Here is a 55655-nt window from a genome sequence, read left to right as displayed (position 1 = left end):
CTTCGCCGGCCGGTCCGCCTTCCCGCGTTTCAAGGGCTGATCAGCTGATTCCATTCTGCTGAACGACGAAAGGGGAGCCATGGCCAGACGACCGGCTCCCCTTTCGCCGTCTCAGAAGCCCGGCTCCGCCTCGAAGGCGGACGCCGTGCCGCCTGCGGCATCCGCTCGCGCAGCGCGTGCACAGCGCGAGCCTCGCGCCCGCCGTCGCGTGGACGTGGGGGAGTGGGCCAGCGGTATCCGGCTCTCGGCGTTCTCCGCGATCATGCTGTCCCTCGTCGTGCTGGGGGCCTGGGTGCTGGTGCCGAGTCTCGGCACGTACCTCGACCAGAGGCAGAGGATCGCCGCCGTCGAGGCGTCCGTGCAGGTCACCAAGGAGGACATCGCCGCGCTCGAGCTCGAGCGCGAGCGCTGGAACGACCCGGCCTACATCAGCACGCAGGCGCGCGAGCGGCTGTACTACGTCAAGCCGGGCGAGGTGCCCTACCTCGTCGACAACGACCTCGACCCCGCCGCGCTGCCCAAGGAGCAGGTGCCGGTGAGCGACGAGCTGGTCGAGCGCAAGTCCGACTGGATGCCGCAGCTGCTGCGCAGCATCGCCGGTTCCGGACTGGCGAAGAACGCCGTCGAGGCACCCGTGCGCTGACAGGCGCTCCTGGGCCTTCGCCCAGGCGGGCTCCCGTACGCTGGTGAGGTGACGACTCCGCCCTTCGCCGCCCCCACGCCCGCCGAGATCGCGGTGGTGTCCGCGCAGCTGGGCCGTACGGCGCGCGGTGTGGTGGGCATCGCCGCACGCTGCGTGTGCGGCAATCCGACCGTGGTCGCCACCTCTCCGCGGCTGGACGACGGTTCGCCGTTCCCCACGTTCTACTACCTCACGCATCCCGCGGCCACCGCCGCGATGTCGACGCTCGAGGCCGAGCACGTCATGCCGGAGCTGGCCGCGATGCTCGAAGACGAGGACATCGCCGCGCAGTATCTCCGCGCACACGAGGCGTTCCTGGCTGATCGCGCGCAGTTCGGCGACGTGCCGGAGATCGCGGGCGTGTCGTCCGGCGGCATGCCGACTCGCGTGAAGTGCCTGCACGCCCTCGCCGGGCACGCCCTGGCGGCGGGCCCGGGCGTGAACCCGATCGGTGACGCCGCGCTGGCCCGCTCGAGCTGGTCGCCCGAGCGCTGCGCCTGCGCCTCACCGGGGGCCGCGCGCGGAGACGCCGCCGGATGAGGGCGATGAGGATGCTGCGCGGCATCGTCGCGACCGCGACGGTGGCGGCATCCCTCGCCCTTCTCGCCGCCGCCCCGGCATCCGCGGCGACGCCGGCGCCCGTCGCGACGCCGGACGCCACCCCGCCGCCGGTCGCCGACGACCCGAAGGACCCGATCCGGGCGTCCGAGTACTGGCTCGACGGGGCTCGGATCCGCGAGGCATGGCAGACGACGCGCGGCAAGGGATCGACGATCGCCGTCATCGACACCGGCATCGGGCGTCCACCCGGAGCCTTCGACGGCGCCGTCACCGACGGCACCGACGTCTCGGGCAGCGGTACGCCCGACGGGCGCACGCCGCTGGGCACGAAGGACAAGAACCACGGCACCTGGGTGGCGTCACTGGCCGGCGCCCGCGGCGCGGCGGACGGCACGGGCATGATCGGCGTCGCGCCCGAGGCGAAGCTGCTCTCGATCTCGATCGGCTTCGAGGCCGCGGCGGTCGTGCCGTTCACGGAGCAGATCGCGAAGGCGATGCGCTGGGCGGTCGACAACGGGGCCGACGTGATCAACCTGTCGCTGACGACGAACACCCTGGACTGGGACGAGAGCTGGGACGACGCGTTCCTGTACGCCTTCAAGCACGACGTCGTCGTGGTCGTCGCCGCCGGAAACCGCGGCAGCGGCACATCGATCGTCGGCGCCCCGGCGACGATCCCCGGTGTGCTGACCGTTGGCGGCGTGGACCAGCACGGTCAGGCCAGCGTCGAGGCGTCCACGCAGGGCATCACGATCGGCATCTCGGCGCCCAGCGAGGGGCTGCGCGGCGTCTCGGCCGACGGCACGGTCGTCACCTGGGACGGGACCAGTGGCGCAGCGCCGATCGTGGCGGGCGTGGCGGCGCTGGTGCGCTCCGCGCATCCCGATCTGGACGCGGCGAACGTGATCAACCGCATCATCCGCACGGCGGTCCCTGTCCCCGGTGCGCAGAGGGTGCCAGACCCGCTGTATGGCTACGGGCTCCTGGACGCAGCCGCGGCCGTGACGGCCGACGTGCCGAAGGTGTCGGCGAACCCGATGGGTGATCTCGAGGAGTGGATCCGGCTGTACCGCCGCGCGAAGAGCGACCCGGCGCCGGAGCCCACTGTCACGCCGATCGCGGTGCCGCCGCTGCCCGCCGCCGATGCCCCGACGAAGCCCGGTTCACCGCTGCTTCCGAGCGCCGAATCGCTGCGGTACGGTACCCTGCCGCTTCTTGCGCTCACGGTACCTGGTATTCTGGTGGCGCTTGGCGTCACCGCAGCTGCCCGGCGCATCCGTTCGGCGCGCGATCGACGCGCGCCTTCCCCATGACGACGAGGAGTTGTCCCTCTGTGCCTGAGAATCGCACTGTCCCCAAGATTCTGATCGTCGGTGGTGGTTACGCGGGCTTCTACACCGCGTGGAAGCTCGAGAAGCACCTCCGCAAGGGCGAAGCGGATGTGACCATGGTCGATCCGCTGCCGTACATGACGTACCAGCCGTTCCTGCCCGAGGTCGCGGCCGGCTCGATCGAGGCCCGTCACGCGGTGGTCGCCCACCGTCGTCACCTGAAGCGCACCAACGTCATCACGGCGAAGATCACCGGCATCGACCACGCGAACAAGGTCGCCACGATCACGCCGCCGGTCGGCGACTCCTACGAGTTCGCGTACGACCAGATCGTCGTCACCGCCGGTGCCGTCTCGCGCACCTTCCCGATCCCGGGCATCGCAGACAACGCGATCGGCCTGAAGACGATCGAAGAGGCCGTCGCGGTCCGCGACAAGCTGATGTCGAACTTCGACAAGGCCGCATCCGTGCCGGCCGGCCCCGAGCGCGACCGCCTGCTGACCACGGTCGTCGTGGGTGGTGGCTTCGCAGGCATCGAGGTGTTCGCCGAGCTGCGCTCGCTGGCATCCGCCCTCATCTCGAAGTACCCGCAGCTGTCGTTCGACGACACCCACTTCCACCTCATCGAGGCGATGGGCCGCATCATGCCCGAGGTCTCGCTCGAGACGAGCAAGTGGGTCATGAAGGACCTCGGCAAGCGCGGCGCCAACGTGCACCTGGACACCCAGGTCACCGGTGCGATCGACGGCAACGTCGAACTCTCCACCGGCGAGGTCATCCCCACCGACCTCATCGTCTGGACCGCGGGTGTCATGGCGAACCCGACCGTGGTGCGCGGCGGCGACCTGCCCGTCGAGGAGCGCGGTCGCATCCAGACCCGCGCCGACCTGCGCGTCGGCACCGCCGAGGAGCCCGTCGAGGGCGCCTGGGCCGCCGGTGACGTCTCGGCCGTGCCCGACCTGACCGGCGGCGGCGTCGGCGGCTACTGCGTGCCGAACGCCCAGCACGCCGTCCGCCAGGCCAAGCTGCTCGCGAAGAACCTCGTGGCCGTGCTGCGCGGCGAGGGCACCAAGGACTACTTCCACAAGAACCTCGGCGCCGTGGCGGGCCTCGGCCTCTACAACGGCGTCTTCCAGTCCGGGAAGATCGCGCTGAAGGGCTTCATCGCCTGGCTCGCGCACCGCGGCTACCACGGCCTGGCCATGCCGTCGTGGGAGCGCAAGTGGCGTGTGCTGTGGGGCTGGTGGAACAACCTGTGGCTCGGTCGCGACCTGGTGAACCTGCAGACCGTGCAGAACCCGCGCTACGTCTTCGAGGAGTTCGCGGCTCGCCCGCGTCCGGCGGCGGATGCTCCGGCTCCGGCGCCCGCTCCGGCCAAGGCACCTGAGAAGCCGGCTGCGGAGAAGCCCGCCGCTGCGAAGACCGAGGCTGTCGCGGATGCCGCCGCTGACGACAAGGCGACCGTCGCGGCTCCGGCCGCGGAGAAGCCCGTCAAGAAGGCTCCCGCACGCAAGCCGGCTGCGAAGCGTCGTACTGAGCCTGCCGAAGTGAAGCCCGCTGCTCCGAAGGTGTCCGCGGACGCCGCTGCGGCGGACGACGCGACGGTGAAGGCTCCGGCTGCGAAGAAGGCTCCGGCTCGCAAGAAGTCTGAGACCGCTTCCGCCGCGAAGTGATCTGATCGCACGAACGCCCCGACTCCGCGAGTCGGGGCGTTCGTCGTATCCCGGTGCCCCCAGTCGGATTCGAACCGACACTGAAGCGTGTTTAAGACGCCTGCCTCTGCCGTTGGGCTATGGGGGCCCGCCGCCAGCCTAGCGACGACGTCGGGCGTGCGACGGAGTGCCGTGCGGGGTGAATCGCGGTCCGAAGTCATCGTAAGGTGGGGGAGTGCTCGACCTCATCGACGAACTGAGCCCCGGACGTCAGACCTGGCAGGAGCCCGCGCGGTTCTGGCGCGGGCTGACCGAGGCGACCGCGCATCTGCCCGCCCCGGTGGGCGTCATCGAGCGCGAAGCGCTCCGGCACAACGCACTGGACCTGCTGGTGCGCTCCGGCGGCATCCCCATCCGCGTCGCGTCGAAGTCGGTGCGCGTGCGCGGTGTGCTCGATGCCGTGCTGCGCATCCCCGGGTTCCGCGGCATCCTCGCCTTCACGCTCGCCGAGGCGCTCTGGCTGGCCGAGACGCACGACGACATCGTGGTCGGGTATCCCAGCGTCGACCGGGCGAGCCTGGAACGACTGCTGCGCGATGAGCAGCTCGCCTCGCGCGTCGCCCTCATGGTCGACGAGACCGAGCACCTCGACCTGATCGACAGCATCGCCGCTCCGGGCATGCGCCCCGAGATCCGCGTCGTCATCGACGTCGACGCCTCGTACAAGGCACCGGCGCTGGGGCACCTCGGCGTGCGCCGCTCGCCGCTGTTCACCGCTGCGGATGTCGCAGGCTTCGCCGCGGAGGTCGTGAAGCGCCCCGGGTTCCGGCTGATCGGCCTGCAGATGTACGAGGCGCAGATCGCCGGGCAGCCGGACGACGCCGGTGCGGACGCTCCTGTCATCCGGCTCATGCAGGCACGGTCGCGCGAGGAGCTGAGGGCGCGCCGGGCGGCGATCTCGTCGGCCGTGCTCGACATCGCCCCGCTGGAGTTCATCAACGGCGGCGGCACCGGCTCGCTGGAGTTCACCGGCAGCGACGAGGCGGTCACCGAGGCGACCGCCGGCAGCGGCCTGCTCGCCGGCCATCTGTTCGACGGGTACCGCTCGTTCCAGCCCGCGCCGGCGACGGCGTTCGCCTTCGACGTGGTGCGCAAGCCCACCGCCGACATCGCCACAGTGCTGGGCGGCGGCTGGATCGCGTCGGGGCCGGCCGTGGCCTCCCGTCAGCCGATCCCGGCGTGGCCGGCGGGGCTCCGCACGCTGCCCCGCGAGGCCGCGGGCGAGGTGCAGACGCCGCTGCAGGGGCCGGAGGCCCGCGCGCTGAACGTCGGCGACCGGGTGTGGTTCCGGCATTCCAAGAGCGGTGAGCCGGCCGAGCGCATCGCGTCGTATCACGTCGTCTCGAACGGCGCCGTGATCGACGAGACACCCACTTATCGAGGCGAGGGAAAGGCCTTCCTGTGACACGACCCGGCGGAACCTGGCAGAACTGGGGACGGTCGGCGTCGATCCGTCCTGTCCGCGTGGAGCGCCCTCGTACGCCGGAGGGCGTGCAGCGCGCGGTCAAGGCCGCTGCGAAGCAGGGCCTCACCGTCAAGGCGGTCGGCGCCGGGCACAGCTTCACCGGAATCGCCGTGGCGCCCGGTGTGCTGCTGGAACTGGACGACATGCAGGGCCTCGTCTCGGCCGACAGGAAGACCGGCCTTGTGACGCTCCTCGCGGGCACACGGCTGCACCGCATCCCCGGGCTGCTGGCACCCTACGGGCTCGCGATGGAGAACCTCGGCGACATCGACCGGCAGTCGATCTCCGGCGCGATCTCCACGGGGACGCACGGCACGGGCGCGCAGTTCGGCGGCATCGCCACGCAGGTGCGGGGACTCACCCTCATCACCGCGGACGGCGAGTTCCTGCGCATCGACGGCGAGCAGAACAGCGAGCTGCTGCCCGGCGCCGTCGTCGGGCTCGGCGCGCTCGGGGTCGTCGTGGAGGTCACCCTGCAGTGCGTCCCCGCGTTCGTGCTGCAGGCGGTGGACGCCCCGCAGCCGCTGGACGAGACCCTCGACTCGATCCACGAGCGGGTCGCGGCATCCGACCACCTCGAGTTCTACTGGCATCCGCACACCGACGTCGCCCTCACCAAGACCCAGACCCGGCTGCCGGAGTCGGCGCGGCGCGAGCCGCTGCCCGCCTTCGGGCACTGGGTCGACGAGACCGTGCTGACCAACGGCGTCTTCCGCGTCTTCTGCGCGGCCAGCCAGGCCGTGCCCGCGATCGTCCCGCCGTTCAACAGGCTCGCGGTGAAGCTCACCGGCGACGCGACCTACTCCGACCGCTCGGATCGGGTGCTCATCCACCGTCGCACGGTGCGGTTCCGCGAGATGGAGTACGCCATCCCGGCCGAGCAAGTCGTGCCCGCCTTCCGCGAGGTGCAGCAGCTCATCTCCGACAGAGGCTGGAAGATCGAGTTCCCCGTCGAGGTGCGCTTCGCGAAGGCCGACGACCTGTGGCTGTCCACGGCGTCAGGGCGCGACAGCGCGTACATCGCCGTGCACCGCTACTGGCGCGCCGACCCGCGCGAGTACTTCGACGCCGTCGAGCGGATCATGTCGGGCTACGGCGGTCGCCCGCACTGGGGCAAGCTGCACTCGCTGACCGCGGATCAGCTGCGCGAGCGCTACCCGCGCTTCGACGACTTCCTCGCCCTGCGCGACCGGCTCGACCCGGACCGGATGTTCGGCAACCGGCATCTCGAGCGCATCCTCGGCGCCTGAACGGCGTCTCGAACAGCGGATGCCGCGCCGCTGCGCGGCATCCAGCGGTCGCGCAGTCGTCCGCGCTTAGGATTGACAGCACACGTGTGGAAAGGTCTGTCCCATGGAATGGCTCGTACCGGTACTGATCGTCGTCGGCGTGCTCGTGCTCGTCGGCATCTATCTGTGGTCGACCTACAACTCTCTCGTGCAGGCGAACGTCCGCGTCGATGAGGCGTGGAGCGACATCACCGTGCAGCTCAAGCGACGGGCCGACCTCATCCCGAACCTCATCGAGACGGTGAAGGGCTACGCCTCGCACGAGAAGGCCGTGTTCGAGAGCGTGACCCGTGCCAGGGCCGAGACGCTGTCCGCGACGGCACCGGGGGAAGCCGGCGTCGCCGAGGGCCACATGCAGCAGGCGCTGCGCGGCCTGTTCGCGGTCGCCGAGGCGTATCCCCAGCTGCAGGCCAGTCAGAACTATCTGCAGCTGCAGTCCTCGCTGGTCGACACCGAGGACAAGATCCAGGCGTCGCGCCGGTTCTACAACGGCGGAGTGCGCGAGCTGAACACCAAGATCAAGGTATTCCCCAACAACCTCTTCGTGCGCGGGCTCGGGTTCACCGAGCGCGAGTTCTTCGAGGTCACCGACGGCAGCGCGATCTCCGAGCCGCCGCGCGTGCAGTTCTGACCCCAGCCGCTACTCGCGCGGATGCCGGTGCCGTTCCACGGCCACCACGCCGCCGTGCAGCGCCTGCGCGATCGGTTCGGCGGCATCGCCCCAGCCCGACACGCTGATGCGCTCCAGCCCCTGCCACGAGGCCGCCCGGAGCAGCTCGCCCGCGATCTGATCGGCGTCGGATGCCCGTGACTGCGGCTCCCACCACGCCGACTGCACGAGCAGGGCGGACGCCTGGCGATCGGCCTTCAGGTCGACGCGCGCCACGATGCGGTCGCCGACCAGCACCGGCAGCGAGTAGTACCCGAAGCGGCGCTTCTCCGCCGGCACGTAGATCTCGATCCGGTAGTCCAGGTCGAAGACCCGCAGGGCTCTGTCGCGGAACCACACCACGGGGTCGAACGGAGTCAGCAGCGCGGCGCCGTCGATGCGGCGGGGGAGGGCCGCCCCGGTGTGCGTCCAGGCCGGGACCTGCTTGCCGAGTCGCTCCCAGCCGCGCACGACGACGGGCGCGAGCTCGCCGGCATCCGTGAGGTCGTCGATCGCGTGACGCACAGCGGCGCGGTCGCGGATGCGGTGGTAGTCGGCGATGTCGGCCTCGGACGCGACGCCGTAGGCGCGCGCGGCACGCAGCACGAGCTCGCGGATCGCGGCATCCCTCGTGACCTCGCGCGCCAGCGCGTCCGCAGGGATGACATCCTCGGCGAGCGCGTAGCTGCGCTCGAAGCCGCGCCGCCCCGACACGGCGACGTCGCCGACCCGCCACAGGTGCTCGAGCGCCATCTTCACCTCGTCCCAGTTCCACCAGCCACCGCGCTCGCGCGGCGCGTCATCGCGCAGGTCGGCCGGGCGCAGCGGTCCGCGATCACGGAGCTCGTCGAGCACCCAGGCGAGGGTGCGCCCGTTCGCGTTCAGCCAGGAGTCCGCATCGCGCTCCCACTTGCGGCGGAAGTCGTCCATTCGGAACCGCCACAGCGCCCAGTCCTCGGCGGGCACGAACGCCGCCTCGTGCGCGAGGTACTCCACGTAGCGGCTCGAGGGTGAGAAGAAGGTCCGGTCGAACTGCGCTGGCGCGTACTCGCCGAGGCGCGCGAACACCGGCAGGTAGTGCGAACGGGCGAAAACGTTCACCGAGTCGATCTGCAGCACGCCCATGCGCTCCATCGCGCGATGCAGGTGCCTCGGCGACACCGTGTCGGGACGGCGACGGGAGAACCCCTGGGCACCGAGAGTCATGCGGCGCGCTTCGGCGGCGCTCAGGCTGGCGGTCATGCGGCCAGCGTATCCGCGGCATCCGACACCGGATTCGCTCGCCACGTAAACTGAGGCGATGAGCGACGAGCGCAGGCCGCGATTCCGCAATCCCTTCCGTGCAGAGCCGCCCTCGACGGAGCGCACCGTCTCCACGCCGGCCGACGAGTACGTGCCGATGCCGCTGCGGGTGACCGCCGGTTACTCGTGGCGCATCCTGGTCATCGTCGCCGTCATCGCGGTGTTCATCTGGCTGGTGATGCTGCTGAAGCTGCTGGTCGTGCCGCTCATGGTGGGCATCCTCGTGACGGCGCTGCTGTGGCCGGCGTTCGACTGGATGCTGCGGCACCGCTGGCCGCGCTGGCTCGCCGTCACGACGTCTCTGATCGGCGTCGCGGCGGTCGTCGGCGGACTCATGACGCTGGTGGTCTGGCAGGTCCGCGAGCAGCTTCCCGACGTGCAGGTGAAGACCGCCGCGGCCATCGAGCAGCTCAAGCAGTTCCTGCTGGACGGACCGCTGAACCTCACCGAGAAGCAGATCCAGGAGTACATCGATCAGGGAATCGCGCTCATCAACGACCAGGCGTCGCTGCTCTGGTCCGGGGCTCTGGGTGTCGCGACGACGACCGCTCACGTGCTCACCGGCGCCGTGCTCGCCCTGTTCATCCTGATCTGTCTGCTCGCCGACGGCGGCGGCATCTGGAAGTGGACGGTCAAGCTCTTCCCGAGGGCGGCCAGGCCCGCGGCCGACGCGTCGGCGCGAGCCGGCTGGGCGACCGTCATCAACTACGCACGCACCCAGATGCTCGTCGCCGCGATCGACGCGGTCGGCATCGGCATCGGCGCCGCCCTGCTGGGCGTGCCGATGGCGCTCCCAGTGGCTGTCCTCGTCTTCCTCGGCTCCTTCGTGCCGATCGTCGGCGCCGTCGTCACCGGCGCCATCGCCGTGTTCCTCGCCCTGGTCTACAACGGCATCTGGATCGCCGTGGCCATGCTGGCGGTCGTGCTCGGCGTGCAGCAGCTCGAAGGGCACATCCTGCAGCCGCTGCTGATGGGCTCGGCCGTCAAGGTGCACCCCCTCGCCGTCGTGCTGGTGGTCGCGGGCGGTGCCATGATCGCCGGCATCCCCGGCGCGCTCTTCGCGGTGCCACTGGCCGCGTTCGTCAACGTCGTCGCGGTCACGCTCGGCTCGGGGTCGTGGAAGACTGGGAAGACACCCGACGCAGACCTTATCTGGAGTACAGTGCCGCGCGAGCGGCGACGGAGGAATCGATGAGCGCAGTCCCCACGCTGGCAGAGTTCGAAGAAGCGGCTCGAAGCCTGGCGGGGGTGATCTCGCACACGCCCACGGAGCTGTCCCGCGCCCTCAGCGACGTGGTCGGGGCACCCGTGCTGCTCAAGCTCGAGAACCTGCAGCGCACCGGCTCGTTCAAGATCCGCGGGGCCAGCTACCGCCTCGCGCAGCTCACCGCCGAGGAGCGCGCCCGCGGCGTCGTCGCGGCATCCGCCGGCAACCACGCCCAGGGCGTCGCGCTCGCTGCGCAGGCGCTCGGCATCCCCGCCACCATCTTCATGCCCCTCGGCGTGCCGGTGCCCAAGCTGCTCGCCACCCGCGGCTACGGCGCCGAGGTCGTGCTCGAGGGCGAGACCGTCGCCACCTCGCTGCGACTGGCCGCCGAGTTCGCCGAGCGCACCGGCGCCGTACTCATCCCGCCGTTCGACCACCGCGACGTCGTGATCGGCCAGGGCACGCTCGGTCTGGAGATCTTCCAGGACGTGCCAGACGTCGACACCGTCATCCTGGGCATCGGAGGCGGCGGACTGATCGCCGGCGTCGCCGCCGCAGTCAAGCAGGCCGCCGCCGCGGCAGGCCGCACCGTGCGGATCATCGGAGTCCAGGCCGAGAACGCGGCCGCCATGCCGCCGTCGCTCGAGGCGGGGCATCCGGTCGAGATCACCACGCACCCGACGATCGCCGACGGCATCCTGGTCGCGAAGCCGGGGGCGATCCCGTTCCAGATCATCAGCGAGCTGGTCGACGAGGTCGTCACCGTGACCGAGGACGACATCGCCCGCGCGCTGCTGGTGCTGCTCGAGCACGCGAAGGTCGTCGTCGAGCCGGCCGGCGCCGTGGGCGTCGCCGCGATCCTCGCCGGCAAGGTGCGCGGCACCGGCAAGACCGTCTCGGTGCTGTCCGGCGGCAACATCGACCCGATGCTGCTGCAGCGCGTGGTCTCGCACGGCCTCGCGGCATCCGGCCGGTACGCCACCGTCCGCATCCCGCTGCCCGACCGACCAGGTCAGCTCGCGCGGGTCTCGGAGATCCTCGCGCAGGTCGGCGCCAACGTCATGGAGGTGCTGCACACCCGGCACGGCCAGGGTCTGCAGATCGACCAGATGATCCTGCAGCTCTCGATCGAGACCCGTGGACCGGAGCACACCCAGCTCACCCTCGACTCGCTTCGGGCGGGCGGCTACGACCCCGAGGTCATCGCCGACTAGGACACACGAAGACGGCGGGATGCTCCGTGAAGGAGCATCCCGCCGTCTTCGTGTTCCGGACCTCAGCCGGTGAAGGTCTCCACGCCGGTGACCTCGACCGAGATCGCGCGGCCGTTGGGGGCCTCGTAGCTGGTCTTGTCGCCGACCTTGAGGCCGATGATGGCCTTGCCGAGCGGGCTGGCCTCGCTGTACACGTCGAGGTCCGTGCCGCCGGCGATCTCGCGGCTGCCGAGCAGGAAGGTCTCCTCGCCGCCCGCCACGACGGCGGTGACGACGGTGCCGGGCTCGACGATGCCGCGGCTCGCGGGCGCCTCGCCGACCTTGGCGGTCTTCAGCAGCTGCTCGAGGGTGCGGATACGGGCCTCCTGCTTGCCCTGTTCGTCCTTGGCGGCGTGGTAGCCGCCGTTCTCCTTGAGGTCGCCCTCTTCGCGTGCCGCTTCGATGCGCTTCGCGATCTCGTCACGGCCGACGGTGGAGAGGTGCTCGAGCTCGGCGACGAGCCGGTCGTATGCCTCCTGGGTGAGGAACGGCACCTGGGTGTCAGTGGACACAGCGTGCTCCTTCGTTCGGGCCCCTTTTCCGGGGCATGGTGCGGCCCGCTGAGGGCCGGGGGATATGCCAAGACGCCCCGGCACGGGCCGGGGCGTCGGTTGTCTGGCACCGAGTCTAGGCGACCCTGCAGGAGTTCACCAAACCCGTCACCGCCTGCGCGACGGTCGGGACGACGGTGGTGATCGCCTTCGAGTGCTTCTCGATCGCCGGGATCTCGACCACCTTCCAGCCCACCACGCCGAACTCCTCGTCGAGGGCCTCGACCACGCAGATCACATCCTGACCGCGCGGCGGCGTGATCTGGTAGTGCACCGTGACGGTGTGCTGATCGGTGAGTTCGAAGCCCAGATCGTCGGCTCCGACGGAGTTCATCTCGTTCACCACGATCATCCAGCCGAATGCGCCGACCAGCAGTGCGGCGACGGCTCCGGCGATGATCCACGGCAGCCGGCGCTTCCGGGTGCGGCCGTAGCGCTCGTCGAGTTCCTGGGCGGTGGTCACGGGTCTCCTGCGGCGTCGTTAGGCTGGTACCTACAGGCTATTCGACCTGGCTATGAAAGGCGCACACATGCTCCCGTTCGCGGATCAGACCCCGATGCCGACGCCCACGTCGACCGTCGACCCCGTCCTGGTGACTCCGGGCTTCGTGGGCTTCGCGATCGTGGTGGTGCTGGTCGTCGCGGTGATCCTGCTGATCTGGGACATGAACCGCCGCATCCGCCGGGTGCGATACCGCGAAGAGGTGCGCGAGGAGCTCGACGCCGAAGAGGCCGCGGCCCGCGAGGCCGAGCAGGGCGACGCCGGGTCGGACGGCAAGGGCGCCTGAGTCAGACGCCGACGCGCTCGAACGCGTCCAGGCTGATGCCCTGGTCGAGGATGACCTTCGACCACTCCCGCGCACTGTGCAGGCTGTGGTCGCGGTAGTTGCCGCACTCCACGGCCGAGACCCCGGGGACGTCGGCCCATTCCGCCTTCTCGGCGATGAACCGCAGGCTCTCCCGGATGCCGGCGACGACGTCCACGACAGCGGGCTCGCCCCAGACGATCAGGTGGAAGCCGGTGCGGCATCCGAACGGCGAGATGTCGATCACTCCGTCGAGGTGATCGCGCAGCTGGGCGGCGATCAGGTGCTCGATGGTGTGCAGCCCCGCGGTGGGGATCTCGCCCTCGTTCGGCTGTACGAAGCGCACGTCGAAATTCGAGATCGCGTCGCCGCGCGGCCCGCGCTCGACCGAGATCAGTCGTACGTACGGCGCTTTGACGGCGGTGTGGTCCAGCGTGAAGCTCTCGACTTCGGCCATGGCGTGCTCCTTCGGCTCGGGCTTCCGATCGTACCGAGTCAGGCGGGCAGGCCGAGCGACGGCGAGTACGGCTGCAGCGAGATGAGCAGGCAGGCGGTCCAGTGGCACAGGAAGGCCAGCACCGTGCACACGTGGAAGATCTCGTGGAAGCCGAAGTGGCCGGGCCAGGGGTTCGGCTTCTTCATCGCGTAGACGACGGCGCCCGCCGTGTACAGCAGGCCTCCGACGCAGACCAGCACCATCATCGCGACATTCGCCTGCACGAGGTCGACCATGTACATCACGGCTGCCCAGCCCAGCAGCAGGTACAGCGCGACGTACAGCCAGCGCGGCGCGTTGATCCAGAACACCCGGAACAGGATGCCGAGGATGGCGCCGCCCCAGACCAGGAAGAGCAGCAGCGTGCCCTTCTGCGGCGGGAGCGCCAGCACCGCGATCGGCGTGTAGGTGCCGGCGATCAGCAGCAGGATGTTCGCGTGGTCGATCCGCTTGAGCACCATCTTCGTCTTCGGGCCCCAGTTGAACCGGTGGTACAGCGCGGAGTTGCCGAACAGCAGCATCGACGTCGCCATGAACACTGCGGCGGCCCACTTCGCGGGCGCGCCCTGGGCGAGCACGATGAGCACCACGCCGGCCGCGATCGTGACCGGGAACGTCGCGGCATGGATCCACCCGCGCCAGGTCGGCTTGATCTCGACGGCGGCGTCCTGTTCGGCCTCGGCCAGCAGGGGAAGCTGCGGGACGTCGCCGGACTTCGAGGATCGGGTGCTCACGTGCTCACTCTAGGCTCAGCCGTATTCCGTGCGCGGTACATGATCGGGCTCACAGCCGACGGCGGTAGCGTTGAATCGTGAACGCACGCACGAGTGATGGTCGGGGACCCCTCTACCGGCTGTACGGGAACCGGCTGCGCAGGCAGCTGGATGCAGCATCCGTTCCGCACCACGTGGCCATGATGATCGACGGCAATCGGCGCTGGGCGCGCCAGCTGGGTTACGGTTCCGTCGCCGACGGGCACCGTGCCGGCGCGGCCAAGATGCGCGAGTTCCTCGGCTGGTGCGACGAGCTCGGCATCAAGGTCGTCTCGCTCTACCTGCTCTCCAGCGACAACCTGATCAAGCGGGACTCGCAGGAGATCGACGACCTCATCGAGATCATCGCCGAGCTGGCGGACTCGCTCTCGCGCGAGAAGGATTGGCGGGTGCAGCACGTCGGCCGCGCCGACATCCTGCCGCCCGAGCTCGCGCGCGTGCTCGCAGACGCGCAGGAGCGCACCAAGGACAACAAGGGGCTGCATGTGAACCTCGCCGTCGGCTACGGCGGGCGCAACGAGATCGTCGATGCGGTGCGCAGCATCATCTCCCAGCACGAGGCGTCCGGCGGCACTCTCGAGGACCTCGCCGAGCAGCTCACCCCCGAGATGATCGGCGAGCATCTCTACACCGGCGGACAGCCTGACCCTGATCTCGTGATCCGCACCAGCGGCGAGCAGCGGCTCAGCGACTTCCTGCTCTGGCAGAGTGCACACAGCGAGTTCTACTTCGTCGAGGCGCTCGGCCCCGACCTGCGCCGCGTCGACTTCCTGCGCGCGATCCGCGACTTCGCCGACCGGGACCGCCGCTTCGGTCGCTGACTCGCGTTGTCCGGCCGGGTCGCACGCGTTCCCGTCGCGATCCGGCACAGTCGAGAGCGCTGGCACTGTGCTCGTCTGCGACGGGAGCTGTCGTCCGGCCGGCTGCGCGGCGTTCCCGTCGCGATCCGGCACAGTCCCTGGGCGTAACACTGTGCTCGATTGCGACGGGAACCGATGACGAGGGCGCCTCACGCGCGACCGGAACGCCGAGTGCGGCGCCCCGCGGGGTGCCAGACTGAGACGATGAGCGCTTTCGACGAGTACGTGGCATCCTTCGACGGCGAACCCGGGTACCTGAACTGGGCCGCCTTCGGCCCGATCTCCCCCTCGGTGCGGGCCGAGAGCGTATGGGCGCTGGAGCAGCTCTCGCGGACCGAACCCGCCGCGCACGCGCCGGTCTTCGACCGTGCCCCGCGTGCCGCGGACGCCGTCGCCGGACTGCTCGGCGCGGCAGCCGACGAAGTCGTGCTGCAGGTGTCGTCCACGCACGGACTCGCGCAGGCGCTGTACGGCCTGACCGGCACGGTGATCGCGTCCACCGCGGAGTTCCCCAGCGTCAGCCTCACAGTCGAGCGCGCGGCGCAGGCCTCGCAGGGCGCGCTCACGCCGCGCTGGATCACGCCAGCCGGCGGGTTCGTCACGACGGATGCCGTCGCCGAGGCGCTCAGCGACGAGGTGACCGCCGTGGCCGTGAGCCACGTGGACTTCCGGACCGGTTTCCGCGCCGACCTCGACGCGCTGCGCGAGTTGATCGGCCCCGACCGGCTGCTGATCGTCGACGCCGTGCAGTCCTTCGGCGTCGTCGACGTCGACTGGTCAGCCGCCGACGTCGTCGCGGGGCACGGCTACAAGTGGCTGCGCGCCGGTCGGGGGACCGGCTTCGCGCGCTACTCGGAGCGGGCGCGCGCCCGCATCCGTCCCGTGCTGAGCGGCATCGCCGGTACGACCTCGAACGGTCTGTTCCTCGACGAGCTGCCCTCTCCCGCGGCATCCGCCCGTGCATTCACGGTGAGCCAGCCCGATCACCTCGCCGCCGTGCGCCTGGCCGCCGGCGCGGAGGAGATCCGCGACGCGGGAGTCGCCGCGATCGAGACGAGGATCGCGGAGCACCTCGACCGGATCATCGCGCTCGCCGACGAGCACGGCATCCCCGTCGCCTCCCCGCGCAAGCGCGAGCGGCGCGCCGGGATCGTCTCTCTCGCGCCGGACGACGCCGATGGCCTGTCGGCCGCACTGACGGATGCCGGCGTCGCGGCGACCGCGCGCGGCGGAGCGGTCCGGGTGGCCGCCCACGCGGGCACCGATGCCGCCACGATCGACATGTTCGGCGAGGCGCTCGCCGCCTTCTGACACACGACGTTCACCGCAGCGTAACGAGTCCGTCGCGTGTCGGTCTCGGGAAGGCCGGCGGCGCGGTCGTACCGTACAGACATCGGACACCTCGTCCGATCGGGTCGGCCAACAGGTCAGCGACTCGTGGCCCCTGGTCGACTCGCAGCAGAGCCGGGTTCAGCCCGGATCGGGGGATCGATCGTGACCACACGCACCGCGCCGCAGCAGTCCACTCGCCGGGCCACCGCCCGCAAGCAGGACGACGACACTGCCCTCCGCACCTACGTGCTCGACACCTCGGTGCTGCTCAGCGACCCGCAGGCACTGTTCCGCTTCGCGGAGCACTCGATCGTGCTGCCGGTCGTCGTGATCACCGAGCTCGAGGCCAAGCGGCACGACCCGGAGCTGGGCTACTTCGCCCGCCGCGCACTGCGCCACCTCGACGAGCTGCGCATCGAGCACGGCCGACTGGACTTCCCCGTTGAGGTCGGCGACGGCGGCACGCTGCGGGTCGAACTCGGCAACACCGACCTCTCGGTCCTGCCCGCCGGCATCCGGCTCGGCGATAACGACAGCCGTATCCTCGCCACCGCCGCGCAGCTCGCGCAGGACGGCCAGGACGTGACGATCGTGTCGAAGGATCTGCCGATGCGGGTGAAGGCCGCCTCCCTCGGACTGAACGCCGAGGAGTACCTCGCCGAGCAGGCCGTCGACTCCGGCTGGACCGGCATCGCGAACGTCGATCTCTCCGGCGACGAGATGAGCGACCTGTACGAGAGCGAGATCGGCCTCAGCGAGGACGTCCGCGGAGTGCCCGTGAACACGGGCCTGATCATCCACTCCGAGCGCGGATCGGCGCTGGGCAGGGTCACCGGCGACGGCGAGTACCGGCTGGTGCGCGGCGACCGAGACATCTTCGGGATGCACGGCCGCTCCGCCGAGCAGCGCATCGCGATCGATCTGCTGCTCGACCCCGAGGTCGGTATCGTCTCGCTCGGCGGCCGCGCGGGCACCGGCAAGTCCGCGCTCGCGCTGTGCGCCGGACTCGAGGCGGTGCTTGAGCGGCAGCAGCAGAAGAAGATCATCGTCTTCCGGCCGCTGTTCGCGGTCGGCGGGCAGGAGCTGGGCTACCTGCCCGGCGATCGCGAGGAGAAGATGAACCCGTGGGGCCAGGCGGTCTTCGACACGCTCGGCTCCGTCGTCTCGGGCAACGTCATCGAGGAGGTCGTCGAGCGCGGGATGCTGGAGGTGCTGCCCCTCACGCACATCCGCGGGCGCTCGCTGCACGACGCCTTCGTGATCGTCGACGAGGCGCAGTCGCTGGAGCGCAACGTGCTGCTGACGGTGCTCAGCCGGATGGGCCAGAACTCCCGCGTCATCCTCACGCACGATGTCGGCCAGCGTGACAACCTGAGGGTCGGGCGTCACGACGGCATCGCCTCCGTGATCGAGACGCTGAAGGGGCACGAGCTCTTCGGGCACGTCACGCTGACCCGCTCGGAGCGATCCGCGATCGCCGCGCTCGTGACCGACCTGCTGGAGGGCGGAGAGCTCAGCTGACCGGTGGAAGGACGAAGCCGCGGCCCGATCGGACCGCGGCTTCGTCGTGTAGAGCGTGTGCTCAGCCCGCGTGGGTCATGCTCAGCAGGTCGAGCTTCTGGTCGAGCACCTCTTCGGTGATCTCGCCGCGCTCGACGTAACCGAGGTCGATGACGGCCTCGCGCACGGTGATGCCCTTGGCGACCGCGTGCTTGGCGATCTTCGCCGCGGCCTCGTAGCCGATGACCTTGTTCAACGGGGTCACGATCGACGGGCTCATACCTGCGAAGGCTGCGGCGCGCTCGACGTTGGCCTCCAGGCCGTCGACCGTCTTGTCGGCCAGCACGCGCACGGCGTTCGAGAGCAGACGGATCGACTCGAGCAGTGCGGTGCCCATCACCGGGATCGCGACGTTCAGTTCGAACGAGCCGGAGGCACCGGCCCACGCGACGGTCGCGTCGTTGCCGATGACGCGGGCGCACACCATGAGAACAGCCTCGGGAACGACGGGGTTCACCTTGCCCGGCATGATCGAGGAGCCCGGCTGAAGGTCGGGGATGTGCAGCTCGCCGAGACCGGTGTTCGGGCCCGAACCCATCCAGCGCAGGTCGTTGTTGATCTTCGTCAGCGAGACGGCGATGGTGCGCAGAGCGCCGGATGCCTCGACGAGGCCGTCGCGGTTCGCCTGGGCCTCGAAGTGATCCTTGGCCTCGGTGATCGGCAGCTCGGTCTCGGCGGCCAGCAGTTCGATGACCTTCTGCGGGAAGCCGAGCGGCGTGTTGATGCCGGTGCCCACGGCGGTGCCGCCCAGCGGGACCTCGGCGACGCGGGGGAGCGACGACTGCACGCGCTCGATTCCGAGGCGGATCTGGCGGGCGTAGCCGCCGAACTCCTGGCCGAGGGTCACAGGGGTGGCATCCATCAGGTGGGTGCGACCCGACTTGACGACCGACTTCCACAGCTCGGCCTTCGCCTCGAGAGCCACGGCGAGATGGTCGAGCGACGGGATGAGCGTGTCGATGAGCGCCTGGGTGACGGCGATGTGCACCGAGGTGGGGAACACGTCGTTCGACGACTGCGAAGCGTTCACGTGGTCGTTCGGGTGCACCGTCGCGCCGAGGATGCCGGTGGCGAGCGTCGCCAGCACCTCGTTCATGTTCATGTTCGACGAGGTGCCGGAGCCGGTCTGGTACGTGTCGACCGGGAACTCGCCGTCGTGCCTGCCTGCGGCGACCTCGTCGGCGGCCTGCGCGATCGCGTCGGCGATGGCGCCGTCGAGGGTTCCGAGCTCCTTGTTCGCGAGTGCGGCAGCCTTCTTGATGCGCGCCAGAGCGGCGATCTGGGTGGACTCCAGGCCCTTGCCCGAGATCGGGAAGTTCTCCACCGCGCGCTGGGTCTGCGCGCCGTAGAGGGCGTTCACGGGCACGCGGACCTCGCCCATGGTGTCGTGTTCGATGCGGTAGTCGGTCATTCCGATCCCTCCTTGGTCGCGGGGTTCATCCCGTCGTCGATGCCCACCGAGATCACCGGCACCGTGGTGCCCTCGGCCAGGCGGTAGTTGGCACCCACGATGCCCAGCCGGCCCTCGGCCACGGCCGCGCTGATCAGCTCGGACGACTGCAGCAGATTCGCCACGGTGTTGCGCAGGTGCTCACGACCGACGAGCTCGGCGTCGATGTCGGCGGGCGTCGAGCCGCCGGTCTCGGCCAGCACCTTGCGGGCCGCGGGCACGATCGGGGAGATGAGTTTCCAGATGGCCGGCGGCAGCGGCGCGGCGTCGATCGCCGTGCCGTCGATGGCCGCGCGCACGGCACCGCAGGAGTCGTGCGCCAGCACGATGATGAGGGGGACGCCGAGGATCTCGACGGCGTACTCCAGGCTCGCGACGATCGACTCGCCGATCACCTGACCGGCGTTGCGGACCACGAACAGGTCGCCCAGACCCTTGTCGAAGATGATCTCGGCGGCGAGGCGCGAGTCGGAGCATCCGAACAGGGTCGCCATCGGAGCCTGTCCCTCGGCCAGTTCGTGACGCTTGCCCACGTCCTGATGCGGATGCTCGGGCACGCCGTTCACGAAACGACGGTTGCCGTCGAGCATCTCCTGCCATGCGGCGGACGGGGTGAGAGTCACTGTGCCTCCTTGAGCCTGTCGATTTCGGGGACGAGGGTCTCCGCGAACGCGGCGGTCTCCTCCGCGCTGCGCGAACCGTACAGCAGCACGTAGTCCGTTCCGGCCTGCGCGCCGAGCGCGTACGAGATGTTGCCGGATGCCTCGGGGTTGGCGATCTTGTAGACGTCCCACTCGACTCCGCCGGCGTCGAGAGTTCCGCTCGACTGCGCCCCGCGCAGGGGAGTGGCTGCCCACAGCCTGTCGGCGTCGACGGCCTGGCTGATCTTGAGGAAGCCGCGCTCGTCGTCGGCGGTGGGAGCGAGGGTCACGTTCCAGGTCGTGACGGCGCCGCCGGCGACCTCGGCGGACGTGACGCGCCAGTCCTTCGGCGGATCGGGGACGACGACCGGACGGTCGAGCGAGGTCTCGGCGTTCTTCGCGATGCCGGCCAGATCGATCGGCGGCTGCGCGACGGGTTCGCCGCGCGGAACCGAGAGCACGATGACGATGACCACGCCGATCGTGACGAGAAGGGCCGCGATGAGATTGCGGAAGGTCTGGCTGGAGCGGTAGACGCGGCTCGACTCGGCCTTGCGGTCAGCGGTCTCCTGCGGTGTCTCGGGGCGGCCGAGCTCGGCGACGATCGGGGCGCCCTTGCTCATGACTCGTCCTCGGATGCCGCGGGGCGGGCAGCCTCCAGGCGGCGCTTCGCGCCCAGTAGCCACTCCTCGCATCGGGTGGCGAGTGCCTCGCCGCGCTCCCAGAGAGCGAGGGACTGCTCGAGGGTCGGCGCTCCCTGTTCGAGTTCGGCGACGACCTGAACCAGTTCATCGCGCGCCGCCTCGAACGACAGCGATTCCACGGGGGTCTCGGACGCAGTCACGCCACTATCCTACCGGCGCGTCGCGATGCCCGATTTTCCTCAGCTTCTTCAGTTCCGGTCTCGATGGATGCGGGTGTGCCGGTGGTCGCACCCGCAACGAGTGCGACCGGAGCAGTCGGATGTCAGGCGCCCTCGGGGATCTCGCCGTCGGAGTGGGCAGCGACCGAGCCGCGGTCGACGGTGATCGTCAGAGCTGTGCCGGAGGGAGCATCCGCGGCATCCCGCAGGATCATGCCGTTGTCGAGGTGCGCGATCGCGTAGCCGCGCGCCAGGGTCGCGGCGGGCGACAGCGCGCGCAGTGAGGCACGCAGCTCGGATGTGGTCCTGCTCGCCGCATCCAGCCGGCGGGCGACAGTGTCGCGCCCACGGGCGGACAGCAGCAGCACCTCCTGCGCGCGCGAGTCGATGATCGGATCGGGGGAGCGCAGCACCGGACGGGAGCGCAGCTGCGCGAGCTGGGCGAGGTCGTGCGACACCCGCTGGGTGAGGCGCGTGGTCGCCCGCGCCCGCAGCTGCCCGATCAGGGCGCGCTGCTCTCCGACGTCCGGGACGACGCGCTTCGCGGCATCCGTCGGGGTCGACGCGCGCAGGTCGGCGACGTCGTCGAGCAGCGGATGGTCGTTCTCGTGACCGATCGCGCTGACGACCGGAGTGGATGCCGCGGCGACGGCCCGCACCAGCCGCTCGTCGCTGAAGCCGAGCAGCGTCTGCGGGTCGCCTCCGCCTCTGGCGATGACGATCACGTCGACGTCGGGGTCGGCATCAAGTCGCTTCAGCGCGGCGAGCGTCTCGGGTACGCACCGGTCGCCCTGCACCGCGGCGTACTCGGTGCGGAACCGCACCTGCGGCCAGCGCAGCTCGGCGTTGCGGTGCACGTCCTTCTCAGCATCCGACTTCTCGCCCGTGATCAGCCCGATCAGGTGCGGCAGGAACGGCAGCGGCTTCTTGCGCGCCGGATCGAACAGACCCTCGGCGCGCAGCTGCGCGCGGAGCTTCTCGAGCCGTTCCAGCTGATCGCCCAGCCCGACGTGCTTCATCGCCGAGACCTGGAAGCTGAAGTCACCGGCCTTCACGAAGTAGTCCGCCTTGACCGCGGCGATGACGTGATCGCCGACACCGAGGTCTGAGGGGATGCGTGCGCGCACGCTCGACCAGATGCGCAGCGAGATCTGCGCGTCGGAGCGGCTGTCCTTCATCCGGGCGAAGACGTTGCCCGCGCGCTGGTTCCACGAGGTGATCTCACCCTCGACCCAGACCGTGCCCCACTGCGCGACGAAGTCGCGGATGGTCGCGTTCAGCCGGGCGACCGACGTCGGGGCATCCGCCGACGACTCGCGCGGCGAGACGGAGTCAGGCGGGGGAGCTTCGCCGGGGACGGCGGTGGCTTCGAAGACGGTCATCGCTTCGATTCTTGCATCCACCCCCGACGTGGTCCTCCGACAGCTCCGGTCTCACTGGGTGCGGGTGCCCACCCGCACCCAGTGAGACCGGAGCAAGGGAGGGGTCAGTGCTTCTCGACGAACACCACCGCGGTGCGGGCGGGAATCGTGACCGTGCCGGTCGTGGTGTCCCACGAAGCCGTCGCGGCGACAGCATCCGCGCCCTTCGCCTGCACGGCGTTCAGCGCGAAGTCGCGCCCTGACAGGCCGTCGAGCTTCTGCACGATCGGCTCGGCCGAGGAGTTGAACACCACCAGGGCGCCGTCGAGCCTCCGGTCGACGTCCTTCCCGACCGTGTCGTCGATCAGCATCGCGATGAGGCCGGGCGCGGCATCCTTCCCGCTCGCGGGGAACGACACCTTCTTCTCGATCAGGGCCGCGCTGCCCAGCCGCAGCAGCGGCACCGACGAGCGCACCCGCAGCAGGTCGAGTGCAGCGCCCTCTGCCGCGGCGATGTCGGATGCCCGCGGCTTGAGCTTCGGGTCGGCGAGCAGCGGCGACATCACGTCCCACTTGTCCTCGTTGTCCGCCGCGGGCGGCAGGCCGGATCCGAACGTGGACTGCGTGCCGGTCCAGTCAATCCGGTTGAACCAGTCACCCGAGTCGTAGCTGTTGCGATCCAGCGACTTCGATCGCAGCAGCTCGGTGCCGGCGTGCCAGAACGCGGGCGTCTGCGCGAACGCGACGGTGGCCAGCTGCAGCGTGTTCATCCGTACGCGGTCGGCCATCGGCGTTCCCACCGGCAGTTTCATCACCGACAGGTCGTACAGCGTCTGGTTGTCGTGCGCGTCGACGTAGGTGATCACCTCGTCCGGCTGGTCGGCGTAGCCGGCCGGGGCGCCGCGGTAGTCGAGCTGGTCGCCGCGCACGAGATCGCCCATCGACGACGTGAGCGTGAAGTCGCGCAGGTTGCCCGCGAGGCCCAGCTTCACCAGGTCGGTCTGGTGTGCGAGGTCGACCAGCTGGTCGACCGTGGACGCCGTACCCGGCCGACCGTTCGGGTCCGTGCCGAGCCCGGTGCCGAAGCCCTGCGTGAAGGTCGAACCGCCGTCGACCGGGCTGCCGCCGTGCACGGCGTCTCGCAACCGGTCGCTGAACGTGCCGATTCCGGTGCCGCCGAGCTGTCCCTGGGTGGCCTGCTCGAACAGGGCGTTGTCCGCGACCTCGCCGAAGTTCCAGCCCTCGCCGTACAGATAGATCGCCTTGCCGTCCACGCCGTCCTTCTTCAGCGTGAGCTCGTCCAGCGCGGCGCGCACGGCGAGCATGTTCTGCTTCGAGTGGTGCCCCATCAGGTCGAAGCGGAAGCCGTCGACGTGGTACTCGGCCGCCCACAGCACGATCGAGTCGACCATGAGCTTCTGCGCCATCTCGTGCTCGGTCGCGACGTTCTGGCAGCAGGTCGAGGTCTCGACTGCGCCGCCGGCGTTCAGCCGCTGGTAGTAGCCGGGCACGATGCGGTCCAGCACGCTGCGCTGACCCTGCCCGGCCTCGGCGGTGTGGTTGTAGACCTGGTCCAGCACGACCTGCAGGCCGTCCGCGTGCAGCGCGCCCACCATCTCGCGGAACTCGCTCACGCGCGCGCCGCCGTCGGCATCGGTGGCGTAGGAGCCCTCCGGCGCCTGGTAGTGGTAAGGGTCGTAGCCCCAGTTGAAGCCGTCCTCGGATGCCGCGGCCGTCACGCATGCCTGCTGCTGGTCGGAGTCCGCCGGAAGCGATGCGAGGTCGCAGTCCGGCGTCTTCTGCTGGTCGCGGCGCTCCTCGATCGTGGCGATGTCGAAGGTCGGCAGCAGGTGCACGGTGTTGATGCCCGCGGCGGCGAGCTGGCGCAGCTGCTTCATGCCGGCCGAGTCGCGCGTGAACGCCTTGTACGTGCCGCGCTCGGACTCGGGCACGGTGGTGTCGCCGATCGAGAAGTCGCGCACCTGCAGCTCGTAGATCGCGCGGTCCACCGCACGGTCGATCCTCGGAGCAGGCGTCTTGGCCCACGCCTTCGGCGCCCACTTCCTGTCGTCCAGATCGATCGCGACCGACCGCTCCGAGTTCGTCGTGAGCGCGACCGAGTAGGGGTCGGTGACCGCGTTCTGCTCGATCTTCCCGGTCGTCGGGGCGTACACCGAGAGCAGCCAGCGGTACTCCGCGCCCTGCTTCACCGGCTCGTCGCCGATCTTCGGCTTCGTGACGGTCCAGACCCCCGATGCCGCGTCGAAGGACGCCTTCAGCTCGGTGGTCTCGCCGTCGGCGCCGAAGACCTGCAGGGCCGCACGCTGAGCGGTCGGCGCCCACAGCGCGAACGTCGGGCGGCTGCCCTGCCAGCGCACGCCGAGCGTCTGGGAAGCGCCCGCAGTCGCGTACAGGTCGTCCAGCACGCCCGGCACCTGCACGCCGGTGAACGCGGTGAGAGTGTCGCCCGCGCGCTGCGCGACGGCGAGCTGACCGGTGAGCAGTTCGTGCAGCCGGTCACGGCCGAGCTCGCCCACCTTCAGGGCAAGGTACTTGTCTCCGCCGAGGGCGGGGAAGTGCGCGACCTGCTCCTTCGTCAGCTCACCGAGCGTGAGTTCGACGGGATCCGCGCCGCCGGTGACGGCGCCGTCGGTCACCGCGAGCCCGGCATCCGCCGAGTTCTCCAGCGTCCAGGACAGTGCGCTCGCGGCATCCGTGCCCAGCAGTGTGCGCGGCCAGGCGACGGTCTGCGCGTCGATCCACTGCGCGCGGGACTCGCCGGTGCCCGCCAGCGGCGGGTCGGCGGCGACGATCTCGAGCACGTGCGTGGCCAGGGTGTACCGGAAGGTCACCTGCTTGCCGTCGGCCGCGCTGAACGAGTAGTTCGCGCCGCCCGGTGTGCCGTCCACGCCGTAGTTCTCATCCCAGCTCAGGCCGTGCGCGACCTTGGCCTCGTAGGCCCCGGTGGGGATGGCGGAGGTCGTGTACTCGTACACGCCGTCCTTGTCGGAGTCGAACATCATCGTCGCGAGGCAGTCCGGTGCCCAGTCACCAGGGCAGCCCGCCGCCTTCTGGAACGATCCGGGCACGGTGATGATCGGGCCGTCGGCGCTGGAGGTCAGCTGGTGCGTGCGCGGATCCCAGTAGAACGTGACCTTCCCGCCGGCGTGGTGGTAGGTCGCGTTCGGGCCGTCCTTCACGCCGCCGACTCCGTAGTTGACATCCCACGAGCCGTTCAGGGCGACCTTGTACTCGTAGTCGCCCGCCGGCAGGTCGAAGGTGCCGGTGTAGACGCCGCCCGCGGCGAGGGTCAGCTTCGCCTGCTCGCAGCCGGGCTGCCAGTCTCCCGCGCAGCCCATCTCGGAGTTGTGGCTGCCGGGAACCGTGACCAGATCGATCGGGGTCTCGGGTTCAGGCGCGGTCACGAGGTTCACCGCGTTCCCGACGCTGGCGTAGGAGGATGCCGCGACGCGGCGCCCCTCGGCATCCGTCGAGACCGCGCGGTACTCGACCAGCGTGCCCTTCTTCAGCCCCTTCGTGTCGTGGAAGACGCGCGGAGTGGTGTCCTCCGCGGTGCCCAGGGAGTGCCACTCGCCACCGGCGACGCGCCAGGCGAAGGAGGTCTCCGCCCAGGCATCCGGAACCGTCGCCGAGACGGCCGAGGTGCCGGAGACGCCGGCACCGGCCGCCGGAGCCGCGACAGTCACAGCACGATCGGCTGGAGCGGTCACGGTCCGGTCGGCGCGCAGCACGACCGCGCCGAGTGCGGGCACCGTGATCGTCGCGGTGCCGTCGGCGGCCGCGGTGACCGCGGCATCCGTGCCGTAGAGCGGCGTGAACGCACCAGACGCGGTGAGCGTCGGCACCGTGACGGTCTTCGCCGCCTTCGTGTTGTTCATGGCGACCAGGTGCTCGATCTTCTCGTCGCGATCGACGCGGCTGAACGCGTACACGCCGGCGCCGCTGTCGGCGTAGCGCTCGATCTGGGCGCCGTCCTGCAGAGCCGGGTTCGCGGCGCGAAGCTTCGCGAGCGCGGCGATGCGCGTGTACAGCGCGGAGTCGGTGCTGTAGCGGTCCACGCTGCCGGCGTTCGTGCCGTCGATGAGCAGCTGGTTCGCATAGTCGGCGACCTGCGTGGCGAACAGCGTCTGCCGGGCGTCCTTGTCACCGCCGGGGCCGGCGAAGCCCTGCTCGTCGCCGTAGTAGACGACCGGCTGGCCGCGGGTGAGGAACATCAGCGACTGCGCGAGCTCGTCGCGCTGCAGCGGAGCATCCGTGCTCTTCAGGAACGAGCCGATCCGGCCCATGTCGTGGTTGCCGAGGAACGTCGGCAGCGCGCTCGCCGAGGAGTGCGGGGTCGTGTAGTAGTCGTCGCCGGCGAACAGCGTGGAAAGGCCCTTCGCCGAGTTGCCAGCCGCGAAGCTGGTGGCCTGCGACTGGAAGGTGAAGTCGAGCACCGAGTTCATGTCGGTGTCGCGCACGTACGGGGAGAGCTTGACCGGGTCAGCGTCGTAGACCTCGCCGAAGGTGAAGAAGTCGTCGTTGCCGATGCTCTTCGCGTGCTCCTCGATCGCGGTGGTCCACTTCTGCCAGAACTCGAAGTTCACGTGCTTGACCGTGTCGATGCGGAAGCCGTCGATGCCCATGTCGACCCACGGCTTGTAGACGTCGATGAAGCCGTCCACCACCTTCGGGTTCTCGGTCATGATGTCGTCGAGGCCGTCGAAGTCGCCGTAGGTGACCGACTCACCCGACCAGGTCGAGTTGCCGCGGTTGTGGTACAGCGTGGGGTCGTTCAGCCAGGCGGGAACCTTGAGGTCGGCGTCCTCGGGCGCGATCACCGGGGTGTAAGGGAAGCTCGTCGCCCGGTCGAGCGTGGGGAACTCGTCCGTGCCGGCGTAGTCCGCCGGATCGAAGTCCGCTCCGGATGCATCGCGGTACGGTCGGTCCTTCTGCTCGATGTAGCCGTAGGTCTTCTGCTCGTAGTCGATGACGTCGGCTGTGTGGTTGGTGATGATGTCGAAGAAGACCTTGATGCCCTTCGCGTGAGCCTCGTCGATGAGGGCGGCGAGCTCGTCGTTGGTGCCGAGGTGCGGGTCGATCCTCGTGAAGTCGGTGATCCAGTAACCGTGGTACCCGGCGCTGGCGTTCGCGCCCTCGCCCTGCACCGGGCGGTTCAGGAAGCTCGGGGTCAGCCAGATGGCCGTGGTGCCGAGCCCGGCGATGTAGTCCAGGCGGTCGCGCAGGCCCTGGATGTCACCGCCCTGGTAGAAACCCTTGTCGGTGGGGTCGAAGCCGGTGGCGAGGCGGTCGCCGTCGAGACCGCCCCTGTCGTTCGCGGTGTCGCCATTGGCGAAGCGGTCGGTCATCACGAAGTAGAAGGTGTTGTCCGCTCCGGCCTCGCGGACCGGCTTCTGCACCAGCGCGGCATCAGTGGCCTCGTCGTAGGCGCCGCGGGTGCTGAGAAGTTCGAGTCCGACGCGGTGCTGCGCATCGTCGAACACGACGCGCACCCGGCTGTCGCCCTCGAGCACGAGCGGGATGTTGTCTCCTCCGCCGTTCAGGCCATACGCCTCGTCCCAGGAGTCGTTCACGGCGACCTTGTACTCCCAGGTGCCGGCGGGCACGGTGAACTCGGTCGCGAAGAGGTTCGGATCTTCGGTCGCGGCGAGCTCCGTCGCCTCGCAGGCCGGCTGCCAGTCCTCGGCGCAGCCGAGTTCCGACTGCAGGCTGCCGACCAGCGCGAACGTCCGGTCGGCGGCGGATGCGGGAGCTGGGGGGAGGGCGACGAGCGCGGTCACCGCGAGGGCGCCGAGCGTCGTCGCAGAGAGGATGCGCGCTGCACGTGAGCTCAAGGTCATCTTCGACTCCAGGGGTCGGGCACGACGGCGTGCCAGGGGCCGGCACGGACGCCGGAGGGTGCTCGTGCACCGTAGCAACGGACGCGCACTCACTGCAAGCGTTTACAAGAACTTCCTCAGCGGATGCCGCAGATCTTTCTGTTCGCTGCCGCAAGCGCTTGCAGTATGACTCGTTCCCGGCCCTCGTCAAGGGACGCGCCGATAGACTCGACCCCGTGAGCGCCGTATCCCTGCCCGTGCCCCGCATGCCCCGTCCGCTGCGGACCGAACCGCTTCGCGATGTCCCCGTGGACGGCGCCAAGCGGGTGCTGCTGGCCGCCCCGCGCGGCTACTGCGCCGGGGTCGACCGTGCTGTCGTCGCCGTCGAGAAGGCGCTCGACCGGTTCGGTGCTCCGGTGTACGTGCGCAAGCAGATCGTGCACAACATCCACGTCGTCACCGAGCTCGAGGCCAAGGGCGCGATCTTCGTCGACGAGGTCGACGAGGTGCCCGAGGGTGCGCACGTCGTCTTCAGCGCGCACGGCGTCTCGCCGGCCGTGGTGGATGCGGCATCCGCCCGCGGCCTGAACGCGATCGATGCGACCTGCCCGCTGGTCACCAAGGTGCACCGCGAGGCCGTGCGCTTCGCACGCGACGACTACGAGATCCTGCTGATCGGCCACGAGGGCCACGAGGAGGTCGAGGGGACCGCGGGCGAGGCGCCAGGCCACGTCACCATCGTCAACTCGCCCGAAGAAGCCGACACCGTGCAGGTGAAGGACCCGTCCAAGGTCGTGTGGCTGTCGCAGACGACGCTCTCGGTCGACGAGACCATGGAGACGGTCAACCGGCTGCGCACCCGGTTCCCCGAACTGCACAATCCGCCGTCCGACGACATCTGCTACGCCACGCAGAACCGCCAGGTCGCGATCAAGAAGGTGGCGGCCGAGGCCGATCTCGTGATCGTGGTCGGCTCGGCGAACTCCTCGAACAGCGTGCGTCTGGTCGAGGTCGCCCTCGAGCACGGCGCCAAGGCCGCCTACCGTGTCGACTACGCGGACGAGGTGCAGCAGGCGTGGCTGGACGGCGTGAGCACGGTCGGCGTCACCAGCGGAGCATCCGTTCCCGAGGTTCTCGTGCAGGAGGTGCTTGAGCAGCTGGCCGGCGCCGGCTACGCGGATGTCGAGGAGGTGCGCACCGCGGAGGAGGACCTGATGTTCTCACTGCCGAAGGAGCTGCGCCAGGACGCCGCTGGGCAGCGCGACGCGCGCGCCCTCGGCGGCCGCACCGCGGCCGGTGACGCATGAGCGACGATCGTCCGCAGTACGGCGAGTACGCGACACCCGAGGAGCAGCGTCTCGCGGCGGGCCTTCCCGCCGTGCCGCCTCCGCCGCCCGCCGCACCGGCGCCCGCTCCGCAGCAGGCGCCCCTGGTGGTCGAGGAGGCCCCGAAGGCGCGACCGGTCGACCGCCTGCTGACGATCGCGATGCTGGCCTACGGGCTGGTCAACGTCTTCTCGACGATCCCGCAGTTCCTGAACATGGGCGACTCGCTGACCCAGGCGATGAAGGTGCTCGGCATCCCCGGTGAGTTCACCAACCTCGGGCCCGCGCGCACCTGGGGCGTCGTCGCCGTCGTCGTCATGCTCGTCGGCTTCGCCGCCACCGTCTACGTCGCGTTCCGCCGCATCCGCGCGGCCAGACCCGCCTGGTGGGTTCCGCTCGCCGGCTTCGTGCTCACGATGGTCGTCGTGTCGCTGTGCATGATGGTGCCGATCATGGGCGATCCCGCGTTCCTGAACGCCTCGCTCGGCTGACACCCTTCGTCGTCGAACGCGAAGAACCCGGCCCGCATGACGCGGAGCCGGGTTCTTCGTTCTGGGTGGTCCCGAGGTCAGGCGTTGCCGTTGTTGAAGTGGCCGTTGCCGTGACCGTTCGCATTGCCCTGGCCGTTGTTCGCGCCGGGGCCCTTGGCGTCGGTGCCGGGCTCGACGTGATTGGTCTTGGTGTGCACGATGTCGTAGTAGACGCTCGTGTCCGCTGCGTTCGGGAACACGCGGTACGTGAAGGTGTTCTTGTCGAGCTGCGTGATCGGGACGATGCGCTGGAACAGCACGTTGCCGGCAGCGTCCTTCGCGTTGATCCAGCGCTCGGAGCCGTCGGGAGCAACGGTCCAGTCGCCGTGCAGCTTCGGGCTGTCATCGAGGTTGTACATCGTGTAGGTGCCGTCGGCCTTGAAGTAGGCCCAGCCCACGAAGCTCGCGACGGCCGCGTTGTCGAGGGCGACGCGGTTGCCATCCTGGTCGAGGGCGCTCGTGGTCTTCCACGGCGTCGAGGCGAGGGTCTCGGACGGGGTGAGGTTCTTCCACGAGGCGGATGCGGCGGCCGGAGCGGCGGGCGCCTCGGCGGCCATGGCGGTGGTCGGCAGGATGCTCGCGGCGGCGATGGCGATCGCGGAGGCGGTGAGCACGGAACGGCGGGAGATTCGGGTGATGTTCATGTCTTCAACGCTACGAATCGGCCCAGGGTCGCCACATCATCCGATCGGCTACTGCTGGGTCCGCTGAAGGGGTGATCAGACTCCGCCCCAGACGGCGCGCGCCCCGGCATCCCCGGTCAGAACCGTGACGACGATCGTGCCGGCCGCGGCGATCAGCGCGGCGGCGCAGATCGCGATCCGCAGGATCCGTGCGGCCCCGGGCGCGGCGCGCCGCAGCATCCGATCCTGGAGCTGCACGAGCAGGGCCGTGATCAGCAGCGCGATGGTCCACGGGATGAGCATGAGGCCGAGCGCCTCGTGCTGCAGGACGGCGGGAGTGTAGCCGACTGTCGAGGCGAGGCTCTGACCGGCCAGCACCGTGACCGGGACGAGCCCCGCGACGATCGCCGCCGCGACAGGCGGCGCCCAGCCCATGCGGCGCCTGGCGGCAGGCCAGACGGCCGCCAGCGCGACGGCGAGAGCCGTCAGCGGCGTGAGCACGACGGTGGCGTGAACGAGCAGCGGATGCAGCGGAAGGCCAGCGATGCGGAACCCGTCGTCGGCGAGGAAGATGTCCATAGGTGAAGAACGGAATCCGCCGCGCCAAGGTTCATCTGAACTTCCGAGCACTCCGCCTCGTTACCCACGTGAGGAGGGATCCGTGAGTGAACAGGATGACGAACGGCTGACCGCGCTGTACGAGCTGCACGCCGGTCCCATCCGGCGCTATGTGACGAGCCTCGGCGGCCGGGCATCCGCCGACGACGTCGTGCAGGAGACGCTGCTGCGCGCCTGGCGCACGCCGCGCGTGCTCGAGCAGGACCCGGCCACCTGCCGCGCCTGGATGTTCACGGTCGCGCGGCACATCGTCATCGACGACGCGCGCAGCGCCCGGCACCGCCACGAGAACGCCGTGGCCGACCTGCCAGAGCGCGCCGCCGACGACGAGACCGACCGTCTGTTCGACGCCATGCTCATCCAGGATGCGCTCGCCGCAGTGAGCCCAGAGCACCGCGAGGTGGTGATCGCCGCGTACTACCGCGGCAGGAGCGTCGGCGAGCTCGCCAGGGAACTCGGCATCCCGGAGGGGACGGTCAAGTCCCGGATGCATTACGGACTGCGAGCCCTGCGGCTCGCGCTGCAGGAGAGAGGGGTGACCCGGTGAGCGTCGATCACGAGCGGTACGCCACATGGGATGCCGCATATGCGCTGGGCGCGCTCTCGGCCGCGGAGCGCGCGGAGTATGAGGAGCACCTCGCGCACTGCGCCGCATGCCGCGCCGCGGTGGCGGAGCTGGGGCCGACGGTGTCGCTGCTCTCGCGGCTCGGTGCGGATGACGCGCAGTCGGTCGACGATCAGGACGCCGCGGATGCCGGCCCGGTGCGGGTGCTCGCGGCCGCGCGAGCACGGCGCAGTCGCCGCCGCCGGGTCGCCGCGTGGGCGAGCGGGATCGCCGCGGCGGTCGTCGTGGGCGTGGTCGTGTCGGTCTCGATGCTGATGCCGCGGCCCGCGGAGGCGATCGCACTGGAGCCGGTCGCCGGTGCACCGGTCTCGGCCGAGGTGGCGCTGACGTCCGTGCCCTGGGGTACGAAGCTCGATCTGGTCTGCGAGTACGACGGCTACGGCTCTGCCACCGGCAGTTACGTGCTCGCCGTCACGGACGTCGACGGGAACACCACCACGCTGTCCACCTGGAACGTCAAGGCGGGTGCTGCGGCGAGGCTGTCGGCGGGTACGGCACTGGCGGCATCCGACATCCGCTCGATCGAGATCCTCGACGCCGCAGGGACGGTCATGGTCAGGCACGCGTTCGACTGAACCGTTTCCGCTTCCGCATCGTTTCCCGAGGAGAGGCCTCGCCGAGGCCGGACGAAGGGACGACATCATGCGCAAGGTTCTGGCGATCGGCGGCATCGCCCTCGCACTCCTGCTGGCCGGCTGCTCCGGCGGCCCCGCCGAGTCGCCGGACTCGGCCGCACCGACGAGCTCATCCGGCGACGGGTCGTACACGGACGACGGTTACGGGACCGGCGGCGGGTCGGAATCGTCCTCGGGCACCGCCCTCGGTGTGGCGAGCACGTCGCTCGGCGATGTGGTCGTGACCGGTGACGGGATGACGGCGTACATGTACGACAAGGACACGCAGGGCGCCGACACCAGTGCCTGCACCGGCGAGTGCCTGGCGAAGTGGCCGCCGATCCTGTCGGACGGGGCGACGCCCAAGGTCGACGGCGTCACTGGCGAGGTCGGCACGATCGACACCCCCGACGGCAAGCACCAGGTCACGCTGGACGGCTGGCCGCTGTACACCTTCGCCGGCGACTCGGCCGCCGGTGACGTGAACGGGCAGGGCGTCGGCGGCATCTGGTGGGTGCTGAAGGCCGACGGGACGCTGATCCGCGGCTGAGCCTGGAACGACGGATGCCCCGGACCGTGCGGTCCGGGGCATCCGTGTTCGCTTCGACAGGCTCAGCGACCCATTGGGATCGTCAGCTCTTGGACTGGCCGTGGGAGCCGAGCTGGCGGGTCGACTCGATCACGCGAGCGGCCATGGCGGTCTCGGCGACCTTGCCCCAGGCGCGCGGGTCGTAGACCTTCTTGTTGCCCACCTCGCCGTCGACCTTGAGGACGCCGTCGTAGTTCTTGAACATGTAGTCGGCGATCGCCCGCGTGTACGCGTACTGCGTGTCGGTGTCGATGTTCATCTTCACGACGCCGTTCGCGACGGCGAGAGCGATCTCCTCGTCGGTCGAGCCGGAGCCGCCGTGGAAGACCAGGTCCAGCGGCTTCGCGCCGGTGTTGTACTTCGCGGCGACCTGCTGCTGGATCTCGCCGAGCAGTTCGGGGCGCAGCTTCACGCCGCCCGGCTTGTAGACGCCGTGCACGTTGCCGAAGGTGAGGGCGGCGATGTAGCGGCCCTGCTCGCCGAGGCCGAGGGCCTGAACGGCCTGGTCGACGTCGCCGAAGGTGGTGTACAGGGCCTCGTTCGAGCCCTCGTGCGCGACGCCGTCCTCCTCGCCGCCGACGACGCCGATCTCGACCTCGAGGATGGCGTTGATCGCCTTCATACGGGGGAGCAGGTTCTGGGCGATCTCGATGTTCTCGGCCAGCGGCACGGCCGAGCCGTCCCACATGTGCGACTGGAAGATCGGGTTGCGCCCGGCCTTCACCTCTTCCTCGGACGCCGCGATCAGCGGCTCGACGAAGCCGGCGAGGGCATCCTTGGGGCAGTGGTCGGTGTGCAGCGCGACGGTCACGGGGTAAGACTTGGCGACCTCGGTGGCGAACTTCGCGAAGGCGAGCGCGCCGGTGGCGCGGGCCTTGACGGTCTGGCCTGCGAAGTAGTCGGCGCCGCCGGTGGTGACCTGGATGATGCCGTCGGAACCGGCCTCTGTCAGACCCTGGAGGACGGCGTGGATCGTCTGCGAGCTGGAGACGTTGAACGCGGGGTAGGCGAAGCCGCCGGCCTTCGCGCGATCGAGCATCTCGGCGTACTGATCCGGGGTGGCAACGGGCATGAAAACTCCTGCGATCGATGAGCGGTTTCAGCCTCACTTTAGCCGGGGAGGAGCGCGGATGCTTTCCCTGTGAAGCGCTCGGAAATCGTCACGCTCTTCACTGATGTTAAGAACGGTATTTCCTTCGCTCGTGAGAGCGTGAAACTCGCCGATTATCCCCTCCTCGCTGGTTATGCTGACCGGCATGGTGAGCCTCACTGCTGATCTCAGCCCCCTTCGTCCCGACCGCAACCTCGCACTCGAACTGGTGCGCGCCACGGAGGCCGCGTCGATCCGCGCGGTGCCGTTCATCGGACGCGGTGACAAGGAGGCTGCGGACGGCGCGGCCGTTGACGCGATGCGCGCCTTCCTCGGCACGGTGCACTTCCAGGGTCGCGTCGTGATCGGTGAGGGCGAGAAGGACAACGCCCCGATGCTCTTCAACGGCGAGACCGTCGGCACCGGCAGTGGACCGGAGTGCGACATCGCCGTCGACCCGATCGACGGCACATCGCTGACCGCCGCGGGGCGCCAGAACGCGCTCTCGGTGATCGCCGTCTCGGACCGCGGCACCATGCTCGATGCGTCCAGCGTGTTCTACATGGACAAGCTCGTCACCGGCCCTGCCGGTGTCGGCGTCGTGGACATCCGGCTCCCCGTCGGCGAGAACATCCGCCGTCTGGCCGCCGCCATGGACAAGCCCGTCGACGAGATCGTGGTCTCGGTGCTGAACCGCCCGCGACACGAGCAGCTCATCGCTGAGATCCGCGAGGCCGGTGCCGGGACGCGACTGATGAGCGACGGCGACGTCGCCGGCGGCATCAACGCGGCACGGCACAACGCCCGCACCGACATGTGCATCGGCGTGGGCGGCAGCCCGGAGGGCATCGTCACGGCCTGCGCCATCAAGGCGCTCGGCGGCCACATCCAGGGCCGGCTCTGGCCCCGCGACGACGACGAGCGACAGCGCGGCATCGACGCCGGCCTCGACATGGACAAGGTGTACGAGGCCGACGATCTGGTCAAGGGCAACAACACCCTCTTCGTGGCGACGGGCGTCACCGACGGGCAGCTGGTCTCGGGTGTGCGCCGCGAGGGCGGGTACGTCTACACCGAGAGCGTCGTACTGCGCGGCGCGTCCGGAACGCTGCGGCGCATCTCGTCGGAGCACCTCGTCTCGAAGTGGCTCTGAACCTCTGACACGGCCCTCAGTACGCACTTTTCCAGGTGCTGCTGGCAGAATGGGCAGGTCGTGATCGCGCTTTCGCGGTCGGAACGAGGAGGACGCACGATGACATCGCAGAAGGACCAGGCCGGCAAGGCCGTCCCTGAGGCGCACGTCACCACCGAGACCGGCCGTATCCTGCGCGTCAGCGACCTGCCGGAGGGCACGGTCGTGAAGCTGTCCACGCCGGCTCCCGGCGCTCAGGCCGCTGTGGTCGATCCGGCCCGTCGCGCGGACGTCCTGTTCCGCAAGCGGCGCGACGAGGGGCACGAGGTCAGCGTCTGGTGGATGATCGGGGCCTTCTTCGCCAGCTCCGGCATCGTGTGCGCCCTGCTGTGGTGGGTGCCGGGCGGCGCCTGACCCACGCCGGCCCTGGTCAGGCTTCGTCGTGACCGAGGCGGGCGCGCAGCTCGCCGATGTCGGAGAACATCGTCTCGCTTGAGGCGTCTGAGTCGCTCTCGTGCGTGCCTTCCGCGCTCTCGAGCAGCTCCTCCGCGGTGAACCGTCGCACGGGGGTCAGTACGGGCTGAGCCGGCGCACCGAGCGCCGATTGGTCGACACCCGGGAAGCGGCGGGCGGTGACCAGCACCCGGCTCTCCAGCGAACCCGCGAACTTGTTGTAGCTGTCGATCGTGCGCTCCAGAGCGCGGCGCAGGTCATCGGCATGCCCTGCGAGAGTGCCGAGGCGGTCGTAGAGCTGGGTTCCGAGGTTCAGCAGGCTGCGAGCCTCGTCGGAGACCTCCTGCTGCGACCAGGTGTAGGCGACGGTCTTCAGCACCGCCCACAGGTTGACAGGCGAGGCGAGGGCGATCCGCTTGCCGAACGCGTGCTCGAGCAGCGTCGGATCCTCGTCGATGGCAGCGGCGAGCAGCGACTCGCTGGGCAGGAAGCAGATCACGAACTCGGGGCCGGCTTCGAGTCCCGACCAGTAGGCCTTCTTCGCCAACGCGTCGATGTGGGCGCGGAGCGCCTTCACGTGCTTCTGCATGAGCGCGCGCCGGGTTCCCTCGTCGGCGTTCAGGCCGAGCGCACTCGCCTCGAGGTAGGCATCGAGCGGCACCTTGGCGTCGACGGCGATCGAGGCGCCGCCGGCGAGACGGATGACCATGTCGGGGCGGCCCTGACCGCGGTCGGACGAGATCGTGGTCTGCAGGTCGAAGTCGACGTGGCGGGTGAGTCCCGCGGCCTCGACGACGCGGCGCAGCTGCGCCTCGCCCCACACGCCGCGCGTCGCCGTCGAGCGCAGGGCACCGGCGAGTGACTCCGTGGTCGCGCGCAGCGCCTCATCCGACTCCTGCGCGAGACGCAGCTGCTCGCTGATCGTGCCGAACTGGACCTGGCGGTCCTGTTCCAGAGCGGTGACGGTCTGCTGCATGCGGTGCAGGCTCTCGCGCACGGGCGCGATCGCGGTCAGGACCGCGTTCTCGCGCTCTGCACGCTCGGCGGCCGCCTGCTGCTCGGCGCGCGAGTGCTCGACGGCGTCGCGGTAGAGGTCGTACTGCCGATCGCGGTCATCGCGCAATGCGGCGACCTCGGCCTCTGCACGGGCGAGCGCGGTGGCCGATCGGGAGCGCGCGATGAACCACCCGCCGGCGGCGCCGACGATCAGCGCGACCAGCGCGAGGGCGACAGCTGAAGCATCCATGCCCCCATGATGCCGCCGCCCACCGACATCGCCTCCCGTGGAGCGCTCTTCCGGCGCGCCGCAGCGCCCGCGACCGCGCTCAGGCCGCGGCGCGCTCCGCGAGCAGGGGAGCGAACTCCACCACCGGCACGCTCAGTGCCGCGGAGAGCGCGTCGACGTCGACAGCCCCGGCGCGGCGGGCGGCGTCGATGACGATCTGGGCGCAGGCCCGGGCATCCGCCAGCGCGTCGTGGTGCGGGAACTCGCCGAACCCGGCCGCCTCGGCGGCCTTCGGCAGCCGGTACGACTCGAGCTCGTAGGTCTTGCGCGCCACGGCGAGTGAGCACAGCGACCGGTAGTGCGGCGCGTCCAGGCCCGTGGCCTGGCAGGAGCGGCGCAGCACGTTCAGATCGAAGCCGGCGTTGTGCGCGACGAGCACGTCGCCGCCCGCGAACGCGTGCAGGCGGTCGATCTGCGCCTCCCAGGTGGGGGCGCCGACGACGTCCTCGGGGCGGATGCCGTGGATGCGGACGTTCCACTCCTGGAAGTCGTCGTAGCCCGCGGGCGGGCGGATCAGCCATCCGGTCTGGGCGACGACCTCGCCGCCGCGGACCCGGACGAGGCCCACCTGGCAGGGGGAGGCCGGGCTGGAGTTCGCCGTTTCGAAGTCGATCGCAGTGAAGTCCAGAGCCACGTGTTCACTCTCTCCTCCCGCCTCTCGCGTGCGTCCGAGGCGCGCCGTAGGCTGACGACATGAGCATGAGCGAGCGTGCGACTTCATTCGGGACGGCGGCGAGCAGCTATGAGGCGGGGCGCCCGGATTACCCGTTCGAAGCGGTCGCCTGGATGCTCGAGCGACTGCCCGAGGGCGGACGCCGGGTCGCCGACGTGGGCGCCGGGACGGGGAAGCTCACGCGCGTGCTCGCCGAGGCGGCCGAGGGCGAGGTGGTCGCCGTCGACCCGGATGCCGAGATGCTGGCGGCTCTGCACGTGCAGTCGCCGCAGGTGCCGACCTTCGTGGGCACGGCCGAGTCTCTGCCGCTGCCGGATGCGTCGGTGGACGCGGTTGTGCTGGGGCAGGCCTGGCACTGGGTCGATCCGGTGCCGGCTTCCGCCGAGATCGGCCGGGTCGTGCGACCGGGAGGCGTGCTCGGACTGATCTGGAACGTGCGTGACGAGCGTTATGACTGGGTGCGCAGGCTCACGCTGATCATGAGCGGCAGTCCCGCGGAGGAGATGATCTCGGGCGACGGCCCCACCATCGCCGCGCCGTTCGCGGGCGTCGAGTCGCGGCGATGGGAATGGACGCGCACCATGACCCGCGAGCAGTTGCTGCACATGGCGCGATCGCGCAGCTACATCATCACCGCATCGGAGGAGAAGAAGGCGAGCATCGAGCGGGGCATGCACGACCTGTTCGACGAACTGGGCGTCGTCGGCGATCGCACGATCGATCTGCCGTACGTCACCGCGGCCTTCCGCGCGGTGCGCGGCTGAACCGGCGCGGGCGATGAAGCTCCTGCTGACCTCGGGCGGGGTCACCAATCCGAGCATCCGTGCGGCTCTGGTCGAGATGCTCGGGAAGCCGATCGAGGAGTCGACGGCGCTGTACATCCCGACGGCGCAGTACGGGCATCCGATGTGCGGGCCGGAGCTGACTCTGCGATGCATCGCGGGCCCCGGTTCGATGACCGCGCTCGGCTGGAAGTCGGTGGGGCTGCTCGAGCTGACCGCGCTGCCGTCGATGGCCGGGGAACGGTGGAAGCCCTGGGTGGAGGGCGCCGACGCGCTGCTCGTCGACGGCGGCGACGCGACCTATCTCGCGCACTGGATCCGGAAGTCGGGACTGCTCGACCTGTTCCCGCGCCTCGCCGAGACCGTCTGGGTCGGGATCAGCGCGGGCAGCATGGTGATGACGCCGCGGATCGGTCCCGAGTTCGTGTCCTGGGACGGCTCCGAGACCGGCGACCGCACGCTCGGCCTGGTGGACTTCACGATCTTCCCGCACCTCGACTACCCGGGCTTCCCCGAGAACACCCTGGCCCACGCGCGGAAGTGGGCGGAGGGGATGGACGGTCCGGCGTACGCGATCGACGACCAGACCGCGATCCGCGTCGACGGCGCGGACGTCGACGTGGTGTCGGAAGGGCACTGGGAACGGCTGGAGTAGCGACCCCCGGTAGAATCGACTCCCGTGGCTCTCACTATCGGTATCGTCGGCCTGCCCAATGTCGGCAAGTCCACCCTCTTCAACGCGCTGACCAAGAACGACGTGCTCGCGGCGAACTATCCGTTCGCGACGATCGAGCCGAACGTCGGCGTGGTGAGCCTGCCCGATCCGCGGCTGAACACGCTGTCGGACATCTTCGGCAGTGAGCGCATCCTGCCCGCGACGGTGTCGTTCGTCGACATCGCGGGCATCGTGCGCGGCGCGAGCGAGGGGGAGGGGCTGGGCAACCAGTTCCTCGCCAACATCCGCGAGGCCGACGCGATCGCGCAGGTGGTGCGCGGGTTCGCCGACGACGACGTGGTGCACGTCGACGGGGCGATCAACCCGAAGAGCGATCTGGAGACCATCAACGCCGAGCTGATGCTCGCCGACCTGCAGACGCTCGAGAAAGCGACCCCGCGGTTCGAGAAGGAGGTGCGGGGCAAGAAGGCCGACCCCTCGGTGCTCGAGGCCGCGACCGCCGCGAAGGACGCGCTGGAGCGCGGTCAGCTGCTGTCCACCAGCGGCATCGACCTCGCGCCGATCAGGGAGCTGGGCCTGCTCACCTCGAAGCCGGTCATCTTCGTCTTCAACGTCGACGAAGCCGTGCTGACGGATGCTGCGCGCAAGGCCGAGCTCGCCGAGCTCGTCGCCCCCGCGCAGGCGATCTTCCTCGACGCGAAGATCGAGTCCGAGCTCATCGACCTCGACCCGGAGGATGCCGCGGAGCTGCTGGCCTCGACCGGTCAGGACGAGTCCGGCCTCGACCAGCTCGCCCGCATCGGCTTCGACACCCTCGGCCTGCAGACCTACCTCACGGCGGGTCCGAAGGAGGCACGTGCCTGGACGATCCACAAGGGCGACAAGGCTCCGCAGGCGGCCGGCGTGATCCACACCGACTTCGAGAAGGGCTTCATCAAGGCCGAGGTCATCTCGTTCCAGGACCTGGTCGACACCGGCTCTGTGGCCGAGGCCCGCGCGAAGGGCAAGGCCCGTCTCGAGGGCAAGGACTACGTCATGCAGGACGGCGACGTGGTGGAGTTCCGCTTCAACGTCTGATTTGTTACCTGATCTGGCATTCGGGCGGATACTTTCGGTGCGGGTTGTGGCGGGTTCCGGTTTTGCAGCACGCATTCGCATTGCTGCAGTTCACATAGGCGATGTGCTGGCTGTTGTAGCGGTCACCTTTCACATCAATCCGTGCTGCGAGGCCGTTCAAGTTGGGGAGATCATCCGCTGACAGCCTGACGGAGGTGGCGGCGAAGTTCTCTTCGAGGCGAGTGGCTAGATGAGTGCCAGGGATAGCAACGATCCAGCGCTCCTGAGCGAGCAGCCATGCCAATGCGACTTAGCCGGGTACAACCGTGCGCTCCGCCAACTGCGTGACGACCTCGACGAGCGACTGACTCTGTGCGAGATCGGCGGACTTGAAGCGGGGCAGGCGCCGGCGATCGCCGTCGGGCTGACGAGAGTTTGATCGTCGCGGTAAGTTGTCTGTTGTGAGCATTCCGAACGTGCACCCTGATGCGGACATTGAAGCCCTGTACACGTTGCGGGCCGAGGACCTTTCAGAAGCTGAGCTTGAGCGTCTGACTGCTCCGGTACCTGGTGATGAGGCGGTCCTTCGACGCCTAATGGGACCCGGACCGAAGCTCCTCAAAGGGCCGAGAGGGTCAGGAAAGTCAAACTACCTTAAGCGCGCCTACTATCGCCTGCGCGGCCGCGACAACGTTGTCGTTGCCTATATCAACTTTTCGCAGCACTTGGCTCTTGAACCGCTCATGTTGCGGTCAGGGCAGGCCATCGAACACTTCCGGCAATGGCTGGTCTACAAGATTATTGTCGCCGTTGACGAAGGATTCGGAGACGCCTCACCGGCAGACCTGAGAGAGCTTGCGCGCGTCGGGCGAGTGCACCTCAACGAGCTTCAGACATCGATAGGGCAGCAACCGACATCGGCTCCGCCAAAAATCGCGCCTGCTGAGTTATTGACCAAACTTGAGTCGTGGTGCGAACAAGCGGGGCGGTCGCGGGCGGTTCTCTTGATGGATGATGCGGCGCATGCATTCATGCAGCAACAGCAGCGCGAGTTCTTTGAGGTCTTCCGTGCACTCAGGTCTCGGGTCGTCGCATGTAAGGCGGCAATATACCCGGGTGTAACGTCATACAGTCCGTTCTTCAACGTTGGCCACGAAGCGGAAGAGATTGAGGTGTGGATCCGCCCCGATTCCGCTGAGTATCTCAACACGATGCGCGCGATTTTCGAGGCTCGGATTCCAGAGGCACTTCGTCCGGACGTTCGGCCCGAATTGGTCAACATGGCGGCATTTGCTTCGTTTGGCCTTCCGCGAAACTTCCTCAATATTCTCTCCGACGCGTTCGGTGATTTCGATGAGAGCGCGTCAGGTGCGATCGCGGCACCAACTGTGCAAAGGGTTCGCACTGCCGTCCGAGATAACTCGGTCCGGGTCAGGCAACTTTTTGAGGAGATTGCTCGTAAGCTGCCGCGGTACGATAACTTCATCGAAGTCGGACTTCAACTTCAAGATCGTATGCTTAGGGCGATTCAGGAAACCAACCGGGAACGACCGAAGCAAGGTCCAAAGTATGTCGGGGTTGCGGTCGGGCATCCGTGGGACAGCGACTTCACACAGGTTGTCTCTTTGCTCGAATACGCCGGTGTTGTTCGGCGCATTGGCCCGGTGTCGCGCGGTAACGAGCGGTATGAGCGAGTTCAAATTCACAGTTCATTGCTTATTGCGGAGAATTCGTTGGTTCTGGGGCAGAGTCCATCGGTTGAGGATTACGGGCTCGCTCTGAAGCGCCAGAGCGCGGATGATTTCGTCCGACGCCAGGTGGGGCGCCTGCTCGACAAGGATGACCTTTCGAGATGCCGCCTAAATCTGTCTCCATGTCCTAAATGTGGAAGTCAGCGAATCAGCGACGATGCGATCTTTTGCTATAAATGCGGGACCGCGCTACAGGAGCAATCTGTATACAGGGAAATGCTCAGCTCCCCACTTGAAAGCTTGCGATTGCCGCCCTTGAAGCTGGAGAGAATTGAGCAACACACAAAAATGCGCGTAGTGCAGGATGTGCTGTTAGATGACGGTGGGGCCGAACTTCGAAAGGTGCCAAGTATCGGGCAGACTTGGTCGGGGCGCATCAAAGCCCGCGCAGAAGAATTTGTTACGCTGTAATGTCACATTCGTTACCGATGACCTGTCTCGCGTCTGGCATGAGTGTCGGGAATGAGTCTCTGGCGGGCCGAGTCTCTCAGTCAAGTCGGGACAAGGCGACAGCCGTTTCGGCCGTCGATCGCGCGATAAGCAACCTTGTCGTTGTGACTCGAATGACGGGTTCGGTAAGCGCGGACTGGGAGCCGCAGCATGGGCTCATATTGACGGCATCAGCTGTAGCAATTGCCGAAGATTTTGTGCGCTCGATTCTCGCCGATGTCGTCACATTGTGTCCGCTCGCGGCTGAGCGAAGTTATGAACTAGATACCCGCATGGAATTCGTGTTTGAAGGTGATCCCTCGGAGGCTCTTCGTGGCGTTTTGGACAAACAGAGTTTTTCGTCAAGAACGACTGTGACTGAGTGGCTGAAGAGACTTCTTGGAAAGCCTGTGGCGAAGAATAGTACGCTCGATACTCTGCTTGCCGATTTCGAACGCGTATCTCACATTCGTCACTGCGCGGTTCACGCTGGTGGGTATATTTCGGGGCACAACGCGAAGAATCTAGGGGTACCGCGAGGGCATTGGATATCGTTCGCGGAGCCCGGCGCGGTTCATGAGGTCATCGCGACTGTTGCTTCAACGGTGCGAACAGTGAATCAGTTCGTCTTTGAGTCGGTCGTTTCTTCTTGGATTGACCAACAAGTTCTTTGTGGTGTTTGGAGTGTTGACAAGTTGCGTTTTGACCCGTTGTACCGCGCGCTTGTATCCTTAGAGGACTCTGAAAGTTCTCGGTTTAATCCTCAAAGTGTGCGAATACGAGAGCGATCATACGACAGTTATCGGTCCATTCAAAAGGCTGTTGTTTCGAGGAATGCGTAGCACGCTTGCTCGCTTATTCGTTCGCTCCCAGTCGGTGATGTTGGTTAGGTATTTGGGAAGCGGTCGCGCGCAAGTCTCAGAACTGTGTGAAGGGATCGTCGCTTTTTGCGCGCTGTCCGTCCTGGAAGCACTAAGTAGTTGCTTTCCACGTGGGGTGCGCGAAGCGCAGCCAGAAACTCGCGGAGGCGGTCCTCGCGAGGGCCTCGGTGGAGACCAGATCGGGATCATCGATATCTGCGTCCCCCCTACTAAATTCGAATCCGGCCAATCTCTGAGGCCGCGTAGGGTCGAGTGGTCGAGAGAACCGCAAGCACGATGCGTACCCGCGTGAGACCGTTCGGAACTCACGACACCGGGCCGGCGGCGGCGGAACCGCCCCTCCGGGGCGCAGCGCTCCTCGAGCCAGTGCTCGGCGCAGGGTGGCGAGCGTGGACTTAGGGGAGTCGTTGAAGCAGAGTCGGGTGCGCGGCTGCGGTGCGGACAGGACTTTGACGATGCGTTCGAGGTTCTCCCCGTACTCGTGGGTGGCGTGTGCACGTCGGCTCCGATCCCGGTGGCCTCGAGGGTCTTTCGCCGGCGCAGGCGCGGATCTGTCGCGCAGCGTCCGGGGCATCGGACACGTGCCACCTCTCGATCTCGAAACTGACGCCGTGTTGTGCCACCTCGACCACATTGATACGTGCTCGAAGGCCATCGGCGTTCTCGCCTGGGATGCGGCGAGAAATCGATCGTGGCGGGGTCGACTCGATCTGGAGCAGCCGTGCGCGGGTCATCCGCGGATGTTGTGTGGTGGCGTCAGTGAGCATAGTCGCCCAAATCGCGTCTAGAACGCTGTTACCGGGCCAAGCCAAGGTTCGAGTACGAGGAATTCGTTATGCAATCGGCGACGTCGTGGAGCTGTGTCGCAGTCGGGGATCACACCCCCTGCCGCGCTGCACCGCTGGCGGGCGTCAGGAGAACAGTTGGCGCAGCGCGTCGAGGTCGCCGGAGTCGACCACCTTCTGGACGGCGTCGATGGTCTCCTGGTTCGTGAACATGCCCTTCAGCGTGTCGTTCCAGATCACCCGCACGCTTTCCACGTCACCGGCATCCACCGCCCTGCCCGCAGCCTCGATGGCCCGCTGGTACGGGATCTGGTTGAATCCGGCAGGCGCGTCATCGGGGCCGTAGTAGTCGACCCAGGGTGACGTGGGGTCTGGCGTGAGCCAGAGCACCTGGCCGGGGTGGATGTCCCGCCTGTGGTTCATCGAATCGAGAGTCGGGTACGCGCAGAGCCGTTCAGCGACCACGGCCACGACGTCGCCGGGCTCGACGGTGTACGTCACGGGAATGCCTTCGTCGTCGACAGCCACCTCGCCCCGCGCGAACTCACGGGCACCCAGATCCTTGAGAGTGCCCCGGCGCTCCCAGTACAGGCCTCCGGTGGTGCTGTAGACCTGAGACAGGCCGGAGCAGGTCTCCGGCGCGGTCGGCGTCGACGTCGGCTTCGCTTCGGAAACCGGCTTGGCAGTCGCCGTGGGAGCAGATGCCTCGGGCGTCTGGACGGTCGCCGGCGCTGTGGCGGTGCACGCGGCAAGCGCGGCGGCCGTCAGAGCCAGGGCGGCGAGCGCAGGGACGAGCTTGGCTGTGCGATGCATGACGCTCCTTGTCGGCTCGGTTACCGCAATACTGTCACTCCGATGAGTTGGGCGTGGCTGTGAGCGGCGCGGCTCGATCCCTACGGGGCTCGTGAGCTGCCGGCCGCATCCAGCATCCGCGTGGCGGCGAGCCTGACCTGTTCACGAAGCTCGTCGGGGGACTCGATCACCACGTCGCAGCCGAGCGCGGCGATGACGGGCGGAAGCCAGTGCAGGCTCTCGGCGTGGATCTCCGCACGATGCCACGGCAGGGTGGCGAGGCCGTCGGCATCCTCTCGGTGCTCCACGAGATCGAGTCGAGCGATGGTCCGCGGAAGGTGCGTGCGGATGTGCTCCTCCGTCTGCCGGATGCACAGCACGACCCGCCACCGGTATTCGGCGTCGGCGAAGCGTTCGACGACGCGTTCTGCCGCATCGATCTTCAGGGGCGGCGTGAAGGTCGCCTGCGTCGAGCGCGCCGTGCGGATCCGGTCCACGCGGAAGGTGCGCTCCTCCTGCACGGTCGTGTCGAACGCGAGCAGGTACCACCGGCGGGAGTGCGCGACGAGACCGTATGGCTGCACGGTGCGCCGCGAGGGGGTGCCGTCGCGAGTGACGTAACGCAGATCCAGGACGAGGTGACGATCCACGGCGTCCGCCAGCGTCAGCATGACCGCAGGATCTGGCCCATCATCGGGTGCGCCGTCGAGGGTGCCGGAGATCGCTCCGAGCCTCGCGCCGATCCGACCGGCGTCGGCGGACGGCAGTGCCCGCATCATCTTCGAGAGCGCAGTCTGCGCAGCGAGATCAGGCGCTCCGGACGCGGCCTGTGAGCGGGTGAGCCGCAGGAACACGGACATCACCTCCTCCGAGGTGAACATCAGCGGCAGGACTCGCCGCCCAGGTACGACTCTGTAGCCGCCATATCGACCCCGCAGGGCTTCGATCGGCATGCCCAGCTCGATGAGCCGCGCCACGTCCCGGCGGACGGTGCGTTCGTCGACCGCGAGCAGGTCCGCCAGTTCGGCGACGGTGCGCAGCTGTGCGGACTGCAGCAGCTCGAGCAGTCGCAGCGCCCGCGCGGTCGTATCGGCCATCACTCGATTCTGCTCCAATACCGGGCACTTTTTGTCCTGTATTCCTTCTAGCCTCGAGTCGACGGTCGCAGCCGTGCGCCGTTCCCCCACAACACGAGGACTCATCATGCAACTGGCAGCCACCCGCATCTTCACCGACGACGTCGATGCACTCGTCTCCTTCTACGAGAGCGTGACCGGGCTGAGCGCCGAGCGGCGGCATCCGCTGTTCGCCGAACTTCGCACGCCCGCAGGCGTGCTGGCCATCGCGAGCACGGCGACCGTGCGGTTCCTCGGGGAGGGCGCCGCGGAGTCGCGTGCCAATCGCAGCGTCGTGCTCGACTTCCTCGTCGACGACGTCGACGAGGCCTACTCGGGACTCCGGGACCGCGTCGGTGGCTTCGTGAACGAGCCGACGGATATGCCCTGGGGCAATCGGTCGCTCCTGTTCCGGGATCCGGACGGCAACCTCATCAACATGTTCACTCCGATGTCCGGACGGGCGTCCTAGCGTCGTCCGCGTAGAGCCCCTCGAATCGCTCGCGGACGACTGGCATCCGCAGGTCGAACTCGTCGGTGGCGTGCTCGAGGGTGCCGCGCCAGGCGCGCTCGTGCTCGGCGCGCCAGTATCCCCGTGAGCGATCGCCTGGCGAGGATGTACTCATGAGCGACATCGAATCGTCCGCAGGGGAAGAGATCGACGACATCATCGCCGCCGCAGGCGGATGGCGGGCCGAGGCCCTCGCCGGGCTCCGGCGAGTCGTGCTCAGTGCCGATCCGGGCATCGCCGAGGAGATCAAGTGGCGCAAGCCCTCGAAACCGGAGGGCGTCGCGACCTGGGTCTGTGACGGGAACGTGTGCATGGCGGACGTGCTGAAGAAGGCCGTGCGGCTGACCTTCCCGAAGGGCGCCCGACTGGACGATCCGGCCGGGCTTTTCAACGCGAGACTGGACGGCGCAACCGTACGTGCGATCGATCTCGTCGAGGGGGCGGCGGTCGACGAGGATCAGCTTCGTCTGCTCGTGCGAAACGCGATCGCCGAGAACCGGCGGGGCTGAGTGCGCCGGCCACGACATCGTCCCCTCCTCGCGCTGGCCTCAGTAGTGACTGTCGCCGCCGGACTCGCCGTGCATTTTCTGGCACCGGCGGGACCCGTCAGTGATGCGCTGGGCGACGTCCTCTACGCCGCACTGATCGCGCTGCTCGTCGCATTCGTCGCGCCGCGCGCGCGGTGCTGGGCCACAGGTGTGATCGCACTCGCGTGGTGCGTCGGCGTGGAGCTGTTGCAGCTCACTCCGCTGCCCTCCCGATGGGCGGTATCGTTCCCTCCGCTCCGGCTCGCCTTCGGAACAGGCTTCTCGGCGCTCGACCTGTTCTGGTACGCGGCGGGGGTCGTGCTCGTCGTGATCTGTCGGATGCACCGAGGCAGCCGACGTGCAAGGCTGGAAGCGTGATGATGTTCGACAGCCTTCCGACAACGGGGCGGGAGTGAGCGATCGGCGACGACGCCGCGGAACCGAGTCGGCACCGATGTGGCACCCGGCCCCGGCCCAGCTCTTCGCGAGTGCGCTGGGCAGGCCGATCGACAGCGCCGAGGTCCAGTCGGTTCTCGACATGCTGGGACCGCATGTCGAACGGCCGCTCGGGATCTCGACCGCGCGTTACGACCCTGACAGCGCGCGAACCGTGGCATGGGACTTCCCGGCAGCGCCGCGCCTCTGGCCGTCGATGGCTACGAACCTGGGAGTCCGGGACGGCGCGGTCGTGTGGCTCACGGTGGCTGGCGAACTCGTCGACGGGGCGACCGAGCCCCGGGTCTCGTTCCGGATGCCCGACGACAGCGAGCAGATCTTCCGCCCGCAGGGTCCGGAGTGGAACTGGGCTCCCGCGATCATCCGGCGACGCGGCGACTTCCTCCTCGACCTCGATGTGGGGCAAGGGCATTGGGACGGCGAGTACCTGTTCCCCCTCACGCCGTGGCAGGCCGAGCGGCTGCAGTCGGACCCGCTGCTGTACCGCGAGGTGTGGGAGGGGCTCGTGCGCATCTGCCAGGGGCGCGCGTTCTTCGACGACCCGTCCACACTGCCCGGCTCCGCGCAGTCGCTGATCGACGCACGGTGCGGCAGGGACTCATGTCCATGAACATCCGCCCCGTCGACGGCCCAGGCGAGTACCCGCGTCTCGTGCAGATCTGGCGCAGTGCTGTCGACGCGACGCACGACTTCCTCGCCGCAGCGGATCGCGATGACATCGAGGCGCACCTCGCCTCGGACTACCTGCCGCAGGTCGACGTGCACGTTGCCGAGTGCGACGGACGCGTCGTCGGGTTCGCGGGGATCGCGGATCACAAGGTGGAGATGCTCTTCGTCGATGCCGCCGAGCACGGCCGCGGTGCCGGGACTGCGCTGCTGAACTTCGCACTCGACCACGGGGCGATCGCGGTCGACGTCAACGAACAGAACACGACGGCGGTGGAGTTCTACCAGCGCTGTGGGTTCACCGCGGTCGGGCGCAGCTCGCGAGACGACCAGGGCCGGCCGTATCCGCTGCTGCGGATGCGGCACCGCGTTCCCGTCTGGGAGGGCATCTCGACCGCTGAACTGCAGCGGCTGCACTGCCAGGCGACGCACGACGTGATCGAGCGCGCGCTGCTGCGGGGCGTCGACGACTGGACGGAGTGGCGGCTGCCGGTCGTCGATCGAGGGCGGCATGCGATCTTCCCGCTGGTCATGGCAGGCGTCCGAGACCACGATGAGCGCGGTGAAGGCGCCGCGCTGGCTGAGGCGCTCGAGAAGCTCAGGATGCACTGGGGCTACCTTCATGGGGGTCACGACTACCGGCTCGGGCACCTTGACGATCACGAGGGATACGGCAGAAGGCTCGCCGAGGCCGGGGCCACCGGGCGGAACCCCTTCTGGTGGGATGTCGGAGATCATGCGGTGGTCTTCGTACACGCCGCGGACGACGGCATCGAGACCCTGGCGCTGCATGTCGTGCCGCTGGAGTGGGTGCGAAGGCATCCGAGCGAGACCCCGAAGAGGGAGAACTCGCGCGCCCGGCGCGCGCTCCGCCAGAGCGAGCAGGCCGCAGTGCGGTGGACCTGGTCGGATGTGGTCCTTCCCACGCGTGAAAAGGTGGAGATGTGGCATCCGTCCAGACCCTGAGTGAGTCCGACCGTCGCGCCGTCGCCCGATGGGCGCTGGCCTGCGCGGAGCGCGTGCTGCCGCTGTTCGCGGCGGATGCCGCCGCCGAGGACGCGATCCGCGACGCGGTCGCGCGCACGCGCGCGTACACCGCCGGCGAGAGCAGCAGTGCGGAGGAGATCAGGAAGCGCCTGGTCGCGGGAAGGGCGGCGAATGCCGCGACCACGCCGGCCGGCATCGCGGCGGCCAGGTCCGTCGCGCAGGCCGCGGCCGTCGCGCACATGGGGGCGCACGCGCTGGGCGCCGCGGCATACGCGGTGAAGGCCGTCTCGCTGGCGGATGCGACGCATCCGGAGCGCGTGCAGGAGGAGATCGACTGGCAGGTGGCGCAGCTCACCGATCGAGAACGTGCCGCACTGCGCCTGCTTCCGCCACTGGGATCGGACGCCTCCGGCCCGCTCGGCGAGGGGCTGCTCGCGCGCGGCATCCTCGGTGACACGATCAGGCAGCTGCAGGACCGGATCTCCGCGTAGAGGTCAGTACACCCTGCGGATCTGCTGGGGCCAGCCGCAGGCCTCGGCGATCCTGCCGCCCCACATCCTCGCCGCCTCCTCATCGGGGACGTCGACGATGGTCAGGCCGCCGATGTACTGCTCGCCCGGTGCGTACGGACCTGATCCGAACTCCAGCGCGCCGCTGGTGTCGTCCGCGGTGATCGCCGCGTCGAGGTCCTCGTCCACGCCGGCTGCGAAGACCAGCACGCCGGCGTCGCGCATGTCGTCCACGACGATGTTGCAGAGGCGCCCGCGCTCGGCGAACCACTCCTCGGGGTGATCGCCGACCCACTGCTGGTTGAAGTAGATGATGTACTGCGTCATGGCTGTTCCTCTCTCGTCAGCGAAGGGTGAATGTCAGGTGCGTGACGCCGCTCGGTGAGGACACCGATTCGACCTCGTAGCGCTCCTCGAGCGCCTCGAGCCCGTCCCAGAGCCGCTCGCCGCGCCCGAGCAGGATCGGCACCTGCACGATGTGCGCGACGTCGATGAGCCCGGCTGCCAGGAAGTCCCTCAGCATGGTCACTCCACCGCCGATCCGCACATCCAGGCCGCCGGCGGCATCTCGGGCGAGGGCGAGGGCCTCCTCGGGGGTCGCGTCGACGAAGTGGAAGACCGTGCCGCCCTCCATCTCGAGGGACGGCCGGGGATGGTGGGTGAGGACGTAGACGGGAGTGTGGAACGGCGGGTTCGGCCCCCACCAGCCTCGCCATTCGTCGTCGGTGCCGAGATCCGTCCACGGGCCGGCATCGGCGCTGAACTTGCCGCGGCCCATGATCTCGGCGCCATATCCGGTGGCGTGCTGCTCGGCGAAGGCGTTGTCGACCCCGGTGGAGCCGCCGGCCTCGCCCGCCATCGTGCGCCAGAACCTGGTGGCGAACATCCACTCGTGCAGCCGTTCACCGGCGTGCCCGAAGGGTGCCTCCCTCGTGAGGCCCTCGCCGGTGCCGAAGCCGTCGAGTGAGATGGAGAAGTTGTTGACGCGTGCCCGTGACATCGATGCCTCCGGTGGTGAGTGATTGCAGATTGCAACCTGATCTCGGTAATGTACCCCGGCGGATCGAACGGGGATCATGCGACGATGACACGATGACTGTTCCCACCCCCGTCCTCGAGACCGAGCGGCTGCGGCTGCGCCCGTTCACGGATTCCGACGGCGAAGAGCTCTTCGCGCTGATGAGCGACGCCGAGGTACTGCGCTACTGGGACTCGTCGCCCTGGACGGATCGGGCGAACATCGCCCGGTTCCTCGACAAGTGCCGCCGAGTGGCGGAGGAGGGCACCGGTGCGCGGGTCGCGATCGAGAGCAGGGTCGACGGGGTGTTCCTCGGTTGGGCGACGTTCGGCGAATGGGACGGGGACTTCCGGAGCGCCTCTCTCGGCTACGTCCTGAAGCAGGAGGCCTGGGGCCACGGCTATGCGACCGAGGCATCCGAGGCTCTCCTCGGGTGGGCCTTCGACGCCTTCGACCTGAACCGCGTCCAGTCCGAGGCCGACACCCGCAACCCGGCATCCGCGCGGGTGCTCGAGAAGCTCGGTTTCGTGCACGAGGGCACGCTGCGCGAGGACTGCATCGTCGACGGCGTCGTCTCGGACTCGTGGGTCTACGGCCTGCTGCGGCGCGACTGGGATGCCCGGAGCGCTGCAGTGGGGGCCGCCGTCTGACCGCCTGTCAACGGGTGAAGAGCCCGCCGAGCCATCCTGGTGAGCCCTCCAGGTAGTCCTTCATGTTCGTGCCGCGCTCGTGCCTGGTCAGAGTGATGCGCGTGCGGCGGGCGATGCGGGTGAGCTCGCCGCAGACCTCGTCGACGTCATCCGGCTCGTGCAGCCAGAGATCGGCGAGGGCGTACCCGTAGTCGAGCGCGCGGTCCGCGTGCAGGCTGCGAGATCGTCCAGCCCGCGCCAGGAGACCGGGGAAGTCGCGCGGGATGAACACGATCCGAGTGCGGGAGTGATGCGGGAAGTAGGTCAGGTTGATCACGGCGCGCGGCTGGATGATCGCACGTTCCCGACGCTGACCGAACACCGCGCCGGCTCGCGTGTCCTGGATGACCATGATCTCGGCGATGTCATCCCAGTCGATCGCCAGCCCGCCGCGCACGGTGACGCCCGAGTCCGTGACCGCCAGGTCGATCGCATCGGCCTCGCGCCTGGTGAGCAGCGGGAGGGCGAAGACCGCGAGCGAGATCCCGGCGACCAGGAAGATCGCTGAGATCGACGGCACGAGGATCAGCAGCCCGAGGTTGTCGTCGGTGAAGATCACCTCGCCGAGCGGGGTGAGGTTCGAGGGTGCTCGCCAGTCCCAGGACCGGACCGATGGCGGGCCGAACAGCAGCTGCTGCAGTTCGTTCAGGTAGGCCAGCAGACAGTAGCCGATGAAGACCGCCGTGGGCAGGCCGAGCACCAGGAAGGCCGCCGTACGCTGGAGCAGCAGGCCCTGGGCGCGCCGGTTCGAGAGCAGCGCGTCGGCCGGTAGGGGAGCCGGTGCGGTGTTCCCGTCCCGGTCGCCGCCACGGACCCGCCGGAACAGCTTCGCCGCCCGCAGGCGGTCGAGCATCGGGGCGGTGAACATGAACAACCCGATCCACACGCACGCGATGATGCACGGGATCAGGAACGCGCACAGGATGATTCCGGCGAAGACGTTCTCGATCTCCTCGAAGCCCATGAAGATCGCCCAGACGAGGACGCCCGCGAGCATCAGCGAGGCGAGTTTGGCCGCGAACAGGCCGATGGCCTCGGCGACGTAGTAGCCGGAGGCCTTGGTCAGATAACGGACGAGAGCGTTTCGGGGATCGTCGACGGGCGCGTGCTGCGGGGAGGAAGTCAGGAGTCTGTCGCTTTCATCGGGTACATGCTCTCCCAGCCTAACGAGCCGCCTGGGACGACCCGGCAGAGGCAAGTAGGGTTGTTCAGGCACATCCCGAACGGCACCAGGAGGAGCACCCGTGGCAGAGAACAGCATCTTCGAGGCGGACGGCCGCTCTGTCTCCTACGTCGACGAGGGCCCCGGTCCGGTCGCGCTGGTCCTCATCCCGGGTGTCGGCATGGACGGCGGAGCCCTCGGCTCGGTCGGGCACTACCTCGCCGAGGAGGCCGGCTTCCGCGTGCTGCGCGTGGGCGCCCGCTCCGAGGACAGCACCGTGGCGGAGCGCGTCGAGGACGCGCTCGCGGTGATGGACCACGTCGGACTCGAGGACGCCTGGATCGGCGGCCACGGCGCCGGTGGCACCGTGGCGCGCGCCTTCGCCGGCGAGCACACCGATCGTGTGAACGGCCTGCTGCTGCTCGGCGTCGAGGAGGACGAGACCCCGCTCGCCCCCGCCATCCCGATCCTCATCATCCAGGGCACCGAGGACGTCGTCACCCCGCCGGCGAACGGCGTCGCCCTGCAGGCGACGGCCACCGATCGCGCCAGCATCACCAGCATCCAGGGCGCCGACCACTTCTTCCCGATGACGCACCCGATCGAGACCGCCGTCGTCATCGAGGAATATCTCGACTGGGACTGACGGTCAGGATGTTCGCCCCGGCGCGGTGATCCGCGCGTAGCTGATCGTGCCGATCGCGAGGCCGACGCCCCAGATCAGATACGCGGGAACCGAGACCCAGAAGAACGCCTCGGGCAGGTCCAGGCCGCCCGAAGGCGGGAAGGGGTTGCGTCCGTGCATCCGCTCGACGACCATCTGCACGGTCATCATGCCGAAATAGGCGATCATCGTGACGCTCAGGATGCCGCCGCAGCTGATGAGCAGCATCCTCGGCACCCTGCGCCCGCGCAGCCACGGCACCCAGCCGGGCCAGATCCGACCCCAGCGGTGCACGAGGGCGAGCGGCAGCAGGATGCCGGCGAGAAGGAATCCGATCTCGAACAGGACGGATGCCGGTGTCGCGGCGAACGGCGTCCGGTCCATGCCCACGAACAGCTGCGCACCCAGGCGGGTCAGGCACGCAGCCACCGCCGCGTAGCCTGCCGCGACCACCCACGCGGGTGTGCGGGCGGGGCGCCGCCGAGCGACGCTCGCGGGCCTGGTCACGCTCCAGAACCGCCAGGTGTGCGCGGCGGTGAGTGCCGCAGCCACGACGCAGGCCGTCCTGATCAGGGTTCCCAGGGGGAAGAACACCACGCCGAGACCCGGCAGGATGCCGCCGACGAGGTCGAGCAGGATCAGTGCGGCCGAGACCATCATCGAGGCGGCGGCGAGGGCACCCGCCACGACGGCCGACCAGCGCAGCACGGCCGCTGGACGGTGAGCCGCCGCGGCCTGCACGGCGACAGCCGCGAACGCGAGCATCGGCATCGCGACGCTCGACCACCCCGTGACGACGAGCAGATCCGACCCCACGGCGGAGAGCGGCATCCGAGGGTCCACGACCACGAGCACGGCCCGTGCGATGGCGTAGCCGGCCAGCCAGAGCAGCGTCAGCATGGTGAGCGGCCTGGCCACTCGGGGTGCAGTCGCCGGCGAGGGCGTCACGGGGGAGCGTTCTGCGATCTCGGTCATGCTCACAGCCAAGCCCGGTGCGTGCCGCGGCGGATCACCCGGGCGGGTGAACCGGATGCTCCGCACGGGTGAGATCAGACGGCCGGCGTCACGCGTACGCGGATGCTCTTCATCAGCGGCTGGTCGCTCTGCACGCTGAAGTCGGCCGCGCCGATCAGCACGTTCAGCTCTGGCATGTACCCGGCGGCACTGCCGCGCGGCATGTCGTACTCCAACGCCCGGAAGCCGCGCACTGTGCGCTGCGATCCGTCCTTCGAGGTGGAGACGATGTCGACCAGGGCACCCTCGGCGAGGCCGCGAGCGCGCATGTCGCGTCGGTTCATCAGGATCAGCTCGCGGATGTTCTTGACCCCGCGATAACGGTCGTCGTTCGAGTAGATCGTGGTGTTCCACTGGTCGTGAGACCGCATGGTCTGCAGGACAAGCACGTCGGCGTCCTCCGGGATGACGTCCGGCAGCGGCGCGTGCGAGAACTCGGCCTTGCCCGACGGCGTGCGGAAGTCTCGTTCCCGGGCGGGCTGCGGGATGCGGAATCCGTACGGCTGCCGGACCAGCTCGTTGAAGCCCTCGAACCCAGGCAGTACCTGCGCCATCACGTCGCGGATGGTGTCGTAGTCCGCGACGTATCCCTCCCACGGCGTGCTGCTCTCGGGCATCGTCGCCCGCGCGATGCCGGCGATGATCGCCGGCTCGCTGAGCAGCTGGGGCGAGGCGGGCCGGCGCGCGCCGACCGACAGCTGCACCGAGCTCATCGCATCCTCGGTGGAGATGCCCTGTGCACCGGTGCGCTGCTCATCCTTCTCGGTGCGGCCCAGGCACGGCAGGATCAACGCCTTCGTGCCGTGGACGAGATGGCTCCGGTTGAGCTTGGTGCTCACGTGCACGGTGAGGTTGCACTGTCGCAGGCCGGCTGCGGTGAACGGCGTGTCCGGAGCCGCGCGCACGAAGTTGCCGCCCATGCCGACGAACACCTTCACCGCGCCGGCGTGCATCGCGGCCACCGTGTGCACCGTGTCGAGTCCGCGCCCGCGCGGCGAGCGGATGCCGCAGACCTCGTCGAGTCGCTCCAGGAACGCCTCGGTGGGGTTGTGGTTGATGCCGCAGGTGCGGTTGCCCTGCACGTTGCTGTGCCCGCGCACGGGTGAGGGACCGGTGCCCGGCCGGCCGATGTTGCCGCGCAGCATCAGCAGGTTCACGATCTCGCGCACGGTGTCGACGCCGTGCTCGTGCTGACTGACGCCGAGGCACCAGCTGATCACCGTGCGCTCGGATGCGAGATAGATGCCGGCCGCGCGACGGATGTCGCTCTCGGTCAGCCCGGACTGCTCCACCAGTTCGCCCCAGGTCGTCTCCTCGACGATGGCCCGATACTCCTCGAGTCCGGACGTGTACATCTCGAGGAAGGCGACGTCGAGCACACCCGGGTCGTCGCGTGCGACCTCGAAGACGACCTTGGCCATCCCGCGGATCAGCGCCAGGTCGCCGCCTGGGCGCACCTGAAGGCTGTCGGTGCTGGTCCCGGTGGTCTTGAACCTCGCCATGTCGAGGATCTCGTGCGGGACGATCGTGCGGGTGGAGGCGGCCTCGACGAGCGGGTTCACATGCACGACCTGCGCTCCGCGGTCGACCGCTTCGGCGAGCGAGGTGAGCATGCGAGGGGCGTTGGACGCGGCGTTGACGCCGA

General features: G+C 68.9%; 58 protein-coding genes and 1 tRNA gene (2 of these 59 running past the window's edge). 33 read left to right on the top strand and 26 right to left on the bottom strand.

Annotated features, from left to right (window positions below; genetic code table 11):
* The 5 genes in view from eno to GON06_RS07455 are tightly spaced (at most 48 nt apart) and all read left to right on the top strand, a layout consistent with a single transcriptional unit that may run on beyond the window.
* On the top strand, positions 1–40 hold the end of the coding sequence (gene eno, locus GON06_RS07475; RefSeq protein ID WP_332837263.1) for a phosphopyruvate hydratase. It extends 1241 nt beyond the left edge of the window; the window shows 40 of its 1281 coding nt (coding positions 1242–1281); its start codon lies off the left edge, out of view; the stop codon is at positions 38–40.
* 39 nt (positions 41–79) lie between these two features.
* The gene (locus tag GON06_RS07470) at positions 80–643 is read left to right on the top strand and encodes an FtsB family cell division protein (RefSeq protein WP_157311641.1); all 564 of its coding nucleotides are present in this window, start codon (positions 80–82) and stop codon (positions 641–643) included.
* 48 nt (positions 644–691) lie between these two features.
* Positions 692–1222 (top strand): DUF501 domain-containing protein, encoded by a 531-nt coding sequence (locus GON06_RS07465; RefSeq protein ID WP_332837262.1) that lies wholly within the window; start codon positions 692–694, stop codon positions 1220–1222.
* A gap of 5 nt (positions 1223–1227) precedes the next feature.
* Entirely contained in the window at positions 1228–2556 is a 1329-nt protein-coding gene (locus tag GON06_RS07460) for a S8 family peptidase (protein WP_378736981.1), read from the top strand.
* A complete protein-coding gene (locus tag GON06_RS07455) occupies positions 2553–4247 on the top strand; it encodes an NAD(P)/FAD-dependent oxidoreductase (RefSeq protein WP_232528283.1) in 1695 nt (564 codons plus the stop codon). The genes GON06_RS07460 and GON06_RS07455 overlap by 4 nt, the downstream gene beginning before the upstream one ends.
* 54 nt (positions 4248–4301) lie before the next feature.
* Here the strand turns inward: GON06_RS07455 and GON06_RS07450 are convergent.
* Positions 4302–4374 (bottom strand) — tRNA-Leu (locus GON06_RS07450).
* An 87-nt stretch (positions 4375–4461) separates the two neighbouring features.
* Here GON06_RS07450 and GON06_RS07445 point away from each other — a divergent pair.
* The 3 genes from GON06_RS07445 (at position 4462) to GON06_RS07435 (ending at position 7671) form a co-directional block, all read left to right on the top strand.
* Positions 4462–5691, top strand: a complete 1230-nt coding sequence (locus GON06_RS07445) for an amino acid deaminase/aldolase (protein WP_332837261.1) — start codon at positions 4462–4464, stop codon at positions 5689–5691.
* Positions 5688–7001 (top strand): D-arabinono-1,4-lactone oxidase, encoded by a 1314-nt coding sequence (locus GON06_RS07440; RefSeq protein ID WP_332837260.1) that lies wholly within the window; start codon positions 5688–5690, stop codon positions 6999–7001. The genes GON06_RS07445 and GON06_RS07440 overlap by 4 nt, the downstream gene beginning before the upstream one ends.
* Positions 7002–7104: 103 nt before the next feature.
* Positions 7105–7671 (top strand): LemA family protein, encoded by a 567-nt coding sequence (locus GON06_RS07435; RefSeq protein WP_157311639.1) that lies wholly within the window; start codon positions 7105–7107, stop codon positions 7669–7671.
* A gap of 9 nt (positions 7672–7680) precedes the next feature.
* On the opposite strand, the gene GON06_RS07430 is transcribed toward GON06_RS07435, so the two are convergent.
* The gene (locus GON06_RS07430; RefSeq protein WP_157311638.1) at positions 7681–8931 is read right to left on the bottom strand and encodes a winged helix-turn-helix domain-containing protein; all 1251 of its coding nucleotides are present in this window, start codon (positions 8929–8931) and stop codon (positions 7681–7683) included.
* Positions 8932–8989: 58 nt separating this feature from the next.
* Here GON06_RS07430 and GON06_RS07425 point away from each other — a divergent pair, with 58 nt between their 5' ends.
* Positions 8990–10186, top strand: coding sequence for an AI-2E family transporter (locus GON06_RS07425; RefSeq protein ID WP_157311637.1), 1197 nt, complete (start codon positions 8990–8992; stop codon positions 10184–10186).
* Complete coding sequence (gene ilvA / locus GON06_RS07420) at positions 10183–11412, top strand: threonine ammonia-lyase (protein WP_157311636.1); 1230 nt, start codon at positions 10183–10185, stop codon at positions 11410–11412. The genes GON06_RS07425 and ilvA overlap by 4 nt, the downstream gene beginning before the upstream one ends.
* Positions 11413–11474: 62 nt before the next feature.
* On the opposite strand, the gene greA is transcribed toward ilvA, so the two are convergent.
* Positions 11475–11963: a transcription elongation factor GreA gene (greA, locus tag GON06_RS07415; RefSeq protein WP_332837259.1), complete on the bottom strand. Its 489-nt coding sequence runs from the start codon at positions 11961–11963 to the stop codon at positions 11475–11477.
* Between the two features lie 115 nt (positions 11964–12078).
* The gene (locus GON06_RS07410; RefSeq protein WP_332837258.1) at positions 12079–12465 is read right to left on the bottom strand and encodes a DUF4307 domain-containing protein; all 387 of its coding nucleotides are present in this window, start codon (positions 12463–12465) and stop codon (positions 12079–12081) included.
* A gap of 67 nt (positions 12466–12532) precedes the next feature.
* Between GON06_RS07410 and GON06_RS07405 the strand changes: the two genes are divergently transcribed.
* Entirely contained in the window at positions 12533–12790 is a 258-nt protein-coding gene (locus tag GON06_RS07405) for a hypothetical protein (RefSeq protein WP_157311635.1), read from the top strand.
* 1 nt (position 12791) lies between these two features.
* Here the strand turns inward: GON06_RS07405 and GON06_RS07400 are convergent, their stop codons facing one another.
* A complete protein-coding gene (locus GON06_RS07400) occupies positions 12792–13265 on the bottom strand; it encodes an S-ribosylhomocysteine lyase (protein ID WP_157311634.1) in 474 nt (157 codons plus the stop codon).
* A gap of 38 nt (positions 13266–13303) precedes the next feature.
* Positions 13304–14038, bottom strand: a complete 735-nt coding sequence (trhA, locus tag GON06_RS07395) for a PAQR family membrane homeostasis protein TrhA (protein WP_332837257.1) — start codon at positions 14036–14038, stop codon at positions 13304–13306.
* Between the two features lie 77 nt (positions 14039–14115).
* Between trhA and GON06_RS07390 the strand changes: the two genes are divergently transcribed.
* The 3 genes from GON06_RS07390 (at position 14116) to GON06_RS07380 (ending at position 17790) form a co-directional block, all read left to right on the top strand.
* Positions 14116–14898 (top strand): isoprenyl transferase, encoded by a 783-nt coding sequence (locus GON06_RS07390; RefSeq protein ID WP_378736972.1) that lies wholly within the window; start codon positions 14116–14118, stop codon positions 14896–14898.
* Between the two features lie 243 nt (positions 14899–15141).
* On the top strand, positions 15142–16248 hold the full coding sequence (locus tag GON06_RS07385; RefSeq protein WP_157311633.1) for an aminotransferase class V-fold PLP-dependent enzyme: 1107 nt from the start codon (positions 15142–15144) through the stop codon (positions 16246–16248).
* 183 nt (positions 16249–16431) lie between these two features.
* The gene (locus GON06_RS07380) at positions 16432–17790 is read left to right on the top strand and encodes a PhoH family protein (protein WP_332837256.1); all 1359 of its coding nucleotides are present in this window, start codon (positions 16432–16434) and stop codon (positions 17788–17790) included.
* Between the two features lie 61 nt (positions 17791–17851).
* Here the strand turns inward: GON06_RS07380 and GON06_RS07375 are convergent, their stop codons facing one another.
* From GON06_RS07375 to pulA, 6 genes are all read right to left on the bottom strand, one after another.
* On the bottom strand, positions 17852–19240 hold the full coding sequence (locus tag GON06_RS07375) for a class II fumarate hydratase (RefSeq protein ID WP_157311632.1): 1389 nt from the start codon (positions 19238–19240) through the stop codon (positions 17852–17854).
* Entirely contained in the window at positions 19237–19869 is a 633-nt protein-coding gene (locus GON06_RS07370) for a carbonic anhydrase (RefSeq protein ID WP_157311812.1), read from the bottom strand. The genes GON06_RS07375 and GON06_RS07370 overlap by 4 nt, the downstream gene beginning before the upstream one ends.
* A 29-nt stretch (positions 19870–19898) precedes the next feature.
* Entirely contained in the window at positions 19899–20543 is a 645-nt protein-coding gene (locus tag GON06_RS07365; protein WP_157311631.1) for a DUF4245 family protein, read from the bottom strand.
* Positions 20540–20764: an exodeoxyribonuclease VII small subunit gene (locus tag GON06_RS07360; RefSeq protein WP_332837255.1), complete on the bottom strand. Its 225-nt coding sequence runs from the start codon at positions 20762–20764 to the stop codon at positions 20540–20542. The genes GON06_RS07365 and GON06_RS07360 overlap by 4 nt, the downstream gene beginning before the upstream one ends.
* A 122-nt stretch (positions 20765–20886) precedes the next feature.
* On the bottom strand, positions 20887–22164 hold the full coding sequence (gene xseA / locus GON06_RS07355) for an exodeoxyribonuclease VII large subunit (protein WP_157311630.1): 1278 nt from the start codon (positions 22162–22164) through the stop codon (positions 20887–20889).
* Positions 22165–22268: 104 nt separating this feature from the next.
* Positions 22269–28004 (bottom strand): pullulanase-type alpha-1,6-glucosidase, encoded by a 5736-nt coding sequence (gene pulA, locus GON06_RS07350; RefSeq protein ID WP_157311629.1) that lies wholly within the window; start codon positions 28002–28004, stop codon positions 22269–22271.
* A gap of 245 nt (positions 28005–28249) precedes the next feature.
* Between pulA and GON06_RS07345 the strand changes: the two genes are divergently transcribed.
* Entirely contained in the window at positions 28250–29290 is a 1041-nt protein-coding gene (locus GON06_RS07345; protein WP_157311810.1) for a 4-hydroxy-3-methylbut-2-enyl diphosphate reductase, read from the top strand.
* Complete coding sequence (locus GON06_RS07340) at positions 29287–29799, top strand: DUF6264 family protein (RefSeq protein ID WP_157311628.1); 513 nt, start codon at positions 29287–29289, stop codon at positions 29797–29799. Before GON06_RS07345 ends, GON06_RS07340 begins: the two co-directional genes overlap by 4 nt.
* Before the next feature lie 77 nt (positions 29800–29876).
* Here the strand turns inward: GON06_RS07340 and GON06_RS07335 are convergent, their stop codons facing one another.
* Together GON06_RS07335 and GON06_RS07330 are read right to left on the bottom strand one after the other, a co-directional pair.
* Positions 29877–30482 carry a DUF4822 domain-containing protein gene (locus GON06_RS07335; protein ID WP_198346640.1) on the bottom strand — a complete coding sequence of 202 codons (606 nt, stop codon included), beginning with the start codon at positions 30480–30482 and terminating at the stop codon, positions 29877–29879.
* Positions 30483–30557: 75 nt separating this feature from the next.
* Positions 30558–31040 (bottom strand): DUF2231 domain-containing protein, encoded by a 483-nt coding sequence (locus GON06_RS07330; protein WP_157311627.1) that lies wholly within the window; start codon positions 31038–31040, stop codon positions 30558–30560.
* An 82-nt stretch (positions 31041–31122) separates the two neighbouring features.
* On the opposite strand from GON06_RS07330, the gene GON06_RS07325 reads away from it, so the two are divergent.
* The 3 genes from GON06_RS07325 (at position 31123) to GON06_RS07315 (ending at position 32868) form a co-directional block, all read left to right on the top strand.
* The gene (locus GON06_RS07325) at positions 31123–31626 is read left to right on the top strand and encodes a sigma-70 family RNA polymerase sigma factor (RefSeq protein ID WP_332837254.1); all 504 of its coding nucleotides are present in this window, start codon (positions 31123–31125) and stop codon (positions 31624–31626) included.
* The gene (locus GON06_RS07320; RefSeq protein ID WP_157311625.1) at positions 31623–32279 is read left to right on the top strand and encodes an anti-sigma factor family protein; all 657 of its coding nucleotides are present in this window, start codon (positions 31623–31625) and stop codon (positions 32277–32279) included. The genes GON06_RS07325 and GON06_RS07320 overlap by 4 nt, the downstream gene beginning before the upstream one ends.
* 67 nt (positions 32280–32346) lie before the next feature.
* Complete coding sequence (locus GON06_RS07315) at positions 32347–32868, top strand: COG4315 family predicted lipoprotein (RefSeq protein WP_157311624.1); 522 nt, start codon at positions 32347–32349, stop codon at positions 32866–32868.
* Between the two features lie 82 nt (positions 32869–32950).
* Here the strand turns inward: GON06_RS07315 and fbaA are convergent, their stop codons facing one another.
* Entirely contained in the window at positions 32951–33979 is a 1029-nt protein-coding gene (fbaA, locus tag GON06_RS07310; RefSeq protein WP_157311623.1) for a class II fructose-bisphosphate aldolase, read from the bottom strand.
* 184 nt (positions 33980–34163) lie between these two features.
* Between fbaA and glpX the strand changes: the two genes are divergently transcribed.
* Together glpX and GON06_RS07300 are read left to right on the top strand one after the other, a co-directional pair.
* Positions 34164–35150: a class II fructose-bisphosphatase gene (gene glpX / locus GON06_RS07305; protein WP_157311622.1), complete on the top strand. Its 987-nt coding sequence runs from the start codon at positions 34164–34166 to the stop codon at positions 35148–35150.
* Between the two features lie 99 nt (positions 35151–35249).
* Entirely contained in the window at positions 35250–35543 is a 294-nt protein-coding gene (locus GON06_RS07300; RefSeq protein WP_157311621.1) for a hypothetical protein, read from the top strand.
* 16 nt (positions 35544–35559) lie between these two features.
* Here GON06_RS07300 and GON06_RS07295 read toward each other — a convergent pair whose 3' ends face one another.
* Entirely contained in the window at positions 35560–36828 is a 1269-nt protein-coding gene (locus tag GON06_RS07295) for a DNA recombination protein RmuC (protein ID WP_157311620.1), read from the bottom strand.
* Positions 36829–36907: 79 nt separating this feature from the next.
* Positions 36908–37501, bottom strand: a complete 594-nt coding sequence (locus tag GON06_RS07290; RefSeq protein WP_332837253.1) for a 3'-5' exonuclease — start codon at positions 37499–37501, stop codon at positions 36908–36910.
* Between the two features lie 59 nt (positions 37502–37560).
* Between GON06_RS07290 and GON06_RS07285 the strand changes: the two genes are divergently transcribed.
* Genes GON06_RS07285 through ychF form a run of 3 tightly spaced genes read left to right on the top strand, consistent with a single transcriptional unit; the run spans position 37561 to position 40075 of the window.
* Entirely contained in the window at positions 37561–38304 is a 744-nt protein-coding gene (locus tag GON06_RS07285; RefSeq protein ID WP_157311618.1) for a class I SAM-dependent methyltransferase, read from the top strand.
* Between the two features lie 13 nt (positions 38305–38317).
* On the top strand, positions 38318–38977 hold the full coding sequence (locus GON06_RS07280) for a Type 1 glutamine amidotransferase-like domain-containing protein (RefSeq protein WP_157311617.1): 660 nt from the start codon (positions 38318–38320) through the stop codon (positions 38975–38977).
* Positions 38978–39001: 24 nt separating this feature from the next.
* Complete coding sequence (gene ychF, locus GON06_RS07275; protein ID WP_332837252.1) at positions 39002–40075, top strand: redox-regulated ATPase YchF; 1074 nt, start codon at positions 39002–39004, stop codon at positions 40073–40075.
* Between the two features lie 4 nt (positions 40076–40079).
* Here the strand turns inward: ychF and GON06_RS19155 are convergent, their stop codons facing one another.
* Positions 40080–40358, bottom strand: a complete 279-nt coding sequence (locus tag GON06_RS19155; protein WP_157311616.1) for a hypothetical protein — start codon at positions 40356–40358, stop codon at positions 40080–40082.
* A 157-nt stretch (positions 40359–40515) separates the two neighbouring features.
* Between GON06_RS19155 and GON06_RS07265 the strand changes: the two genes are divergently transcribed.
* Positions 40516–42216, top strand: coding sequence for a hypothetical protein (locus GON06_RS07265; protein WP_157311615.1), 1701 nt, complete (start codon positions 40516–40518; stop codon positions 42214–42216).
* A gap of 1810 nt (positions 42217–44026) precedes the next feature.
* Here the strand turns inward: GON06_RS07265 and GON06_RS07260 are convergent.
* Together GON06_RS07260 and GON06_RS07255 are read right to left on the bottom strand one after the other, a co-directional pair.
* Positions 44027–44713: a hypothetical protein gene (locus tag GON06_RS07260; RefSeq protein WP_157311614.1), complete on the bottom strand. Its 687-nt coding sequence runs from the start codon at positions 44711–44713 to the stop codon at positions 44027–44029.
* A gap of 80 nt (positions 44714–44793) precedes the next feature.
* Positions 44794–45789, bottom strand: coding sequence for a helix-turn-helix transcriptional regulator (locus tag GON06_RS07255; RefSeq protein ID WP_157311613.1), 996 nt, complete (start codon positions 45787–45789; stop codon positions 44794–44796).
* 106 nt (positions 45790–45895) lie between these two features.
* Here GON06_RS07255 and GON06_RS07250 point away from each other — a divergent pair, with 106 nt between their 5' ends.
* Positions 45896–46279: a VOC family protein gene (locus tag GON06_RS07250; RefSeq protein WP_157311612.1), complete on the top strand. Its 384-nt coding sequence runs from the start codon at positions 45896–45898 to the stop codon at positions 46277–46279.
* On the opposite strand, the gene GON06_RS07245 is transcribed toward GON06_RS07250, so the two are convergent.
* The gene (locus tag GON06_RS07245) at positions 46251–46433 is read right to left on the bottom strand and encodes a hypothetical protein (protein WP_157311611.1); all 183 of its coding nucleotides are present in this window, start codon (positions 46431–46433) and stop codon (positions 46251–46253) included. The two genes, GON06_RS07250 and GON06_RS07245, sit on opposite strands and share 29 nt — an antisense overlap.
* On the opposite strand from GON06_RS07245, the gene GON06_RS07240 reads away from it, so the two are divergent.
* The 5 genes from GON06_RS07240 to GON06_RS07220 all read left to right on the top strand — a co-directional run bounded on the left by GON06_RS07240 (position 46432) and on the right by GON06_RS07220 (position 49445).
* Positions 46432–46827: a DUF1801 domain-containing protein gene (locus tag GON06_RS07240; protein WP_157311610.1), complete on the top strand. Its 396-nt coding sequence runs from the start codon at positions 46432–46434 to the stop codon at positions 46825–46827. The genes GON06_RS07245 and GON06_RS07240 overlap by 2 nt on opposite strands.
* Positions 46828–46872: 45 nt before the next feature.
* Positions 46873–47223, top strand: coding sequence for a ribosomal maturation YjgA family protein (locus GON06_RS07235; RefSeq protein ID WP_157311609.1), 351 nt, complete (start codon positions 46873–46875; stop codon positions 47221–47223).
* 76 nt (positions 47224–47299) lie between these two features.
* Positions 47300–47911, top strand: coding sequence for a hypothetical protein (locus tag GON06_RS07230; RefSeq protein WP_157311608.1), 612 nt, complete (start codon positions 47300–47302; stop codon positions 47909–47911).
* Positions 47908–48933, top strand: a complete 1026-nt coding sequence (locus GON06_RS07225) for an acetyltransferase (RefSeq protein WP_198346639.1) — start codon at positions 47908–47910, stop codon at positions 48931–48933. The genes GON06_RS07230 and GON06_RS07225 overlap by 4 nt, the downstream gene beginning before the upstream one ends.
* Positions 48912–49445 carry a putative immunity protein gene (locus tag GON06_RS07220; RefSeq protein ID WP_332837251.1) on the top strand — a complete coding sequence of 178 codons (534 nt, stop codon included), beginning with the start codon at positions 48912–48914 and terminating at the stop codon, positions 49443–49445. Before GON06_RS07225 ends, GON06_RS07220 begins: the two co-directional genes overlap by 22 nt.
* A 3-nt stretch (positions 49446–49448) precedes the next feature.
* Here GON06_RS07220 and GON06_RS07215 read toward each other — a convergent pair whose 3' ends face one another.
* Both GON06_RS07215 and GON06_RS07210 read right to left on the bottom strand, forming a co-directional pair.
* Positions 49449–49790 (bottom strand): YciI family protein, encoded by a 342-nt coding sequence (locus GON06_RS07215; RefSeq protein ID WP_157311606.1) that lies wholly within the window; start codon positions 49788–49790, stop codon positions 49449–49451.
* Between the two features lie 16 nt (positions 49791–49806).
* Positions 49807–50463 (bottom strand): dihydrofolate reductase family protein, encoded by a 657-nt coding sequence (locus GON06_RS07210; RefSeq protein ID WP_157311605.1) that lies wholly within the window; start codon positions 50461–50463, stop codon positions 49807–49809.
* A gap of 92 nt (positions 50464–50555) precedes the next feature.
* Here GON06_RS07210 and GON06_RS07205 point away from each other — a divergent pair, with 92 nt between their 5' ends.
* Positions 50556–51131 (top strand): GNAT family N-acetyltransferase, encoded by a 576-nt coding sequence (locus GON06_RS07205; RefSeq protein WP_157311604.1) that lies wholly within the window; start codon positions 50556–50558, stop codon positions 51129–51131.
* Between the two features lie 7 nt (positions 51132–51138).
* Here GON06_RS07205 and GON06_RS07200 read toward each other — a convergent pair whose 3' ends face one another.
* A complete protein-coding gene (locus GON06_RS07200) occupies positions 51139–52167 on the bottom strand; it encodes a hypothetical protein (RefSeq protein ID WP_157311603.1) in 1029 nt (342 codons plus the stop codon).
* A gap of 247 nt (positions 52168–52414) precedes the next feature.
* Here GON06_RS07200 and GON06_RS07195 point away from each other — a divergent pair, with 247 nt between their 5' ends.
* Positions 52415–52978 carry an alpha/beta fold hydrolase gene (locus tag GON06_RS07195; protein ID WP_332837250.1) on the top strand — a complete coding sequence of 188 codons (564 nt, stop codon included), beginning with the start codon at positions 52415–52417 and terminating at the stop codon, positions 52976–52978.
* A 3-nt stretch (positions 52979–52981) separates the two neighbouring features.
* Here the strand turns inward: GON06_RS07195 and GON06_RS07190 are convergent, their stop codons facing one another.
* Positions 52982–53971, bottom strand: coding sequence for a hypothetical protein (locus tag GON06_RS07190; protein WP_157311602.1), 990 nt, complete (start codon positions 53969–53971; stop codon positions 52982–52984).
* Between the two features lie 74 nt (positions 53972–54045).
* On the bottom strand, positions 54046–55655 hold the 3' portion of the coding sequence (locus tag GON06_RS07185; protein WP_198346638.1) for an FdhF/YdeP family oxidoreductase. The gene runs 754 nt beyond the window's last position; only the last 1610 of its 2364 coding nucleotides appear in the window; its start codon lies off the right edge, out of view — the gene reads right to left on this strand; it ends in the stop codon at positions 54046–54048.

It is taken from the genome of Microbacterium sp. MAH-37, from assembly GCF_009758255.1.
Taxonomy (GTDB): domain Bacteria; phylum Actinomycetota; class Actinomycetes; order Actinomycetales; family Microbacteriaceae; genus Microbacterium.
This window is presented reverse-complemented; position numbering and strand designations above follow the sequence as displayed.

Excerpts from the sequence above, each read along its gene's own strand:
- GON06_RS07190 (WP_157311602.1), bottom strand. The coding sequence starts at position 53,971 with ATGACCGAGATCGCAGAACGCTCCCCCGTGACGCCCTCGCCGGCGACT.
- GON06_RS07230 (WP_157311608.1), top strand. The coding sequence starts at position 47,300 with ATGTGGCACCCGGCCCCGGCCCAGCTCTTCGCGAGTGCGCTGGGCAGG.
- GON06_RS07255 (WP_157311613.1), bottom strand. The coding sequence starts at position 45,789 with ATGGCCGATACGACCGCGCGGGCGCTGCGACTGCTCGAGCTGCTGCAG.
- GON06_RS07405 (WP_157311635.1), top strand. The coding sequence starts at position 12,533 with ATGCTCCCGTTCGCGGATCAGACCCCGATGCCGACGCCCACGTCGACC.
- GON06_RS07470 (WP_157311641.1), top strand. The coding sequence starts at position 80 with ATGGCCAGACGACCGGCTCCCCTTTCGCCGTCTCAGAAGCCCGGCTCC.
- fbaA (WP_157311623.1), bottom strand. The coding sequence starts at position 33,979 with ATGCCCGTTGCCACCCCGGATCAGTACGCCGAGATGCTCGATCGCGCG.
- GON06_RS07340 (WP_157311628.1), top strand. The coding sequence starts at position 29,287 with ATGAGCGACGATCGTCCGCAGTACGGCGAGTACGCGACACCCGAGGAG.
- GON06_RS07260 (WP_157311614.1), bottom strand. The coding sequence starts at position 44,713 with ATGCATCGCACAGCCAAGCTCGTCCCTGCGCTCGCCGCCCTGGCTCTG.
- GON06_RS07300 (WP_157311621.1), top strand. The coding sequence starts at position 35,250 with ATGACATCGCAGAAGGACCAGGCCGGCAAGGCCGTCCCTGAGGCGCAC.
- GON06_RS07315 (WP_157311624.1), top strand. The coding sequence starts at position 32,347 with ATGCGCAAGGTTCTGGCGATCGGCGGCATCGCCCTCGCACTCCTGCTG.
- GON06_RS07335 (WP_198346640.1), bottom strand. The coding sequence starts at position 30,482 with ATGAACATCACCCGAATCTCCCGCCGTTCCGTGCTCACCGCCTCCGCG.
- GON06_RS07225 (WP_198346639.1), top strand. The coding sequence starts at position 47,908 with ATGAACATCCGCCCCGTCGACGGCCCAGGCGAGTACCCGCGTCTCGTG.
- GON06_RS07430 (WP_157311638.1), bottom strand. The coding sequence starts at position 8,931 with ATGACCGCCAGCCTGAGCGCCGCCGAAGCGCGCCGCATGACTCTCGGT.
- glpX (WP_157311622.1), top strand. The coding sequence starts at position 34,164 with ATGGTGAGCCTCACTGCTGATCTCAGCCCCCTTCGTCCCGACCGCAAC.
- GON06_RS07460 (WP_378736981.1), top strand. The coding sequence starts at position 1,228 with ATGAGGATGCTGCGCGGCATCGTCGCGACCGCGACGGTGGCGGCATCC.
- GON06_RS07280 (WP_157311617.1), top strand. The coding sequence starts at position 38,318 with ATGAAGCTCCTGCTGACCTCGGGCGGGGTCACCAATCCGAGCATCCGT.
- GON06_RS07345 (WP_157311810.1), top strand. The coding sequence starts at position 28,250 with ATGCCCCGTCCGCTGCGGACCGAACCGCTTCGCGATGTCCCCGTGGAC.
- GON06_RS07245 (WP_157311611.1), bottom strand. The coding sequence starts at position 46,433 with ATGAGTACATCCTCGCCAGGCGATCGCTCACGGGGATACTGGCGCGCC.
- ilvA (WP_157311636.1), top strand. The coding sequence starts at position 10,183 with ATGAGCGCAGTCCCCACGCTGGCAGAGTTCGAAGAAGCGGCTCGAAGC.
- GON06_RS07365 (WP_157311631.1), bottom strand. The coding sequence starts at position 20,543 with ATGAGCAAGGGCGCCCCGATCGTCGCCGAGCTCGGCCGCCCCGAGACA.
- GON06_RS07370 (WP_157311812.1), bottom strand. The coding sequence starts at position 19,869 with ATGCTCGACGGCAACCGTCGTTTCGTGAACGGCGTGCCCGAGCATCCG.
- GON06_RS07240 (WP_157311610.1), top strand. The coding sequence starts at position 46,432 with ATGAGCGACATCGAATCGTCCGCAGGGGAAGAGATCGACGACATCATC.
- GON06_RS07295 (WP_157311620.1), bottom strand. The coding sequence starts at position 36,828 with ATGGATGCTTCAGCTGTCGCCCTCGCGCTGGTCGCGCTGATCGTCGGC.
- GON06_RS07285 (WP_157311618.1), top strand. The coding sequence starts at position 37,561 with ATGAGCATGAGCGAGCGTGCGACTTCATTCGGGACGGCGGCGAGCAGC.
- GON06_RS07455 (WP_232528283.1), top strand. The coding sequence starts at position 2,553 with ATGACGACGAGGAGTTGTCCCTCTGTGCCTGAGAATCGCACTGTCCCC.
- pulA (WP_157311629.1), bottom strand. The coding sequence starts at position 28,004 with ATGACCTTGAGCTCACGTGCAGCGCGCATCCTCTCTGCGACGACGCTC.
- xseA (WP_157311630.1), bottom strand. The coding sequence starts at position 22,164 with ATGACCGTCTTCGAAGCCACCGCCGTCCCCGGCGAAGCTCCCCCGCCT.
- GON06_RS07200 (WP_157311603.1), bottom strand. The coding sequence starts at position 52,167 with ATGCTCGCGGGCGTCCTCGTCTGGGCGATCTTCATGGGCTTCGAGGAG.
- GON06_RS07205 (WP_157311604.1), top strand. The coding sequence starts at position 50,556 with ATGACTGTTCCCACCCCCGTCCTCGAGACCGAGCGGCTGCGGCTGCGC.
- GON06_RS07425 (WP_157311637.1), top strand. The coding sequence starts at position 8,990 with ATGAGCGACGAGCGCAGGCCGCGATTCCGCAATCCCTTCCGTGCAGAG.
- GON06_RS07435 (WP_157311639.1), top strand. The coding sequence starts at position 7,105 with ATGGAATGGCTCGTACCGGTACTGATCGTCGTCGGCGTGCTCGTGCTC.
- GON06_RS07250 (WP_157311612.1), top strand. The coding sequence starts at position 45,896 with ATGCAACTGGCAGCCACCCGCATCTTCACCGACGACGTCGATGCACTC.
- GON06_RS07215 (WP_157311606.1), bottom strand. The coding sequence starts at position 49,790 with ATGACGCAGTACATCATCTACTTCAACCAGCAGTGGGTCGGCGATCAC.
- GON06_RS07385 (WP_157311633.1), top strand. The coding sequence starts at position 15,142 with ATGAGCGCTTTCGACGAGTACGTGGCATCCTTCGACGGCGAACCCGGG.
- GON06_RS07375 (WP_157311632.1), bottom strand. The coding sequence starts at position 19,240 with ATGACCGACTACCGCATCGAACACGACACCATGGGCGAGGTCCGCGTG.
- GON06_RS07210 (WP_157311605.1), bottom strand. The coding sequence starts at position 50,463 with ATGTCACGGGCACGCGTCAACAACTTCTCCATCTCACTCGACGGCTTC.
- GON06_RS07400 (WP_157311634.1), bottom strand. The coding sequence starts at position 13,265 with ATGGCCGAAGTCGAGAGCTTCACGCTGGACCACACCGCCGTCAAAGCG.
- GON06_RS07330 (WP_157311627.1), bottom strand. The coding sequence starts at position 31,040 with ATGGACATCTTCCTCGCCGACGACGGGTTCCGCATCGCTGGCCTTCCG.